55 protein-coding genes (2 of these 55 cut by a window edge) are annotated in these 57,671 nt (G+C 59.4%); 22 read left to right on the forward strand and 33 right to left on the reverse strand.

The features are described 5' to 3' along the window. The 5 genes from C8265_RS03310 to C8265_RS03330 form a co-directional block, all read left to right on the forward strand. Nucleotides 1-289: the 3' portion of a tripartite tricarboxylate transporter permease gene (locus tag C8265_RS03310; protein ID WP_108482581.1), read on the forward strand. Its footprint begins 1,235 nt before the window's first position; the window shows 289 of its 1,524 coding nt (coding positions 1,236-1,524); its start codon lies beyond the left edge, outside the window; the stop codon is at nt 287-289. Nucleotides 290-557: 268 nt separating this feature from the next. Then, nucleotides 558-1,193 (forward strand): glutathione S-transferase family protein, encoded by a 636-nt coding sequence (locus tag C8265_RS03315; protein ID WP_240610959.1) that lies wholly within the window; start codon nt 558-560, stop codon nt 1,191-1,193. A gap of 11 nt (nt 1,194-1,204) precedes the next feature. Then, nucleotides 1,205-2,416: an acetyl-CoA C-acetyltransferase gene (locus tag C8265_RS03320; protein WP_108482583.1), complete on the forward strand. Its 1,212-nt coding sequence runs from the start codon at nt 1,205-1,207 to the stop codon at nt 2,414-2,416. A gap of 26 nt (nt 2,417-2,442) precedes the next feature. Further along, nucleotides 2,443-2,895 (forward strand): hypothetical protein, encoded by a 453-nt coding sequence (locus C8265_RS03325; RefSeq protein WP_126623141.1) that lies wholly within the window; start codon nt 2,443-2,445, stop codon nt 2,893-2,895. A 34-nt stretch (nt 2,896-2,929) separates the two neighbouring features. Beyond that, a complete protein-coding gene (locus C8265_RS03330; RefSeq protein ID WP_108482585.1) occupies nt 2,930-5,119 on the forward strand; it encodes a 3-hydroxyacyl-CoA dehydrogenase NAD-binding domain-containing protein in 2,190 nt (729 codons plus the stop codon). 5 nt (nt 5,120-5,124) lie between these two features. Here C8265_RS03330 and C8265_RS03335 read toward each other — a convergent pair whose 3' ends face one another. Next, a complete protein-coding gene (locus tag C8265_RS03335; RefSeq protein WP_108482586.1) occupies nt 5,125-5,769 on the reverse strand; it encodes a sulfotransferase family 2 domain-containing protein in 645 nt (214 codons plus the stop codon). Nucleotides 5,770-6,181: 412 nt separating this feature from the next. Here C8265_RS03335 and C8265_RS03345 point away from each other — a divergent pair, with 412 nt between their 5' ends. After that, nucleotides 6,182-7,198: a hypothetical protein gene (locus C8265_RS03345; RefSeq protein WP_108482588.1), complete on the forward strand. Its 1,017-nt coding sequence runs from the start codon at nt 6,182-6,184 to the stop codon at nt 7,196-7,198. Between the two features lie 33 nt (nt 7,199-7,231). Here C8265_RS03345 and C8265_RS03350 read toward each other — a convergent pair whose 3' ends face one another. From C8265_RS03350 to C8265_RS03375, 6 genes are all read right to left on the reverse strand, one after another. After that, nucleotides 7,232-8,536, reverse strand: a complete 1,305-nt coding sequence (locus C8265_RS03350; protein ID WP_108482589.1) for an SPOR domain-containing protein — start codon at nt 8,534-8,536, stop codon at nt 7,232-7,234. Nucleotides 8,537-8,608: 72 nt separating this feature from the next. Continuing rightward, nucleotides 8,609-9,241: a uracil phosphoribosyltransferase gene (upp, locus tag C8265_RS03355; RefSeq protein ID WP_108482590.1), complete on the reverse strand. Its 633-nt coding sequence runs from the start codon at nt 9,239-9,241 to the stop codon at nt 8,609-8,611. Continuing rightward, a complete protein-coding gene (locus tag C8265_RS03360; RefSeq protein WP_108482591.1) occupies nt 9,238-10,224 on the reverse strand; it encodes an adenosine deaminase in 987 nt (328 codons plus the stop codon). The genes upp and C8265_RS03360 overlap by 4 nt, the downstream gene beginning before the upstream one ends. Further along, nucleotides 10,221-11,381 (reverse strand): phosphopentomutase, encoded by a 1,161-nt coding sequence (locus C8265_RS03365; RefSeq protein WP_108482592.1) that lies wholly within the window; start codon nt 11,379-11,381, stop codon nt 10,221-10,223. The genes C8265_RS03360 and C8265_RS03365 overlap by 4 nt, the downstream gene beginning before the upstream one ends. Then, on the reverse strand, nt 11,381-12,670 hold the full coding sequence (locus tag C8265_RS03370; protein ID WP_108482593.1) for a thymidine phosphorylase: 1,290 nt from the start codon (nt 12,668-12,670) through the stop codon (nt 11,381-11,383). The genes C8265_RS03365 and C8265_RS03370 overlap by 1 nt, the downstream gene beginning before the upstream one ends. Before the next feature lie 3 nt (nt 12,671-12,673). Further along, a complete protein-coding gene (locus C8265_RS03375; protein ID WP_476703832.1) occupies nt 12,674-13,081 on the reverse strand; it encodes a cytidine deaminase in 408 nt (135 codons plus the stop codon). 124 nt (nt 13,082-13,205) lie between these two features. On the opposite strand from C8265_RS03375, the gene C8265_RS03380 reads away from it, so the two are divergent. The 3 genes from C8265_RS03380 to C8265_RS03390 all read left to right on the forward strand — a co-directional run bounded on the left by C8265_RS03380 (nt 13,206) and on the right by C8265_RS03390 (nt 17,965). After that, nucleotides 13,206-13,421: a DUF3072 domain-containing protein gene (locus tag C8265_RS03380; protein WP_108482594.1), complete on the forward strand. Its 216-nt coding sequence runs from the start codon at nt 13,206-13,208 to the stop codon at nt 13,419-13,421. A gap of 192 nt (nt 13,422-13,613) precedes the next feature. After that, on the forward strand, nt 13,614-15,893 hold the full coding sequence (locus C8265_RS03385) for an NADP-dependent malic enzyme (RefSeq protein WP_108482595.1): 2,280 nt from the start codon (nt 13,614-13,616) through the stop codon (nt 15,891-15,893). A gap of 176 nt (nt 15,894-16,069) precedes the next feature. After that, nucleotides 16,070-17,965: a propionyl-CoA synthetase gene (locus C8265_RS03390; RefSeq protein ID WP_108482596.1), complete on the forward strand. Its 1,896-nt coding sequence runs from the start codon at nt 16,070-16,072 to the stop codon at nt 17,963-17,965. Here C8265_RS03390 and csgH read toward each other — a convergent pair. Both csgH and C8265_RS03400 read right to left on the reverse strand, forming a co-directional pair. Continuing rightward, nucleotides 17,962-18,330, reverse strand: coding sequence for a curli-like amyloid fiber formation chaperone CsgH (gene csgH, locus C8265_RS03395; RefSeq protein WP_108482597.1), 369 nt, complete (start codon nt 18,328-18,330; stop codon nt 17,962-17,964). The two genes, C8265_RS03390 and csgH, sit on opposite strands and share 4 nt — an antisense overlap. Before the next feature lie 48 nt (nt 18,331-18,378). Then, nucleotides 18,379-19,143 (reverse strand): NAD kinase, encoded by a 765-nt coding sequence (locus C8265_RS03400; protein WP_108482598.1) that lies wholly within the window; start codon nt 19,141-19,143, stop codon nt 18,379-18,381. A 176-nt stretch (nt 19,144-19,319) separates the two neighbouring features. Here C8265_RS03400 and glyA point away from each other — a divergent pair, with 176 nt between their 5' ends. Beyond that, nucleotides 19,320-20,615, forward strand: a complete 1,296-nt coding sequence (glyA, locus tag C8265_RS03405; RefSeq protein ID WP_108482599.1) for a serine hydroxymethyltransferase — start codon at nt 19,320-19,322, stop codon at nt 20,613-20,615. Between the two features lie 25 nt (nt 20,616-20,640). Here the strand turns inward: glyA and C8265_RS03410 are convergent, their stop codons facing one another. Beyond that, nucleotides 20,641-21,003: a hypothetical protein gene (locus C8265_RS03410; RefSeq protein ID WP_108482600.1), complete on the reverse strand. Its 363-nt coding sequence runs from the start codon at nt 21,001-21,003 to the stop codon at nt 20,641-20,643. A gap of 76 nt (nt 21,004-21,079) precedes the next feature. Between C8265_RS03410 and C8265_RS03415 the strand changes: the two genes are divergently transcribed. Further along, nucleotides 21,080-21,832, forward strand: coding sequence for an alpha/beta fold hydrolase (locus tag C8265_RS03415; RefSeq protein ID WP_108482601.1), 753 nt, complete (start codon nt 21,080-21,082; stop codon nt 21,830-21,832). 46 nt (nt 21,833-21,878) lie between these two features. Here C8265_RS03415 and lepA read toward each other — a convergent pair whose 3' ends face one another. The 3 genes from lepA to C8265_RS03430 all read right to left on the reverse strand — a co-directional run bounded on the left by lepA (nt 21,879) and on the right by C8265_RS03430 (nt 26,142). Continuing rightward, entirely contained in the window at nt 21,879-23,678 is a 1,800-nt protein-coding gene (gene lepA, locus C8265_RS03420) for a translation elongation factor 4 (RefSeq protein ID WP_108482602.1), read from the reverse strand. Between the two features lie 143 nt (nt 23,679-23,821). Next, entirely contained in the window at nt 23,822-25,249 is a 1,428-nt protein-coding gene (gene gndA, locus C8265_RS03425) for an NADP-dependent phosphogluconate dehydrogenase (RefSeq protein ID WP_108482603.1), read from the reverse strand. Continuing rightward, on the reverse strand, nt 25,246-26,142 hold the full coding sequence (locus C8265_RS03430; protein WP_108482604.1) for an SMP-30/gluconolactonase/LRE family protein: 897 nt from the start codon (nt 26,140-26,142) through the stop codon (nt 25,246-25,248). The genes gndA and C8265_RS03430 overlap by 4 nt, the downstream gene beginning before the upstream one ends. Before the next feature lie 65 nt (nt 26,143-26,207). Here C8265_RS03430 and C8265_RS03435 point away from each other — a divergent pair, with 65 nt between their 5' ends. Continuing rightward, nucleotides 26,208-26,642: a GlcG/HbpS family heme-binding protein gene (locus tag C8265_RS03435; RefSeq protein WP_240610960.1), complete on the forward strand. Its 435-nt coding sequence runs from the start codon at nt 26,208-26,210 to the stop codon at nt 26,640-26,642. A gap of 7 nt (nt 26,643-26,649) precedes the next feature. On the opposite strand, the gene C8265_RS03440 is transcribed toward C8265_RS03435, so the two are convergent. Then, nucleotides 26,650-27,690, reverse strand: a complete 1,041-nt coding sequence (locus tag C8265_RS03440) for an L-idonate 5-dehydrogenase (RefSeq protein ID WP_108482949.1) — start codon at nt 27,688-27,690, stop codon at nt 26,650-26,652. 103 nt (nt 27,691-27,793) lie between these two features. Here C8265_RS03440 and C8265_RS03445 point away from each other — a divergent pair, with 103 nt between their 5' ends. Next, nucleotides 27,794-28,555 (forward strand): SDR family oxidoreductase, encoded by a 762-nt coding sequence (locus C8265_RS03445; protein ID WP_108482950.1) that lies wholly within the window; start codon nt 27,794-27,796, stop codon nt 28,553-28,555. 71 nt (nt 28,556-28,626) lie between these two features. Here C8265_RS03445 and C8265_RS03450 read toward each other — a convergent pair whose 3' ends face one another. The 3 genes from C8265_RS03450 to proS form a co-directional block, all read right to left on the reverse strand. Then, nucleotides 28,627-29,304: an ABC transporter ATP-binding protein gene (locus tag C8265_RS03450; RefSeq protein ID WP_108482605.1), complete on the reverse strand. Its 678-nt coding sequence runs from the start codon at nt 29,302-29,304 to the stop codon at nt 28,627-28,629. Then, nucleotides 29,297-30,544 carry a lipoprotein-releasing ABC transporter permease subunit gene (locus C8265_RS03455; RefSeq protein WP_108482951.1) on the reverse strand — a complete coding sequence of 416 codons (1,248 nt, stop codon included), beginning with the start codon at nt 30,542-30,544 and terminating at the stop codon, nt 29,297-29,299. Before C8265_RS03455 ends, C8265_RS03450 begins: the two co-directional genes overlap by 8 nt. Before the next feature lie 62 nt (nt 30,545-30,606). After that, the gene (gene proS / locus C8265_RS03460) at nt 30,607-31,947 is read right to left on the reverse strand and encodes a proline--tRNA ligase (RefSeq protein ID WP_108482606.1); all 1,341 of its coding nucleotides are present in this window, start codon (nt 31,945-31,947) and stop codon (nt 30,607-30,609) included. 539 nt (nt 31,948-32,486) lie between these two features. Here proS and C8265_RS03465 point away from each other — a divergent pair. The 4 genes from C8265_RS03465 (at nt 32,487) to C8265_RS03480 (ending at nt 38,141) form a co-directional block, all read left to right on the forward strand. Then, nucleotides 32,487-33,554 (forward strand): AI-2E family transporter, encoded by a 1,068-nt coding sequence (locus C8265_RS03465; RefSeq protein WP_108482607.1) that lies wholly within the window; start codon nt 32,487-32,489, stop codon nt 33,552-33,554. A gap of 2 nt (nt 33,555-33,556) precedes the next feature. Next, nucleotides 33,557-34,240, forward strand: coding sequence for an HdaA/DnaA family protein (locus C8265_RS03470; protein WP_108482608.1), 684 nt, complete (start codon nt 33,557-33,559; stop codon nt 34,238-34,240). A 42-nt stretch (nt 34,241-34,282) separates the two neighbouring features. Further along, a complete protein-coding gene (locus tag C8265_RS03475) occupies nt 34,283-36,451 on the forward strand; it encodes an RNA degradosome polyphosphate kinase (protein WP_108482609.1) in 2,169 nt (722 codons plus the stop codon). 139 nt (nt 36,452-36,590) lie between these two features. Next, a complete protein-coding gene (locus tag C8265_RS03480) occupies nt 36,591-38,141 on the forward strand; it encodes a Ppx/GppA family phosphatase (protein WP_108482610.1) in 1,551 nt (516 codons plus the stop codon). Here the strand turns inward: C8265_RS03480 and C8265_RS03485 are convergent. The 4 genes from C8265_RS03485 to scpA all read right to left on the reverse strand — a co-directional run bounded on the left by C8265_RS03485 (nt 38,138) and on the right by scpA (nt 42,313). Then, complete coding sequence (locus tag C8265_RS03485; RefSeq protein ID WP_240610961.1) at nt 38,138-38,566, reverse strand: AAA+ family ATPase; 429 nt, start codon at nt 38,564-38,566, stop codon at nt 38,138-38,140. The two genes, C8265_RS03480 and C8265_RS03485, sit on opposite strands and share 4 nt — an antisense overlap. After that, a complete protein-coding gene (locus C8265_RS03490) occupies nt 38,517-39,524 on the reverse strand; it encodes an endonuclease/exonuclease/phosphatase family protein (RefSeq protein WP_108482611.1) in 1,008 nt (335 codons plus the stop codon). The genes C8265_RS03485 and C8265_RS03490 overlap by 50 nt, the downstream gene beginning before the upstream one ends. Then, the gene (locus C8265_RS03495) at nt 39,521-40,129 is read right to left on the reverse strand and encodes a VOC family protein (protein WP_108482612.1); all 609 of its coding nucleotides are present in this window, start codon (nt 40,127-40,129) and stop codon (nt 39,521-39,523) included. The genes C8265_RS03490 and C8265_RS03495 overlap by 4 nt, the downstream gene beginning before the upstream one ends. Before the next feature lie 63 nt (nt 40,130-40,192). After that, entirely contained in the window at nt 40,193-42,313 is a 2,121-nt protein-coding gene (gene scpA / locus C8265_RS03500; RefSeq protein WP_108482613.1) for a methylmalonyl-CoA mutase, read from the reverse strand. 99 nt (nt 42,314-42,412) lie between these two features. On the opposite strand from scpA, the gene C8265_RS03505 reads away from it, so the two are divergent. Beyond that, entirely contained in the window at nt 42,413-42,934 is a 522-nt protein-coding gene (locus C8265_RS03505; protein ID WP_108482614.1) for a DUF4174 domain-containing protein, read from the forward strand. Nucleotides 42,935-43,059: 125 nt separating this feature from the next. On the opposite strand, the gene C8265_RS03510 is transcribed toward C8265_RS03505, so the two are convergent. The 7 genes from C8265_RS03510 to C8265_RS03540 all read right to left on the reverse strand — a co-directional run bounded on the left by C8265_RS03510 (nt 43,060) and on the right by C8265_RS03540 (nt 48,705). Next, nucleotides 43,060-45,060, reverse strand: coding sequence for an acetyl-CoA carboxylase biotin carboxylase subunit (locus C8265_RS03510; protein WP_108482615.1), 2,001 nt, complete (start codon nt 45,058-45,060; stop codon nt 43,060-43,062). A gap of 111 nt (nt 45,061-45,171) precedes the next feature. Next, nucleotides 45,172-45,381, reverse strand: coding sequence for a hypothetical protein (locus C8265_RS03515; RefSeq protein ID WP_108482616.1), 210 nt, complete (start codon nt 45,379-45,381; stop codon nt 45,172-45,174). Nucleotides 45,382-45,691: 310 nt separating this feature from the next. Beyond that, nucleotides 45,692-46,039: a hypothetical protein gene (locus tag C8265_RS03520; RefSeq protein ID WP_206050263.1), complete on the reverse strand. Its 348-nt coding sequence runs from the start codon at nt 46,037-46,039 to the stop codon at nt 45,692-45,694. 78 nt (nt 46,040-46,117) lie between these two features. After that, on the reverse strand, nt 46,118-46,258 hold the full coding sequence (locus C8265_RS19405; RefSeq protein WP_164512258.1) for a hypothetical protein: 141 nt from the start codon (nt 46,256-46,258) through the stop codon (nt 46,118-46,120). Between the two features lie 208 nt (nt 46,259-46,466). Then, a complete protein-coding gene (locus C8265_RS03530; RefSeq protein WP_276308485.1) occupies nt 46,467-46,838 on the reverse strand; it encodes a DUF6497 family protein in 372 nt (123 codons plus the stop codon). Between the two features lie 17 nt (nt 46,839-46,855). Continuing rightward, a complete protein-coding gene (locus C8265_RS03535) occupies nt 46,856-47,119 on the reverse strand; it encodes a DUF7218 family protein (RefSeq protein WP_108482619.1) in 264 nt (87 codons plus the stop codon). Nucleotides 47,120-47,172: 53 nt separating this feature from the next. After that, a complete protein-coding gene (locus tag C8265_RS03540) occupies nt 47,173-48,705 on the reverse strand; it encodes an acyl-CoA carboxylase subunit beta (protein WP_108482954.1) in 1,533 nt (510 codons plus the stop codon). 229 nt (nt 48,706-48,934) lie between these two features. Between C8265_RS03540 and C8265_RS03545 the strand changes: the two genes are divergently transcribed. Both C8265_RS03545 and C8265_RS03550 read left to right on the forward strand, forming a co-directional pair. Further along, nucleotides 48,935-49,453, forward strand: a complete 519-nt coding sequence (locus C8265_RS03545; RefSeq protein WP_108482955.1) for a DUF305 domain-containing protein — start codon at nt 48,935-48,937, stop codon at nt 49,451-49,453. A gap of 27 nt (nt 49,454-49,480) precedes the next feature. Continuing rightward, nucleotides 49,481-50,302, forward strand: a complete 822-nt coding sequence (locus tag C8265_RS03550; protein WP_240610963.1) for a MauE/DoxX family redox-associated membrane protein — start codon at nt 49,481-49,483, stop codon at nt 50,300-50,302. A gap of 12 nt (nt 50,303-50,314) precedes the next feature. Here C8265_RS03550 and C8265_RS03555 read toward each other — a convergent pair whose 3' ends face one another. The 3 genes from C8265_RS03555 to C8265_RS03565 all read right to left on the reverse strand — a co-directional run bounded on the left by C8265_RS03555 (nt 50,315) and on the right by C8265_RS03565 (nt 53,647). Then, on the reverse strand, nt 50,315-51,256 hold the full coding sequence (locus C8265_RS03555; RefSeq protein WP_108482620.1) for a cation diffusion facilitator family transporter: 942 nt from the start codon (nt 51,254-51,256) through the stop codon (nt 50,315-50,317). A 65-nt stretch (nt 51,257-51,321) separates the two neighbouring features. Continuing rightward, the gene (locus C8265_RS03560) at nt 51,322-52,251 is read right to left on the reverse strand and encodes a mechanosensitive ion channel family protein (RefSeq protein WP_108482621.1); all 930 of its coding nucleotides are present in this window, start codon (nt 52,249-52,251) and stop codon (nt 51,322-51,324) included. 136 nt (nt 52,252-52,387) lie between these two features. Then, nucleotides 52,388-53,647, reverse strand: coding sequence for a D-amino acid dehydrogenase (locus tag C8265_RS03565; RefSeq protein WP_108482622.1), 1,260 nt, complete (start codon nt 53,645-53,647; stop codon nt 52,388-52,390). Between the two features lie 218 nt (nt 53,648-53,865). On the opposite strand from C8265_RS03565, the gene C8265_RS03570 reads away from it, so the two are divergent. Together C8265_RS03570 and C8265_RS03575 are read left to right on the forward strand one after the other, a co-directional pair. After that, the gene (locus C8265_RS03570; protein ID WP_108482623.1) at nt 53,866-54,441 is read left to right on the forward strand and encodes a TRAP transporter small permease subunit; all 576 of its coding nucleotides are present in this window, start codon (nt 53,866-53,868) and stop codon (nt 54,439-54,441) included. Further along, nucleotides 54,441-55,832, forward strand: coding sequence for a TRAP transporter large permease (locus tag C8265_RS03575; protein ID WP_108482624.1), 1,392 nt, complete (start codon nt 54,441-54,443; stop codon nt 55,830-55,832). Before C8265_RS03570 ends, C8265_RS03575 begins: the two co-directional genes overlap by 1 nt. A 55-nt stretch (nt 55,833-55,887) precedes the next feature. On the opposite strand, the gene C8265_RS03580 is transcribed toward C8265_RS03575, so the two are convergent. Both C8265_RS03580 and gdhA read right to left on the reverse strand, forming a co-directional pair. Beyond that, nucleotides 55,888-56,982 carry a TRAP transporter substrate-binding protein gene (locus C8265_RS03580; RefSeq protein ID WP_108482625.1) on the reverse strand — a complete coding sequence of 365 codons (1,095 nt, stop codon included), beginning with the start codon at nt 56,980-56,982 and terminating at the stop codon, nt 55,888-55,890. Between the two features lie 196 nt (nt 56,983-57,178). Continuing rightward, on the reverse strand, nt 57,179-57,671 hold the 3' end of the coding sequence (gene gdhA / locus C8265_RS03585) for an NADP-specific glutamate dehydrogenase (protein WP_108482626.1). 857 nt of this gene lie beyond the right edge of the window; only the last 493 of its 1,350 coding nucleotides appear in the window; its start codon lies beyond the right edge, outside the window; the stop codon is at nt 57,179-57,181.

Genomic DNA, 57,671 nt, shown 5'->3' on the forward strand with positions numbered 1-57,671 from the left:
CCTCAGAAACCTGTTTGTTGATGTCTGGATCATGTTTCTGGCCGGGGTCATCGGATATATGATGCGGTCTACCGGATATTCTGCGGCGGGTGTCGTGTTGGGGTTGATCCTGGGCGGCATTGGTGAATCGGCGTTCGCGAAATCGATGCAGATGCTGGATTATCAGGTCTTTGAACTTTTCCAGCGCCCGATCACCGCGACCCTGCTGATCCTTTCGTTGATCATGCTCATCCTCAGCATCATCAGCGAATGGCGCAACGGTCAGATCCGCAAAACGCCCATCGGGTAACACCACGATTTGATCAAAGGCGCGCAACAGCAAAACCCCCGGTGGCACCCGATGCCACCGGGGGTTTTCATTTGGTCCCGCGCCACAAACCAGAGATTACGCAAGGTCAAACTTGACCGCCCCGGCAATGTTCCGCTGCTTACATGGGAACGGGGCACAAACATTGTGCGTTCATGTGGTGGCAAGGGTAAGCAAGAACCAGAGACGAGTCACCGTTCCGACGCCCCTTCGGCAGGCTTGGTGCGTCCAGAAGAAAAGGACCGACGATTTGATAAAACTCTATTGCTTTGGCGAAAGCGGCAATGCTTACAAAGCGGCGCTGTCGCTGGAATTGTCGGGGCTGGAGTGGGCACCGATCAAGGTTGATTTCTTTGGCGGCGAAACCCGAACCGCTGATTACCTGAACACAATCAATCCCATGGGCGAAGTGCCAGTGATGTTTGACGGCGATTACCGCCTCACCCAATCGGGCGCGATTCAGGATTACGTGGTCCAACAAACCGGCCGCCTGACCGCCGCCACCCCCAAGGACCGGCGCGAGATTTTGCGCTGGATCCTGTGGGACAATCACAAACTGTCCGGTCAGGCCGGAATGTGCCGGTTCTTGATGAATTTCCTGCCTGCCGACAAACGCCCGACCGAGGTTATCACCTTTACCCAAGCGCGCCTGAAGGCCGCCTATCGGGTGTTGAACACACATCTGGACGGGCGTGATTTCATCGTTGGCGATGGGGTGAGCATTGCCGATCTGGCCTGCTGTGGCTATCTGTATTACCCCGAACCATTCGGGTTTGACCGGGCTGAATGGCCCCATATCGACCGCTGGCTTGGCACTCTTGCTGCGGTGCCGGGGTGGAAACACCCCTATGATCTGATGCCCGGCTCGCCCGCTGATCGCGCCTGAAAGGATACCCAATGACCGACGCTTATATCTTCGATGCCGTGCGCAGCCCGCGGGGCAAGGGCCGCATCGATGGCAGCCTGCATGAAGTGACCAGTGTGCGCCTGTCGGCACAGATGTTGAACGCGATCGCTGCGCGCAACGGGTTGTCGGGCCATGTGGTGGAAGATGTGATTTGGGGCAATGTGACCCAGATCGGCGAACAAGGCGGATGTCTGGCGCGCTCGGCCGTTCTGGCCAGTGATCTTGACCAGGCAATTCCCGGCCTGTCGATCAACCGCTTTTGCGCCAGCGGAATGGAGGCGGTGAACCTGGCCGCCAATCAGGTGCGCGGCGGTGCGGGCGGTGGATATATCGCCGGGGGCGTTGAAATGATGGGCCGGGTGCCCATGGGCAGCGATGGCGCGGCGATTGCGGTTGATCCCAGCCTTGCCATGAATACCTATTTCGTACCCCAGGGGATCAGCGCCGATCTGATTGCCACCGAATACGGGTTTTCGCGGGATGATGCCGATGCCCTGGCCGTGGAAAGCCAAAGACGCGCCGCCGCGGCCTGGGCCGAAAACCGGTTTGCGAAATCCATCGTCGAAGTGCGCGATATCAATGGCCTGCCTATCCTGTCGCGCGATGAATTCATGCGCCCCGAAACGAATATGCAAAGCCTTGGCGCGCTAAAACCCAGTTTCAAGGACATGGGCGAGGTGATGCCGGGGTTCGACAAGGTCGCGCTGATGAAATATCCCCATCTTGAGCGGATCAATCACATTCATCACGCGGGCAACAGTTCGGGGATCGTCGATGGCGCGGCGGCTGTTCTTGTCGGCAGCAAGGAATGGGGCGCCGCACGCGGCCTGAAACCCCGCGCCCGTATCCGTGCCACCGCGAAAATCGGAACCGATCCCACAATCATGCTGACCGGGCCGGTGCCGGTAACCCGGAAGATCCTGAACGATCACGGCATGGCGATTGGCGATATCGACCTGTTCGAAGTGAACGAAGCCTTCGCCAGCGTCGTTCTGCGGTTCATGCAAGCGTTTGACGTTGACCCTGAAAAGGTGAACGTGAACGGCGGTGCCATTGCCATGGGGCATCCCTTGGGGGCCACCGGGGCGATCATCATCAACACGCTGCTTGATGAACTGGAACGATCCGACAAGGAAATCGGCCTGGCCACCTTGTGCATCGCCAGCGGCATGGGTGCCGCCACGATCATTGAACGGGTATAAAACCGATGGCATCGGCGGAACCGGGTTTGACAACGGCAAAGGCCATCGGTCAGGATATTCTGGACCAGATCAGTGCCGCCTATCACGCAAAAGATTTTGAAGCTTTCGCAAAAGTCATCGATCTGCCCCACACCATAATAACGTTTGAACACACGCTGACGATCAAAACAAAACCCGACCTGCACGAGGTGTTCAGGGCGGTTGTGCGGTTCATGCGGCAAAACAACGTGACCGATGGTGTTCGCACATGTCTGGCCGCGCGGTTCATCGCCCCTGACAGGATTGAGGCGACCCATGAAACCCATTTTCTCAGCCGCGGGCACCGGATCTGCCCACCCTACCCCAGCCTGCTAATATATATCCGCCGCGACGGGCAGTGGAAAATGCAGTCAGCGAACAACGCGATAGACACGCAAACCGGGCCGTTGCGATTTCCACAATTGCACCGCTTTGCAAAACCACCGCACACTGCCGGGTAAAGCCAACCTGGGCCAAACATTTGGAGCCGACGTTATGACCGATTTCACCTATGACATTGACGCCGACGGTGTTGCAATCATCACCTGGGATGCGCCGGGCAAGAGCATGAACGTGCTGACCCGCGAAGCCTTTGCAACTGTCGAAGATCACATCGACCGCGCCTTGGGCGATGATGCGGTGAAAGGCATTGTCATCACCAGCGGCAAAAAGGATTTCGCCGGCGGGATGGATTTGAATGTGCTGGCCAGTATCCGCGCGGAATCCGGCGATAATCCGGCCCAGGGCCTGTTTGATTTCACCATGAACGGCCACCGTATCTTGCGCAAACTGGAACGCGCCGGGATGGATGCGAAAACCAACAAGGGTGGCAAACCCGTGGCCTGTGCGATCAACGGCACCTGTGCGGGCATCGGCACCGAAATCGCGCTGGCCTGTCATCGCCGGTTCATGACCGACAATCCAAAGGCCAAAATCGGCCTGCCCGAAATCCTGTTGGGGATATTCCCCGGCGGTGGCGGCACCACGCGGTATTCGCGGATGGTGGGGGCCATGGCCGCCGCGCCAGTTTTGCTGGAAGGCAAGATGTTGGACCCGAAAAAGGCCAAAAGCGCGTCCTTGGTTGATGAGGTCAGCGCCGATCCCGTGGCCGACGCGCGCGCCTGGGTGTTGGCGGCAAAAGACGCCGATATCGTGAAACCCTGGGATGTGAAGGGTTGGAAGATGCCCGGCGGCGCACCCTATCACCCCGCCGGATTTATGACATTCGTTGGCGCCTCGGCCATGGTCAACGGCAAAACCCAAGGGGTGTTTCCGGCGGCCAAGGCGTTGTTATCGGCGGTTTATGAGGGCGCATTGGTGCCCTTTGACACGGCCCTGAAAATCGAGGCGCGGTGGTTCACCCATGTGCTGATGAACCCCAGCAGTTCGGCGATGATCCGCAGCTTGTTCATCAACAAACAGGCGTTGGAAAAGGGCGCAAACCGCCCCGATGTCGCCGATCAAACGGTAAAAAAACTTGGCGTGCTCGGTGCGGGCATGATGGGGGCGGGCATTGCCCTGGTCGCCGCCATGGCGGGCATCGAAGTGGTGCTGATTGATCAAAAGCAAGAGGCCGCCGACAAAGGCAAAGCCCACAGCGCCGACTATATGGACAAGGGCATCGCCCGCAAAAAGGCAACGCCTGAGAAGAAAGAACAAGTGTTGGCGCAAATCACCGCCACCACCGATTACGCCGCGCTGAAGGGCTGTGATTTGATCATCGAGGCGGTGTTTGAGGACGTCACCATCAAGGCCGAAGTGACCAAAGCGGTTGAGGCCGTGGTGGGCGCGGATTGCATCTTTGCCACCAACACATCGACCCTGCCGATTGGGCAATTGGCCAAGGCCAGCGCGCGGCCGGAAAATTTCATCGGCATCCATTTCTTTAGCCCGGTCGAAAAAATGATGCTGGTTGAAATCATCAAGGGCGGGCAAAGCGGCGATGTGGCGGTCGCCAAAGCGTTGGATTTCGTGCGCCAGATCCGTAAAACCCCGATTGTGGTGAATGATGCGCGGTTCTTTTACGCCAACCGCTGTATCATCCCCTATATTAACGAAGGCATCCGCATGGTGGCCGAAGGCATCGCACCACCGCTGATTGAAAATGCCGCGAAAATGCTGGGCTTTCCTTTGGGGCCGCTGCAATTGGTCGATGAAACCAGCATCGATTTGGGCGTGAAAATCGCCAAGGCGACGCGCGCGGCGATGGGTGATGCTTACCCCGACGGCGCGGTGGATGAGGTGCTGTTCTGGATGGCTGACGCGGGCCGATTGGGGCGCAAAGCGGGGGCCGGGTTTTACGCCTATGACGAAAAAGGCAAACGCACCGGGTTGTGGGACGGCCTGTCAAAATACCCCCAAACCGATCCCCAGCCCGATTTGTCCGAGGTGCAGCACCGCCTGATGTTTGCCCAAGTGCTTGAGGCCGTGCGCGCATTGGAAGACGGCGTGCTGAGCGATATCCGCGAAGGTGACGTGGGCGCGATCCTGGGCTGGGGCTTTGCGCCCTGGTCGGGCGGGCCGTTTTCATGGCTGGATATGATCGGTGCGGCCAATGCAGTTGAGATTTGCGATGATTTGGCCGCAACCCATGGCGACCGGTTCAAAGCACCGGACATGTTGCGCGATATGGCGGCGGAAAACGCCAAATTTTATGGCGCAACACAGGCACAACAGGTGGCTTAGCGCCATTAAAACCGATACCCAAAGCGCGCAATATCACGCGCGCACATCCGCCCCAACAGATCGCGCGTGTCACTGTCATACAGCGCGCGATACCCGCCCGGGCGGCGCGACGAATTGTAATGCGGCATATCGAACGAAAAGCCCAGATGCGCCTCGAAGGGGCGTAAATCCTGTGCCAGATGTTCCAGCCGGATAAACAGCGCCGGGCGCTCTGCCCCGTCTGAGCCGGTCACATAATGCCCGAAATGTTCAGCAGAAAAGCTGCGCTGTGTGTGATCGTGGCGCAGGAAATCTGCAAAATTCAGGGTTTTGGCCAAGGCTGTTGCGGGATGATCAAAGGTCTGATCGCGCAGCCAATGGTAATAGCTTACCATCCGATCCCACGGATTGCGCACCAGGGTCACGACCTGCATCGCCTCTAACGTTTCTTGGGGCAGCACACCTTCGATATCGGCCAGGGTTGCGTGTTTCCATAACCGCCCGCGCGCCTGCAAACCCTTCAGCCGCTTGCGCCGCCTTTGCGCCTTGGGGGTGTCGCCGATCAGGATATCATCTTTCATCGCCCGCGCCTCAAGCGCCAGTGTCAGCGACGTGCCACCGGTTTTCGGCACATGGACAAAGACAAACCGACGGCCCGGCGAAATGATCATGCCCGCGCCCCGGTGTGGTGCGCCGAAAATGGCGAAACACCGATATCTTTCACCGCCCGCGGAACAAGAGTATGGCCAACCCCGTTAGGTGACAGGGCCAGAAGAACCGTCAGACCGGCGCGAACCGGAGCCAGATTTTCAGAGGTGGCACGGTGCATCAGATCCAGACCTGTTTGAAATCGCCCGATAACGGTGGCGCGCGCCCTTTTGTAACAACCGTTCGTGAAAATACCATGACCCGGTTGTGTCATCGCACCGGCGCAAAGACCAGCGCGCCGCCTTTTACCACCACAACCATAAAGAGATTCGCGCCAAACTCATATGGGCGACACCCGTTGTTTGGCCCGTTTGTTTCCCCTATGGTGAGACGCAATAACAACAGAAGGGCGGCGCTTATCCGCCCAGCAGGCCCATGACAGCGCTAAAAGAATTTGAACGGCTGGAAACCACAGGCATCTGGCGCGCCGGTCGGCTGGACCAACGGCGCGACGTCGTCGTTACCTTGGGCGATGCCACCTTGGCGATTTTCGACATGAACGAAACCGCGCTGGCGCATTGGTCGCTTGCCGCTGTGCGCCGGGAAAACCCGGGCGAACGCCCCGCCCTGTTCAGCCCCGGATCTGACGCCGACGAACGATTGGAACTGGCCGACGACACAATGATCGACGCCATCGAAAAAGTGCGCAAAGTTGTTGAAAAACATCGCCCGCGGCGGGGGCGGCTGCGCTATTATCTGGCGGCGGGGTCGGTTGCGGTTGTCACCGCTCTGGCTGTGTTCTGGTTGCCCGGTGCCATGATCCGCCACACGGTCAAGGTGGTGCCACCGGCCAGCCGCGCCGACATTGGCGGCCAATTGTTGGCCACGATTCAACGGGTGGCGGGCCGCCCCTGTACCACACGCCAATCCGATGAGGTGTTGGAGATGCTGGCGCACCGCCTGTTGCCCGACCGGCAGGTGCGGTTGGTGGTGCTGTCGCGGGGGGTAAGCGCGTCGGAACATCTGCCGGGGGGGTACATTTTGTTGAACCGCGCCCTGATCGAAGATTTCGAAGGCCCCGCGCCCCTGGCCGGATATATCCTGGCCGAGGATGAGCGCGCGCGCCATCTCGACCCGCTGGAACGTATGTTGTTGGATGTCGGGGCCGTGTCGGCGTTTCAATTGCTGACCACCGGGCACATGCCTGTCGAAACCCTGGAAACCTATGCCGAACGCCTGATGCTGCGCCCGCCCAGCAAGATCGACACCGATGATCTGTTAGAGCGGTTTCGCCTCGCCGGAGTCAGTTCAACCCCTTATGGCTATGCTCTGGATATTTCCGGCGAAGACACCCTGCCCCTGATCGAGGCCGATCCCGTCGCACCCGAGGCCCAGCGCACGGTGTTGACCGATGGCCAATGGGTCACCCTGCAAGGGATCTGTGGCGAATAACCGGCCCCTGCCGAACGGGGGCCGATTGGTCAATCACTTGCGCACGAAGGCATCGCCAAAGCCCGCGCGCCGGGCGATATTCAGACCGTTCTGAACCTGCTGCGCACTGGCAAAGGGGCCTGCGACCACAACCTCAAGAGTGCGCCCGCCACGGTTTACCTTACCCACCCGCACCGGCAGACCAGCGCGCTGTAACCTGGTCACGGTGTTGGCCGCATTGCCCGGATTGCCGAACGTGCCAACCTGCACGTATCGCCCCGCTGCCGCCTGTTTGGCCGGCTTGGCCACCGTCGCCGCCGGGGCGCGCACCGATTTGGTGGAAACCGTGGGGTTCACATCCGAACGCAGCACGGTTTGCCCGGTGCGTTTTGACACGCCCAACTGGCTTTTGTGTACGATCATCCGCTGACCGTTGGACAGGCGTATCGTTACATGCTGCCCCCCGGCCAGATCGCGTTTCTGGCGGGCGTAATCGGTATAGGGATAGATCAGATAGTTGTAATCGCGGGTGCGGTCCTCGCCGCGATTGTCGACCAGACGGCGTGGCACGGTCTGGGTCCAGATCAGGGCGGTTTGCAACGCACCCGACAGGGTTTGCTTGCCACGGTTCGGGTTCAGCCGGTCATCGGTCCAGGCGGCGCGATAACCGGGCGGCGGTGCGATGACCGGCGCAGGTTTCAAAGACGGAAGCGCAATGGGCGTCGGCCCGGCGGTCACAGTGCCCGCGCCACCGCGCAACACAGGTTGCGCGCCGCCTGCGGGGTGTTCTGCCTGCGGGCCGCAGCGTGCGCCGGGGTTGATATATTGCGCCGAAATCGGCGATGCACCGGGGCAAGTACCCCGTACCGTGCGCGGCGCGGCGGTGGTGGCCACACGGGCGGCGGGCGCGGCGGGCCGCACAACCGGGGCTTGCGCAATCACGCGGGGCGCGGCGGCGGCCGGTGGAGGTGGCGCGACCACACGGGGTTGCGCCGCAACCACCGGGGCGGTAACCGGGCGCGCCACACGCACCGGCGCTGTGAGCGACGGCGGCGGTGTGCCCGGCGCATCGGCAATCACCGGTGCATCAACCCGCGCCACATTGGTGGGCTTGAAGCCACACAGTTTCTTGCGCGACCGGTTGACCCGGGGCACCCATGACACAGCCCCGTCAAAGCCTGCGCGCACAAACACGCAGCCTTTGCTGTCGACATATTGCCGGGCGGTATAGCTGGCCGGTGGAAATTCCGCCGGTTGGTCATTGCCACTCAGCGCCTGGGCGTTGAGTGGCGTGCTGATCGTGAAACCCATCGCAAAGGCAGCCGCGATGGCAAAGGCGCTTGTCCGCAAAGCATTCATGTAATGTGCCCCCACACATTGATTTTCGCTACAGGATGGCGGAATTTGCCAAACGGGTAAAGCCAATTCCGCCTATTTTGTACCAAACATCCGGTCCCCCGCATCGCCCAAACCGGGCACGATATAACCCTTTTCGTCAAGCCGATCATCCAATGCGGCGGTGACAATCGGCACATCGGGATGGGCCTCTTTCATCCGCGCCACGCCTTCGGGGGCGGCCAGCAGGCAAAGGAATCGAATATCCTTGGCACCGGCCTGTTTCAGCAGATCAATCGCCGCTGCCGATGAATTGCCCGTGGCCAACATCGGATCAACGGCAATCACCAACCGTTCATCCAATTCATTGGGCAATTTGCAATAATATTGCACCGGTTGCAGGGTTTTCTCATCGCGGTAAAGCCCGACAAACCCAACCCGCGCCGATGGCACCAATTCCAGGATTCCATCCAACAATCCGTTGCCCGCCCGCAAGATCGACACCAGCGCCATTTTGCGCCCATCCAGAACCGGCGCTTCCATTTCACACATGGGCGTTTGGATTGTCTTGGTCGTCATCGCCAGGTTTTCGGTGACCTCATAGGCCAATAACTGACTGATTTCGCGCAATAACTGGCGAAATACCACAGTCGGCGTATCCTTATCACGCATGAGCGACAGTTTATGTTGCACAAGCGGGTGGCGGACGATGGTCAGGTGGTCGGTCATCGGGTCTCCAATCGTTTTTTCAACGCATCTTTGGTGGCCTGGTCGCAGAATGCGGCGCTCAGGCTGGTGTTTTCGATGTCTTCAAACACGCCCTCATCCCAATCGAATGTCGCCGCCAAACGGTCGTATTCATCGGTCATGGTGGTGTGAAAGAACGGCGGATCATCGGTGGATACGGTCACCTTGACGCCGCGTTCGCGCAAGGCATGGATCGGGTGATCGGCCCAGGTTTTGTAAACGCCAAGGGCGATGTTTGATCCCGGACATACCTCAAGCACCACACCATCTTCGGCCAAACGATCAACAAGCGCCAAATCTTCGATGGCGCGCACGCCGTGGCCGATACGTTCGACCCGCAGATCATCCAGCGCATCGCGCACCGAGTCGGGCCCACCCCATTCACCGGCATGGGCGGTCAGGCGCAAGCCCGCCTCGCGCGCCATGTCAAAGCTGTAGGCGAAATCCTTGGGTTTGCCGGCCTGCTCATCGCCCGCAATGCCAAAACCGACAATCCAATCGCCCGCAGTTTCCGCCGCACACAGCGCCGTTTCCCGCGCCTTTTCCGGGCCGAAATGGCGGATACAGGTGACAATGCCGCGCAAAACGATGCCATCTTCCCGCTCGGCCTGATCGGCGGCTTCGCGGATCGCATGCAGATATTCGCGCCACGCGCCCACATCGCGGCCCCCGCAAAAATCGGGTGACAGAAACGTTTCGCTGTAAATCACCCCATTGGCGGCACTTTCGGCCAGAACGGCGCGGGTCAGGCGGGCGTAATCCTCGGGGGTTTGCAACACGCTGGTCGCGGCTTCGTATACCTTCAGGAAATCCCAGAAATCGGTATAGCTGTAATCGCCCTGTTCGTTGAACACCCGGCTGATATCCACCTTTTTCTCTTGCGCCAGACGTTTGATAAATGCGGGGGGCGCGGCCCCTTCGTGGTGCAGGTGCAGTTCGATCTTGGGGCGGCTCGACAGGGTCACAAAAAGCTCTTTCCACGTTTGGGGGTGGGGAGGGACAGGTGCGCCGCAAGGGATGCCGCAACATCGACAAACGCGCAATGGCCGATTTCACCACTGCCCGCCCCGGCGACAAGAACCGGCACCCGTTCGCGGGTGTGTTCGGTGCCATGCCATGTCGGATCATTGCCATGATCGGCGGTAATGATCAAAACATCGCCGCTGCGCAGTTTTGCCAACAGACCGGGCAGCGCGGCATCGAACCATTCAAGGTGTCCGGCATATCCTTTCACATCGCGGCGGTGGCCGAAATTACTGTCAAACTCAACGAAATTGGCAAAGATCAGGCTGCCATCTTCGGCGGTGTCTATCCTTTGCGCCAGCGCGGTCAGCAGATCGGCATCGCTGCCTTTGTCGACGGTATCAATGCCCTGCATCGAAAATATATCGCCGATCTTGCCCACCGCATGCACGGTGCCACCTGCGGTTTGCACCCAATCACACAGGCCGGGTTCGGGCAAGGCGATGGCGTAATCGCGCCGGTGCGGGGTGCGTTGAAATGCGCCGGGTTCGCCGATAAACGGACGCGCGATCACCCGGCCCACCTTCATCTTATGCAAGGTCGGGGCCAGATCGGCGCACAGGCGCAACAGGCGATCAAGGCCGAAATGCTGTTCGTGGGCGGCAATCTGAAACACGCTATCGGCCGAGGTATAACAGATCGGCCATCCGGTGCGGATATGTTCGCCGCCCAGCCGGTCAATAATCGCGGTGCCCGACGCGTGGCAATTGCCCAATATGCCATCGGTACCAGCCAATTTCGCGGCCAAGGCCGAAATATCGGCGGGAAAGGCCGGTGTGGTATCGGGAAACACCGTCCACTCCCAAGGGACCGGCACACCGGCCAGTTCCCAATGACCCGATGGCGTGTCCTTGCCGCGCGACACTTCGGTTGCCGCACCCCAAAGGCCCGTGGGCGTGGCATTCAGCCCCGGCGTCGCATCGCCCGAGGCAAGGCGGACCGCCGCGCCCAGGCCCAGCGCGTCAAGGTTGGGCAGGCGCAGTTGGGTGGATTGCGCGATATGGGCCAGGGTGTTGGCCCCTTCGTCACCAAAATCGGCGGCATCGGGCGCACCGCCACAACCGACAGAATCAAGCACGATCAGAATGGCGCGGGGCATCAGGCGAACTCCTCATGGATCAATGGGGGCAGTGTGGGTGGCACGCCGATTGTGATCGCGCGGCGCAGGCGGCGCGCGGCGGCATCGGCGCTGTCGGATGTGGCGGCGTGTATGCGCAGCAGCGTGTCGCCCTTGGTCACCCGATCCCCCAGGCGGCGGATGTGCGACAGGCCGACCGCCGGATCGATCCGGCCGGATTCCACCATCCGCCCCCCGCCCAGGCGCACCACAGTCTCGCCCAGCGCCACACCGTCAATCGCCGCGATATCGCCGGTTTCGGGTGCGGGCAAATCAACGATCACCGGGGCGGTGGGCAGGTGCGTTTCCCAATTTTCAACGAAATCCACAGGCCCGCCCAGCGCGGCAATCATCCGGCCAAACCGCTCAGCCGCGCGCCCATCGCGCAAAGTGGCGGCCAGATCGGCGGTGCGCGCGCCCTGCCCCGCCAGGGTCAGAACGCTGGCCCCAAGCTTCAGCGCCACTTGCGCCAAAGGCGTGTCGGTTGCGCCGTTCAAAACAGCCATCACTGCCGCCACTTCCACCGCATTGCCAACAGCGGGGGCCAACGGTTGGTTCATATCCGTGATCAGGGCGCGTGTGGCACAGCCCGCCCCGTTGGCCGTGGCCACCAATTGTTGCGCCAAGGCGCGGGCCGCCTTGGCCGTGGGCATGAATGCGCCCGACCCAACCTTGACATCCAACACCAACGTGCCGATCCCACCGGCCAGCTTTTTTGACAGGATCGAGGCGGTAATCAGATCAATACTGTCGACCGTACCGGTGACATCACGCACCGCATACAACCGTTTGTCAGCAGGCGCGATCGCCCCCGTGGCCGATACGATGGCACAGCCAGTATCGCCAACAATCGCGCGAAACCCGGGTTCATCGACTGTGGTCGAAACACCCGGGATCGATTCAAGCTTATCCAGCGTGCCGCCCGAATGGCCCAACCCCCGCCCCGAAATCATCGGCACATAACACCCCAGCGCCGCCAGCATCGGCGCCAGGATCAACGATACCGGATCGCCCACCCCGCCGGTGGAATGTTTGTCCACCACCGGGCCGGGCAAATCCCATGCCAACACATCGCCGCTGTCGCGCATTGCCTGGGTCAGGGCGACCGTGCCCGCATCGCCCAGCCCGTTCAGACACACCGCCATGGCAAACGCCCCGGCCTGGGCATCAGACACCGTGCCATCGGCCAGCCCCGCCGCAAACCCGCTCAGGGCATCATGATCGGGCGCCTGTCCTGCGCGCAACGCTGAAAGAAGGGCGCGTGTTTCCATCCTTTAGGGGGTTTCCATATGATCGGCGGTAAAGGCCCCGGGCAACAGATCGGCCACGGTTACCGTTTCGGCCAGCCCACTGATCGTGGCCATCGTTACCGGTACGTCGCCTGCCGCAAATTCGGCCAGTTTCTGGCGGCACCCGCCACAGGGCGGCACCGGTTTCGGGCTTTCGGCGATCACATACGCCTCGGCGATGACCCGTTCGCCCGCCGCAACCATTGCCGCAATCGCCCCCGCCTCGGCACAGGTGCCTTCGGGATAGGCGACATTTTCAACATTGCAGCCGGCATAAACATTGCCCTTGTCGGTCAGGATGGCGGCCCCCACGGCAAATCCGGAATAAGGCGCATGGGCGTTATCGCGCGCCTGGCGGGCGGCTGTTTTCAACGACATATCGGTTCCTTCGATCTTGGTTGTGACATCGTGTCCTGTGTCATTCGCACAATCAAGGGGGAACCCGGCCCGACAGCCAAACGTTCCCAATGCAAGACCAAAAGAAATCACCAAATCCATATAAAAGAGGAGTCGGCAGATGCCAAAAGAAGAAAAACCCGCCGTTGCTCCGGGGCATCCCGTTGGCGGCATTCCCGCCGCGGATCACGGCGAACCGGAACCGATGACCGAAAAGCAGGCCGCCTTACTGCGCAATCTTTGCGACCGGGCCGGTGAGCCGTTTGATACCGCCCTGTCACGCCGTCAGGCGCAGGCGCGGATCGACGCCCTGCGCGTTAAACTGGATCTTGAGTAAGGTCTGCACAGCCGGAATATGGCCGCCCGCACCATGATTTTACAGAGATCAACGCAGGCCAGCGGACATTTTCGCATCTGATTTGAAAGTCCTTGAAGGTTAAGACCGCCCCGTGCCGGGTAACACCATTTGACAAAATGGCCGGAACAACAGGATATGGTGTCACGCCAAGTAATCTTAGAAGGGGCCCCCATGGACGACGCGAAAAAGGAAAACCTGCGCCAGGCGGCGTTGGATTATCACCGGCTTCCCAAACCGGGAAAGTTGGAAATTCGCGCGACCAAGCCATTGGCAAATGGCCGCGATCTGGCGCGCGCCTATTCCCCCGGTGTGGCCGAAGCCTGTCTTGAAATCAAAGCCAACCCCACCACGGCGCGCGATTACACATCGCGCGGCAACCTAGTGGCGGTGGTGACAAACGGCACCGCGGTGCTGGGCCTGGGCAACATTGGCGCGCTGGCCAGCAAGCCGGTGATGGAGGGCAAGGCGGTTCTGTTCAAGAAATTCGCCAATATCGATTGTTTCGATATCGAACTGAATGAAAACGACCCCGAAAAGCTGGCCGATATCGTTTGCGCGCTGGAACCCACCTTTGGCGCCATCAATCTGGAAGATATCAAGGCGCCCGAATGTTTCATTGTTGAAAAGCTGTGCCAGGAACGGATGAATATTCCTGTGTTTCACGACGATCAGCATGGCACCGCCATCGTCGTGGGCGCGGCGGCCACCAATGCATTGCGTGTTGCGGGCAAGAAATTCGAAGACATCAAGGTGGTCAGCACAGGCGGCGGCGCGGCTGGAATTGCCTGCCTGAATATGTTGGTAAAATTGGGCGTGCGGCGCGAAAACGTGTTTTTGTGTGACCTCGCCGGTCTGGTCTACGAAGGCCGCACCGACGACATGACCGAACAAAAGGCCGCCTTTGCCCAACCGGGCGACGCGCGTGATCTGATCGAGGTGATCGAAGGCGCCGATCTGTTTCTTGGCCTTTCGGGGCCCGGCGTTCTGACCGCTGAAATGGTCGGGAAAATGGCCGACACACCGGCAATTTTCGCCTTGGCGAACCCCAACCCTGAAATAGACCCCGACGTGGCCCGATCGGTCGCCCCAAAGGCGCTGATCGCGACGGGGCGCAGCGATTACGCCAATCAGGTGAACAACGTTCTGTGTTTCCCGTTCATCTTTCGCGGCGCATTGGATGTGGGCGCGACGGAAATCAACGATGAGATGAAAATCGCCTGTATCGAAGGCATCGCCGCCCTTGCCCGCGCCACCACCAGCGCCGAAGCGGCAGCGGCCTATTCCGGCGAACAGATGACGTTCGGCCCAGATTACCTGATCCCTAAGCCGTTCGATCCGCGTCTGATGGGTGTGGTGGCCACCGCCGTGGCCCGGGCGGCCATGGAAACCGGCGTGGCAACACGACCGATTGCAGATCTGGCCGCCTACAAGGCAACGCTGGATGGATCGGTGTTCAAATCGGCGATGATCATGCGGCCGGTGTTTGAAGCCGCCTCAACCACATCGCGCCGCATTGTCTTTGCCGAGGGCGAAGATGAGCGCGTGTTGCGCGCAGCCAGTGCCATGTTGGACGAAACCACCGACAAGCCGATCCTGATCGGACGCCCCGACGTCATTGAGTTGCGCGCCGAGCGGGCCGGGCTGGCCATTCGACCCGGTCGGGATTTCGAAATCGTGAACCCCGAAAACGATCCGCGGTATCGTGAATATTGGGGCACCTATCACGAAATCATGCAGCGCAAAGGCGTTACGCCCGATCTGGCCAAGGCAATCATGCGCACCAACACCACTGCCATCGGCGCGGTCATGGTGCAGCGCGAAGAGGCCGAATCGCTGATCTGTGGGACGTTCGGGCAATTCCTTTGGCATCTGAATTATATTCGCGAGATTCTGGGCACGCCAAAACTGCGCCCCGTCGGCGCGCTGTCGCTGATGATCCTTGAGGATGGGCCGCTGTTTGTGGCCGACACACAGGTGCATCCCACGCCGACGCCTGAACAGATCGCCGAATCGGTGATCGGGGCCGCGCGCCATGTGCGCCGCTTTGGGGTGGAGCCGCAAATTGCGCTGTGTTCCCATTCACAGTTCGGCAATCTGGACTGCGACACCGGCATCCGCATGCGCGAGGCAATGAGGATACTGGATGCGCAACCGCGCAATTTTGCCTATGAGGGCGAAATGCAGACAGATGCCGCCCTGAACCCGGAATTGCGCCATAGGATTTACCCCAATTCGCGGCTGACCGGCGTGGCGAACGTGTTGATCTTTGCCAATACCGATGCGGCGTCAGGTGTGCGCAATATCTTGAAAATGAAGGGCGGCGGTCTGGAGGTCGGACCGATTCTGATGGGAATGGGCAACCGCGCCCATATCGTGACCCCATCAATCACCGCACGTGGATTGCTGAACATGAGTGCATTGGCCGGCACGCCCGTGGCCCACTACGGCTGAGCGGTTTTGCAAAGGGGGATGGGGGGCTTTCCGCCCCCCTCTTGCCTGCGGCAATTCACCCCCCGAGGATATTTTTAAAACGAAAATGAAGCGGTCAGAGTTTTAACCCTCTGGCACTTTTACTTGCCGTTTTGCGCGGCGTGAGGATAAATGGCCTGGGATTTAGGGAGACGGCCATGGGATATCGTGATGTTTATCAACGCTGGCAGGATGATCCGGAGGCATATTGGTTGGACCAGGCCCGCGCCATCGATTGGGATGTGGCGCCATCCAAAGCGTTGAACGATACCCGGGCGCCGCTGTACGAGTGGTTTTCCGATGCCATGGGCAACACTTGTTACAACTGCGTTGATCGCCATGTGAAGGCGGGGCGCGGTGATCAGAACGCGATCATTTACGACAGCCCGATCACCGGTACAAAATCGCATACGACATTTTCACAGTTGCAAGAACAGACCGCGCGGTTGGCCGGGGCCCTTGCGGCGCGCGGTGTGGTCAAGGGCGACCGGGTGATCATTTATATGCCAATGGTGCCCGAAGCCTTGGTGGCGATGTTGGCCTGCACCCGGATTGGCGCGATTCATTCGGTCGTTTTTGGGGGCTTTGCGGCCCATGAACTGGCCACGCGGATCAACGATGCCACGCCCAAGGCAATCATCGCCGCATCTTGTGGGATCGAACCGGGGCGCGTGGTGGAATACAAACCGCTGTTGGATGGCGCGATCAACGAGGCCGTGCACAAGCCCGAATTTTGCGTTGTCTTACAACGGGACCAATGCCGCGCCGACATGGTTGAGGGGCGCGATTTCGATTGGCACGAGATGCAACAGGGGGTTGAGCCCGCCGATTGCGTTTCGGTTGCGGGCAATCACCCGGCCTATATCCTGTATACTTCGGGCACCACCGGACAGCCCAAAGGCGTGGTACGCCCCACCGCCGGGCATATGGTGGCGCTGAACTGGACGATGAAGAATATCTATAACGTCGTTCCGGGCGATGTGTTCTGGGCCGCATCCGATGTGGGATGGGTCGTGGGGCATAGTTATATTTGCTACGCGCCGTTGCTGGCGGGAAATACCACCGTGGTGTTTGAAGGCAAACCGATCGGCACACCGGATGCAGGCACGTTTTGGCGGGTGATTTCAGAACATAAGGTCAAAAGCTTTTTCACCGCCCCGACCGCATTTCGCGCGATCAAACGGGAAGATCCGACCGGCGCGTTTTTGAAAGAGTATGACCTGTCTTGCCTGAAATACCTGTTTCTGGCAGGCGAGCGGGCCGATCCGGACACCGTGAATTGGGCCGCCGATTTGTTGGGAGTGCCGGTGATTGATCACTGGTGGCAGACCGAAACCGGATACACCATCGTGGGCAATCCGGCAGGGATCGAGCTTTTGCCGCTGAAACCGGGATCGCCCACCGTTCCGATGCCCGGCTATGATGTGCATATCCTGGATGAGGCCGGCCATGCGGTGCCAAACGGCACGTTGGGTGCGATTGCCATCAAACTGCCGTTGCCGCCGGGCACCCTGCCCACCCTGTGGAACGCCGAGGAGCGGTTTCAGAAATCCTATCTGGCGCATTTTCCGGGATATTACGAAACCGGCGATGCCGGGATGATCGACGATGACGGCTATCTTTATATCATGGCGCGCACCGATGATGTGATCAATGTGGCCGGGCACCGCCTGTCAACCGGCGGAATGGAAGAGGTGCTGGCGGGCCACCCCGATGTGGCCGAATGTGCAGTGATCGGGGTGGCAGACCCGTTAAAGGGGCAATTGCCCATGGGGTTTGTTTGCCTGTCGAAAGGCGTGGAAAAGCCCCATGATCAGATCGAGAAAGAATGCATCCAACGGGTGCGCGATCAAATTGGCCCCGTGGCCGCGTTTCGTTTGATCAAGGTGGTGGATCGGTTGCCCAAAACCCGGTCAGGCAAGATTTTGCGCGCGACCATGGCGAAAATTGCCGACGGCGAGACATTCAAGATGCCCGCAACCATCGACGATCCGGCAGTATTGGACGAAATTGCCGTGGCGTTGAAAACGCTGGGGTATCCCGGCGCGCATTAGGTTTCGGTTTCGGCAACCAAATCACAGGCGTGGCTTTTATCGCCCACGGTTATGGTCATCGTGGCCATCACGCCGGTTAAATCACCCGTGTGGGTGGCGCGCCCCACGAACACCTCCTGTCCTGCCGCCGCGGTGAATGTGCCGCCGATGGTTGAGGATGTGGCGATATTCGCGGTTTTGCGGGCGATTTGAATGGAGTATTGGCCAGCCGTATCGGATTGGGCGATGATCCGCCCGCGATATGTTGTTGTATCACCCACGGTCTGGGCGACGACAGTGCACTCAATACCCGTCAGCGGTGCAGGCGCGCGGCCCATTCCGGCAATGAAAAACGTAAGGGCGACAAGGGTGATATAGCGGGTCATAACACCACGATTGCCGCCTTGCCGCTGTCTGGCAAGTGACAAATTGCGTTAAACGAACTGTTCGCGCGTCAAACGCTCTTCCAATCCGTGGCCGGGATCAAACAACAGTCGGTGACGCACCGCTGTTTCGCTGCGGATTTCCACCGACACCACCTCGCGCACCGATTCCCGGCGGCTGTCGGCATCGGCGATTACCGGCCGCTTTTCCGGTTCAAGCACGTCAATCCGCACGGTCGCGCCCTTTGGCAACAGCGCGCCGCGCCACCGCCGGGGGCGAAAGGCCGCCATCGCCGTCAGCGCCAAAACATCGGCACCAATGGGCAGGATCGGGCCGTGGGCGGAATAGTTATAGGCGGTCGATCCTGCGGGCGTGGCCACCAATGCGCCATCGCACACCAATTCCGGCATCCGCTCACGGCCATCGACACAAATGCGCAGTTTCGCGGCCTGAGGCCCGGCGCGCAACAGGGACACTTCGTTGATTGCCAGCGCGTGATGGGCTGTTCCATCCTTGGACAGGGCCGTCATGGCCAAGGGGTTTATCACCTCTTCCTCGGCGGCGGCCAGACGTTCCAGCAGATCGTCTTCGGAATATTCGTTCATCAAAAACCCGATCGTGCCACGGTTCATTCCGTACACCGGCACATCCATGTCGCGGTGCCCATGCAGGGTTTGCAACATAAATCCATCGCCCCCCAACGCCACGATCACATCGGCCTGTTCCGGCGGCACGGTGCCGTACAGTTCGGTCAGCCGCGCAAGCGCCTCTTCGGCCAAGGGGGCGGTGCTGGCCGCAAAGGCAATCGCTTGCATGGTTTGTTCCTTTTCAACGCTGGGCCACGTTGGCGCGCAAGGGCAGGAAACACAAGTCACCCATCGGCACCTTTCGCGCGCCTTGGCGGCCCTTTGCGACGTTTTACAGGCTTTCTTGGCTGCCCGTCCTGGCCTATACGGCCCCTGAGCCATGTTTCAGCCTTAGGAGTTGCCCGATGAACGCCCCGCAAAAAGATAACGGTTTTTTCACCGAAGACCTCGCCACCCGCGACGCCGAAATTTTTAGCGCCATCGGCAAAGAACTGCATCGCCAACAGACCGAGATCGAATTGATCGCATCCGAAAACATCGTGTCGCGCGCGGTGATGCAGGCGCAAGGGTCAATCATGACCAACAAATACGCCGAAGGATACCCCGGGCGGCGGTATTACGGCGGCTGTGAATTTGTGGATATTGCCGAAGACCTGGCCATTTCGCGCGCCTGTGAATTGTTTGGATGCAGCTTTGCCAACGTACAGCCCAATTCAGGATCGCAAGCCAACCAGGGCGTGTTTACCGCGCTGTTACAGCCGGGCGATACGATTTTGGGTATGTCTTTGGATGCGGGCGGGCACCTGACCCATGGCGCGCGGCCCAACCAATCGGGCAAATGGTTCAACGCCATTCAATACGGGGTACGCCGCGATACGTTGGAATTGGATTATGATCAGGTCGAAACCCTGGCCAAAGAGCATCAGCCAAAGATGATCATCGCCGGTGGGTCGGCGATTCCGCGCCAGGTTGATTTTGCGCGGATGCGCGAAATTGCCGATATGGTGGGCGCCTATCTGTTGGTGGATATGGCGCATTTTGCCGGATTGGTGGCGGCGGGCGAACATCCTTCGCCGTTTCCCCATGCCCATGTGGCCACAACAACCACCCATAAAACCCTGCGTGGCCCGCGCGGTGGCATGATTTTAACCAATGACGAAGCCTTGGCGAAAAAGTTCAACTCGGCGATTTTTCCGGGCATTCAGGGCGGGCCGTTGATGCATGTGATCGCCGGTAAGGCCGTGGCCTTTGGCGAGGCGCTGCGCCCTGAGTTCAAACAGTATCAACAACAGGTTATCGCCAACGCCCAAGCGTTGGGCGCGCAGTTGATCAAGGGTGGTCTGGACATCGTGACCGGCGGCACCGACACCCATCTGGTGCTGGTCGATCTGCGCCCCAAAGGGGTGAAAGGCAACGCCACGGAAAAGGCATTGGGCCGCGCCAATATCACCTGTAACAAAAATGGCATCCCCTTTGACGACGAAAAACCAACCGTGACCAGCGGCATCCGCCTCGGCTCACCTGCGGGTACGACGCGGGGGTTTGGCGTGCCGGAATTCACCCGGATTGCCGATTGGATTGTCGAGGTTGTCGATGGTTTGGCCGCCCATGGCGAAGACGGAAATGCAGCGATCGAAGCCAAGGTAAAAGCCGAGGTCGAAGCGCTTTGCGCCCAATTCCCGATCTATCCCGGTTTGTGAGGCGTCTGGGGGGCTTCGGCCCCCCTTACAAAAATCCGCGCCACACCAACACGGCAATAACCGCCGCGCAAATCGCCAGAAAATTGAACGCATTGGCCGTGATCAGGCCCAGTGCATAACGGATAAACCGCTCTGATCCGTCGATCTGTTCCAGAAACCTTTTGCAATCGCGATAGGCCAGTTTTTGCGCGGTCGGATCAATCATTCGCATCAGTTTTGGATGTTTGGAAAATTCCGCCGCTTGGGCCAGGGTTTCGGCCTCGCGTCGAATGCGGCGCGGCAACAGGCGACCGGCCTTTTTCACTTTGTTCTCAAGGCCCCGCCCACCAATACCCAGACGCGCGCCGATCAAATCGGCAATCTCTTGTGCTTGTTGCTGTGGTGTCATGGCACCCCTCCGGTTAATGAGGGGATTAACGGGGCTTGGGAGTTTGCTCAAGTATTTTAGGGTTCGAGGCTGGGATATGCTGAATATTATCACACATGGGGACGAAACAGACCGCCCCACGCTTTTGATTGTACACGGTCTTTTTGGCTCAGCGCGCAATTGGGGGGTAATTGCCAAACGCCTGTCCGACACGCGCCAGGTTGTCACCGTTGATCTGCGCAACCATGGAGAATCGTTTTGGGATGCATCCCATTCCTATCGCGATCTTGCCGATGATCTGGCCACGGTTATCACATCACCTTGCGATGTTCTGGGCCATTCCATGGGGGGAAAGGCCGCGATGGTGCTGGCCCTGACGCGGCCTGACCTGGTGAACCGGTTGATCGTGGCTGACATTTCGCCGGTCACATACGCACATTCGCAAATGCACCTGATCAAGGCGATGGCGGCGCTGGATCTCACCGGCGTGACCCGCCGCGCCGAGGCCGACGCCGCCCTGACACCGTCCATTACCGATGCAGGCGTGCGGGCATTTTTGCTGCAATCCCTGGATGTGGTGCACGGAAAATGGCGGTTGAACCTGAACACGCTGGCCAATCAAATGGATGAAATCATCGGGTTTCCCGATATATCGGCGCAGTATCCGGATGAAACGCTGTTTCTGAGCGGCGCAGAGTCACATTATGTTCTGCCCGAACACCGCGACAAGATTCGCGCCCTGTTTCCCCGGGCGCGGTTTGCCAAGATACCGGGTGCGGGCCACTGGCTTCATGCCGAAAAACCCCGCGAATTCGAGGCGGCCGTGCGCGCGTTTCTGGAGCGGAGCTGAATCGCTCTGCACCCAATTGCGCCTGGCCACCTGAAGCGCGGCGAAATCAGCTATCCATTTTCAAGGCGTTGATGAACGCCTGCTGAGGAATTTCCACTTTCCCGAACTGGCGCATCTTCTTCTTGCCCGCCTTTTGTTTGTCGAGCAGCTTGCGTTTGCGCGATGCGTCGCCGCCGTAACATTTGGCGGTCACATCCTTGCGCATGGCGGCAAGGGTTTCGCGGGCAATGACGCGGCCCCCGATGGCGGCCTGAATCGGGATTTTGAACATGTGGCGGGGGATCAGCTCTTTCAGCTTTTCACACATGGCGCGGCCCCGCATTTCGGCGCGATCCCGGTGTACCATCATCGACAGGGCATCGACCGGTTCATCGTTGACCAGAACGCTCATTTTAACCAAGGCATCTTCGCGATAGCCCAGCATCTGATAATCAAAGCTGGCGTAACCTTTTGTTACCGATTTCAGGCGATCATAGAAATCGAACACAACTTCGTTAAGCGGAAGGTCATACACCACCATCGCCCGCGACCCGGCATAGGTCAGATCCAACTGAATGCCGCGCCTATCCTGGCACAGTTTCAGAACATCGCCCAGATACTCATCAGGCACCAGAATCGTAGCCTTGATTCGCGGTTCTTCGATGTGATCAATGCCTGCGGGGTCGGGCATGTCGGCGGGGTTGTGCAGTTCCTGTTCGGACCCGTCGCGCATGAAAATCTTGTAAACCACCGACGGCGCGGTGGTGATCAGCTCAATGTTATATTCCCGTTCGATCCGGTCGCGGATCACCTCAAGGTGCAGCAGCCCCAGGAACCCACAGCGAAACCCAAAGCCAAGTGCGGCCGAGGTTTCCATTTCAAAGGTGAAAGAGGCGTCGTTCAGCGCAAGTTTTTCAATGGCATCGCGCATGTCTTCGAAATCGGCCGCATCCACAGGAAACAGGCCACAGAACACAACCGGAATCGACGGTTTGAACCCCGGAAGCGCGCTTTCACATCCCTTACGTTCGTGGGTGATCGTATCACCAACACGGGTATCACGCACCTGTTTGATCTGCGCGTTCAGATAGCCAATTTCGCCCGGCCCAAGTTCGGCAAATTCTTCCATCTTGGGACGAAATACCCCAACGTTATCAACGCTGTATAGGCCGCCGGTTTTCATCATCCGGATTTTATCGCCCTTTTTGATCACGCCGTCGATCACCCGGATAATCACCACGACGCCCAAGTAGGCATCATAATAACTGTCAACCAGCATCGCCTTGAGTGGCGCGTCGCGGTCGCCCTTGGGGGCCGGAAGGCGTTTGACGATCGCCTCAAGCACGTCAGGGATGCCAAGGCCGGTTTTGGCACTGATCTGAATGGCGTCAGAGGCATCAATGCCGATCACATCTTCGATCTGTTCCGACACCCGCGCAATATCGGCGGCGGGCAGGTCAACCTTGTTCAACACCGGGACAATTTCATGATCGGCATCAATGGCCTGGTACACATTGGCCAGAGTCTGCGCCTCAACCCCCTGCGAGGCATCAACCACCAACAGCGAACCTTCGACCGCGCGCATGGAGCGCGACACCTCATAGCCGAAATCGACGTGGCCGGGCGTATCGATCAGGTTCAGCGTATAGGTTTCGCCATCTTGCGCCGGATATTCGATGCGCACGGTATTGGCCTTGATCGTGATACCCCGCTCGCGTTCGATATCCATGGCGTCAAGCAGCTGTTCCTTCATATCCCGCGCGGCCACAGTGCCGGTGAGTTGGATCAGCCGGTCGGCCAGGGTGGATTTCCCGTGGTCGATATGGGCGACAATGGAGAAGTTGCGAATATTGGACAGCTTTGTCATCGGGATACGGACCTATGGCGAATTACGTCACCGGGAATGGCGTGAAAGCGGGTAATTTGCAAGGGCAATAGGGCGCGCGCGGCATTCGCGCACCCAGCTTTCGTTCACAACACGGCCCGACAGTCGGGGCTGCGGGGTGCGGCTCAGCCCCCCATCGCCCAGGGCCCGTGATAATCCTTGCCATCGCGGTCCGTGCGCTCAAACCCGTGGGCGCCAAAGAAATCGCGCTGACCCTGGATCATGTTGGCGGTGCTGCGCGCGGTGCGCATCATGTCAAACCAGGTGACAGCCGCCGAAAGGGCCGGCACGGCCAGACCATGGGACAGCGCGGTGGCGACGGTGGTGCGCAGGGCGGGCATGTGTTGCTCTACCAGATCATGAAAGAACGGCGCGAAAATCAGATTGTCATCGGGCGCGGATTCAAGGGCCGAGGCCATATCATTCAACATCGAACTGCGGATGATGCAGCCTTCGCGCCAGACGCGCGCCACCTCGGGCATGGGCAGGCCCCAATCGTAATGGGCCGACGCGGCGTGCAGCAAATCGAACCCTTGGGCATAACACATGATCTTGCCCGCGATCATCGCCCCTTCCAGCGTATCGTCCGACAGCGTCCCTTCGGGCAATAACAGCGGTGCGGCGCCAAAACTGTCCTGACCGCGCTGGCGCTGTTGCAGCCGCGCCGATGTATTGCGCGCACATACCGCGGCCTCGATCACCGGAATCGGTGCGCCCAGATGCTGTGCCTCGATCACGGTCCAGCGGCCGGTGCCTTTTTGGCCCGCTTTGTCCAGAATGATATCCAACATCGGCTTGCCGGTCTCCGGGTCGGTGGCGGTGGCCACCTTGCCCGATATTTCAACCAGATAGGATTGCAGCGGGCCTTCGTTCCATTTGGCGAATGTCGCGCCGATGCGGGCGGCATCGCGGCCCATCCCATCGCGGAAAATACCATAGGTTTCGGCGATCATCTGCATATCGGCGTATTCGATGCCGTTGTGCACCGCCTTAACGAAATGGCCCGCGCCGCCGGTGCCCATCCAGGTGGCACAGGGCGTATCACCGTATTTTGCCGCAATCGATTCCAGCACATTCGCCACCCGATCCCAATGATCGCGCGGCCCGCCGCCCATGATGCTGGGCCCATGGCGCGCGCCCTCTTCGCCGCCCGACACGCCCATGCCGATGAACGGCACGCCCGCCGCTTCGGCCTCTTGCGCGCGGCGGTTGGTGTCGTGGAAATTGGCATTGCCCGCATCAATGATCAGATCGTCATCGTTCAACAAAGGGCGCAGGGCGGCGATCACCTTGTCGACCGGCGCACCGGCATCCACCATCAGAATGATCGCGCGCGGCGTTGCCAGGGATTGCACGAAGCCTTCCAAACTGTCGGCCGGCGTCAGACGGTCGGCCAGGGCCGGTTCATTGGCGCGGGTGTGGGCGATGAAATCATCGGTCTTGGATGTGGTGCGGTTGTAAACCGCCAGCGGTTCGGCATTTTCAGCAATGTTCAAGGCCAGGGCGCGGCCCATTGTTCCCAGGCCGATCAGGCCGATGCGAGGGTGTGTCATGGTTTTTGTGCCCCTTGGCGGTTGAGTGTGATTGAATAAAGGCTGGTCGTGGCAGTGATGAAGAGCTGATGTTTCGCATGGCCCCCGAAACAGATGTTCGAAACGATTTCGGGCACCGGAATGTGGCCCAGCAACGTCCCGTCCGGGGCATAACAATACACGCCATCCCCCGCCGAGGTCCAGAAGTTGCCATCGGTATCACAGCGGATTCCATCGGACGCGCCCACCGGCACCTTGCAAAACACATCGCCACCACTCAGCGTGCCATCGCCGGTCACGGTATAGGCGCGCACATTTTGCACATCGTCGGTGTACATCCGGCCCGTGTCAGCCACGTAAAGCCGGGTTTCATCGGGCGAAAAACACAACCCGTTCGGCGCGTTGATACCCGGTGTCGCAACCCGCCGAATGCCGCTTTCATCGACCCGGTACACCGAGAGCGGCTGCTGCGCCGTAGCGGCATAGCCTTCGTAATTGGTCATGATGCCATAATGGGGATCGGAAAACCAAATGCTGCCATCGGATTTCACCACCACATCATTGGGTGAATTCAGCGGCTTCCCTTCATAACTGTCGGCGATCACGGTGATCGTGCCATCATGTTCGGTGCGCGTCACCCGCCGCGCCCCGTGTTCGCATGACACCAACCGGCCCAGCCCATCCCGGGTGTGGCCATTGGCGTAATTGGACGGCGCCCGATAGGTGGTGATGCCACTTTCACGGGTCCAGCGCAGGATCCTGTTATTGGGAATATCGGAAAACAACAGGCAATCCGCATCGCCAAACCAGACCGGGCCTTCGGTCCAGTCAAATCCGGTGGCCAGCTTTTTCAATGGCGCGTTGAACATGACAAAACGTTCAAAACGGGGATCGTGTGCGGTGTAAAAAGTCATGATGTCCCTCTGCTCTGGTCGGATCTGGCAGCAGTTGTTAGGTATGGGGCCAAGTTTGATAAATCATGGATGGATATACAATGGTCTTTACCGAAACAACGACACGCCTGACCCACGCCGGCGCAATCGAGATGGTCACAGCCGCCATCGCCAAGGCCGAAGAGATCGGCCAACCCCAGTGTATCGTTGTCGTTGATGCCAGCGGTGAAACAATCGCCGAATTGCGGATGAGCGGGGCGAAATACCTGTCGTTGAAATCGGCCCGTACCAAGGCGCGCACAGCCGCCAGCAACCGCACGCCCAGCGCCAACATCCCCGAAGCGATCCGTGTTGGCATTGTCGGGGCCACGCAAAACCACGTCACCGCCCTGCCCGGTGGCTTGCCCATCGTCATCGCCGACGAATGCATCGGCGGAATCGGCATCGGCTCGGGCTCGGGCGATCAGGATATCGCGGTGGCGAATGCCGCCCTGGCGGCAATTGGCGCGACGGAATTTTAAAACAGCGTCAGTCAAAGGCGATCTGCACCTTCATCGCTTGGGTGCGGTCGCCGGCCAGATCGAACGCTGTTACCGCTTCGGTCAGGGGCAGGGTTTGGGTGATCAACGGTTGCACCTTGATCAGCCCCTTTTGCATCAGCGCCACGCCGGTGTGAAATTCCGAATGAAACCGGAAACTGCCGATCCAGTTCAGCTCTTTCGCGGTCATCGCCTGTAATGGCAGGGTCATATCCCCGCCCAAACCCAATTGCATGATCACGCCGCCCGGCTTCATCGCAGGCACCGCCGCGGCCAAGGCGGGGGGTGATCCGCTGCATTCAAAGCAGATGTCAAACTGGCCCTTTTCAGCGTGCCAGGGGTGCAACGCGTCTGGATTGGTTTTCATGTTCAGGGTTTGATCGGCACCGTTGGCCGCCGCGACACCCAAGGTAAAATCCGACAGATCGGTGGCCACGATGGTTTCTGCCCCGGCCCGGCGCGCCGCCAGAATGGTCAGCACGCCAATCGGGCCACAGCCGGTGACCAACACCCGTTTGCCCAACATCCCGCCCACCCGGCGCACCGCATGCAGAGACACGGCCAAGGGTTCGGCCATTGCCGCCTCGCCCGCTGTCAAACCATCGGCCACTGCGCATTGGCTGGCCTCGGCAATCAAGGTTTCGCGAAACGCGCCCTGAATATGGGGAAACGGCATGGCCGAGCCGTAAAACCGCATGTTGAGGCAGTGATTATGCGCGCCCTCATGGCAAAACCGGCAGTCATAACAGGGACGCGAGGGCGAAACCGCCACCAATTGCCCCTCTGCCAGCCCGCTCACACCTTCACCCAGGCTCTCAATATATCCCGACACCTCATGGCCCAGGATCATCGGCTCACGCAGCCGCACCGCGCCAAACCCACCGTGGTTGTAATAATGCAGATCCGATCCACAAATCCCGCCCGCCGCCATGCGCAGACGCACCTGCCCGGGCCCCGGCGCGCCGGTTTCGGTATGCTCGATGCGCAAATCCTTTGCGCCATGGGCGACGATGGCTTGAACTGTGGTCATGGGGCCTCGGGCGATTGATTGACAGGCAGTGTTAACGTTATCATAAAAGCCGGGACACAGGATTGTCGAGATCAAATAAGGAGGATCGCCCATGGCGCAGGGCATGGAATTGTTCGCATTGCATGGTAAACGGGCGCTGGTGACCGGATCATCCCAAGGGATCGGGTTTGCCCTTGCGCGCGGTCTGGCCGCTGCCGGGGCCGAAGTGGTTTTGAACGGGCGGGACGTGGCCAAGATGAACGCCGCCGCCGATACATTGCGCGGTGAGGGGGCAATCGTGCACACCTTGGCGTTCGATGTGACCGACGCCGCCGCGGTGGCATCGGCCATTGACGGGTTTGAGGCCGAAACCGGCCCGATCGACATTCTGATCAACAACGCCGGAATGCAGCACCGCACCCCGTTAGAGGATTTTCCTGCCGACGCTTTTGAACGCCTGATGAAAACCAACGTAACTTCGGTTTTTCTGGTTGGTCAGGCCGTGGCGCGGCACATGATCAAACGCGGCGCTGGCAAGATCGTCAACATCGCATCGGTGCAAACCGCGCTCGCCCGCCCCGGCATCGCCCCCTATACGGCAACCAAGGGCGCGGTTGCCAACCTGACCAAAGGCATGGCCACCGATTGGGCCAAACACGGGTTGCAATGCAACGCCATCGCGCCGGGCTATTTCGACACGCCGCTGAATGCCGCCTTGGTGGCCGACCCCGAATTTACGACCTGGCTGGAAAAACGCACGCCTGCCGGGCGCTGGGGCCAGGTGGATGAATTGGTCGGGGCCTGTGTGTTTTTATCGGGGCCTGCGTCCAGTTTCGTGAATGGCCACACGTTGTTCGTGGACGGTGGGATCACCGCGTCTTTGTAAGCGGCGGATTTGGATATTTTTAGCAAGAAAAAACCAATGGCCGGTGGCAGGCCGGGCCTGTGGTTTTTGGCTTAGATCAGTTTTCCATCGCTGAGGCGCAATGTGCGATCCATCCGTGCGGCCAGTTCCAGATTGTGGGTGGCGATCACTGCCGACAGGCCCGTGGTGCGCACCAGATCCATCAGGGCGGCGAACACCGCATCGGATGTAGTGGGGTCAAGGTTGCCGGTCGGCTCATCCGCCAACAACAGTTTTGGCCCATTGGCCAAGGCGCGGCACACGGCCACACGCTGCTGTTCGCCCCCCGACAGGGCGCTGGGCCGGTGGCTGGCCCGGTGGCCAACGCCGACCTTTTGCAGCAGATCGGTGGCGCGGGTTGCCGCCGCCGCGCTGTCAACGCCATTGGCCAGTTGCGGCAGGGTGATGTTTTCCAACGCGCTGAATTCGGGCAACAGATGATGGAACTGATAGACAAAGCCGATGTCGCCCCGGCGCGCAGCGGTGCGGCGACGATCCGACAGGCCGGTCATGTCTTGCCCTCCCAGCACCACACGCCCGGCATCCGGCGTATCAAGCAGCCCCGCGATATGCAGCAGCGTTGATTTGCCCGCCCCTGAAGGCGCGATCACCGCCACAACCTCACCCCGCGCGACGGTCAGGTTGATGCCACTCAGCACCTGAACCGCATTGGCGGCACCTTTGTTATAGGTCTTTTCGATCCCGTCGAGGACCAGCACCGGATCACTCATATCGCAATGCCTCAACCGGGTTCATCCGCGCCGCGCGACGGGCGGGAAAAATGGTGACGATAAAGGACAGGCCCAGCGACAGCGCCACCGCCGACATCACATCGTCAAACTCCAACTTGGCCGGCAAGGCATAAATGCCCCGGATCGACGGATCCCAGACGCCGCCACCCGACACATAGTTGACCAAGGAAAAAATTGGATCAATCCAGATGGCAAACGCCACGCCCAGTATCACGCCCAGCCCGGTGCCGATGATGCCAGTAAACGCGCCACAGATGAAAAACACGCGCAAAACGCTGCCTTCGGTCAATCCGATGGTGCGTAAAATCCCGATATCGCGGCCCTTGTTTTTGACCAACATGATCAGGCCCGACACAATGTTCATCGCCGCGATCAGAACCAGAATCGACAGGATAATGAACATCACATTGTCTTCGATATCGAGCGCGCGCAGAAAGCTGCCCGAGGCATCGCGCCAGGTCCAGATCATCGCCAGATCACCGCCCGCCTGCAACAGCGGCAGGGTCAGTTGATCGATCTGCTCGGGCTGTTCCACCATCACCTCAAGCTCATCAGCCACGCCTTCGCGGTTGAAATACGCCTGGGCCTCGGTGAACGGCATGTAAACGCGCGTGCGGTCAATATCATATCGCCCGGCGGTGAAAATATACACCACGTCATAATTGCTGACCCGGGGCGAGGTGCCAAAAGCGGTTTTCACACCGTTGGGCGAAATCAGAGTGATCTTATCGCCCAAAACCAGGCCCAATTCGCGCGCGACACCGCTGCCGATGGCGACACCGTTGGGAAAATCGCCGATGTTGCCGATGGCATCCAGCGGATCGGATATGCGCGGGATGGTTTGCAGATCGGCGGGGGCGATGCCAAACACCTCAACCCCCGATGTGGCCGAGCGGTGCGAGGCCATCACCTGCCCTTTGATCAAAGGCGCAACACGGGTCACGCCATCGACCGCGCGCACCCGGTCGGCCATTTCCAGATAATCGGGGATGGTGCGGGTTGTCTGGCCGTTTTCATTGACGCGCAGGGTGGAATAGACCGTCACATGGGCGTTGGCCCCCAGGATGGTATCGACGAATTCTTCGCGAAATCCGCTGCGCACCGCGAGGGTGGCAATCAGGGCGAACACCGCCAGTGTAATCCCGATCAGCGAAATCCAGGTCATCACGCTGACGCCGCCCTCGGCCCGCTTGGCGCGCAAATAGCGCCAGGCGATCATCCATTCAAACCGGGCAAACGGGGCGGTGCGACCTGTCACAATATCAACCCTTTCTTGGGGCCTCAGGCGGATTTGCCATAGATTTCGGCAATCCGGGCCACGGCCGCCTCGGGCGACACTTCTTCGCTTTCCCCACTGCGGCGCGAGGTCAGTTCAACCATGCCGTTTTTCAATCCGCGCGGCCCGACAGTGATGCGCCAGGGCAGGCCGATCAGATCCATAGTGGCGAATTTACCCCCTGCCCGTTCGTCGCGGTCATCATACAGAGGCTCAAGCCCCAGATTGGTGAGCGCGGCATAGAGGGTTTCGCAGGCGGCATCTGTCGCGCTGTCGCCTTGGCGCAGGTTGACGATACCGGCGTGAAACGGGGTCACGCCTTCGGGCCAGATGATGCCTTTGTCGTCATGGCTGGCCTCGATGATTGCACCCAACAGGCGCGAAACGCCAATGCCGTGGCTGCCCATATGCACTGGCACCTTGTTGCCTTTGCCATCATCGACCATCGCGCCCAAGGCTTCGGAATATTTGGTACCGAAGTAAAAGATCTGCCCCACTTCGATGCCGCGCGCACTGCGGCGCCGCGCCTCGGGGATTTTTTCAAACTCCGCTTCATCGTGGGTTTCATCGGTACGGGCATAACGGGCGGTGAATTCTTCCATCACGGCGGCGCATTGTTCAACATTGTCATAATCAATGTCACGCTCACCAAATGTCAGATCGGTGATTTCGCTGTCATAGAACACTTCGGATTCGCCGGTTTCGGCCAGCACCAGAAATTCATGGGTGTCATCGCCGCCAATCGGGCCGGAATCCGCGCGCATGGGAATCGCCTGAAGGCCCAGCCGTTCGTAGGTGCGCAGATAAGTAACCAGATGGCGGTTATAGGCGTGCAGCGCGTCCTCTTTGGTCAGATCAAAGTTGTACCCGTCCTTCATCAGAAATTCGCGCCCCCGCATCACGCCAAACCGGGGGCGGATTTCATCGCGGAACTTCCACTGGATATGATAAAGGGTCAGGGGCAAGTCTTTGTAACTGCCCACGGCCCCTTTGAAAATGTCGGTGATCATTTCTTCGTTGGTCGGACCATACAACATGTCACGCCCGTGCCGGTCGGTAATGCGCAGCATTTCGGGGCCATAGGCATCATAGCGCCCGGATTCGCGCCACAAATCGGCACTTTGCAGGGTGGGCATCAACATCGGGATGTGGCCTGCGCGCTGCTGTTCTTCGTGAACGATGTTTTCGATGTTTTTCAACACCTTATATCCCAGAGGCAACCACGAGTAAATGCCCGCGCTGGCCTGTTTTATCATCCCGGCGCGCAGCATCAGGCGGTGCGATACGATTTGCGCCTCGGATGGCGTTTCTTTCAGGACGGGCAGAAAATAGCGGGACAGGCGCATGTGGGGAAACCCTGGTATGATATGACGTTGTCGGGTGGTTTAGACGGGGTGCGGCGGGCAAGCAAGGCGCAGAGCGGTGTTTCGCCCCATAACGGGTATAGGATTGCCCCTGCGCAATGGGTGAAAAGTATTGTGGGCATACGGAAATCCATTGGTACCGCCCGCAGGGTTTACAAACGCGGCAGCCCACCAAACGCAAATGGGGAAGATTGCGGGATGCGATCTTCCCCAAAATTGCGGCCACATCCGGGGACAGACGCACCACCTTTGCCCATTTGCGCACGGGACAGCGCACATCGGACCATGGCGGACAACCGGGCGACCTAATGGATGGCCACGCCGATTGTCCGGGTGTTCCAAGGGATAATTCCCCGCTCACGAAACAACATAATTGTGACGCAACGTCAGGCAAAATGAAAGTAAGGGAATCCTTACCTTGGGTCGAATGCCGCGCTGCTGCATTGCGGCGCGGCGCGCGCTGCTCTTGCGCAGGCCTGTTGGATCGGCGACAACCCCTCATCAATCAATAGGAGAGGCCCATGGCCCTGCCAGTGCACCAACAGGTCAAATACTGGGGCATCGCAACGGCGGTGTTTCTGATTTTATTGTGGTGGTTGGGTGATGTGATTCTGCCCTTTGTTCTGGGCGGGGCCATTGCATATATGCTGGACCCGATCGCAGATCGGTTGCAACGCTGGGGCATGAGCCGGGTTTGGGCCACGGTTGTCATCACCATCGTCGGATTGCTGTTTTTCGTGGTTCTGGCGCTGGCGGTTATTCCCACACTGGTCAATCAGGCGGCGGGGCTGGTCGAATCGGCGCCGAAAATCGCCAACAATCTGCAAACTTTTCTGACCGAGCGGTTTCCCAGCATCATGGACGAAGGATCGGTCGTGCGCCGTTCTCTGGTCAGCATTGGCGAAACCATCCAAAGCCGCGGCGGTGAGGTAATGAACGGGCTGCTGTCATCGGTCAGTGGCATCGTCAACGTTTTGGTGTTGTTTGTGATCGTGCCGGTGGTGGCGTTTTACCTGCTGCTGGATTGGGACAACATGATCGCCAAGATCGACAAACTGATCCCGCGCGATCATGTGGCCACCGTGCGCCAGATTGCCCGCGACATCGATGCCACATTGGCCGGGTTCATCCGCGGTCAGGGAACAGTATGCCTGATCCTTGGGGTCTATTACGCGGGGGCGCTGGCGCTGGTCGGGTTGAACTTTGGTTTGGTCATCGGGGCAATTGCCGGGTTTTTGACGTTTATCCCCTATGTCGGGGCCGTGGTCGGCGGTGCGCTGGCCATCGGTCTGGCGCTGTTTCAGTTCTGGGGCGAATGGGTCTGGATTTTGGCTGTGGCCGCGATCTTTTTCTCGGGGCAATTCGCCGAGGGCAACATCCTGACTCCGAAACTGGTGGGTGAATCTGTGGGGCTGCACCCTGTGTGGCTGATCTTTGCGCTGTCGGCCTTTGGCGCGCTGTTTGGATTTGTCGGCCTGTTGGTGGCGGTGCCGGTTGCGGCGTCACTGGGTGTGGTTATCCGCTATGCCCTGAAGCAATACAAACACAGCCTGCTGTACAGTGGGCTTGACCGGAACCAAGAAAAATAATCATGGCGCAACAACTGACATTTGATTTGCCCAGCGTGCCGGCCCTGGGGCGCGAAGATTTCTTCATCTCGCCCGCAAATGCGCTGGCGGTGGCCGCATTGGACAACTGGCGCGCCTGGCCGATGCGCAAACTGGCCCTGTCTGGCCCGTCGGGGGCGGGCAAAACCCATATGGCCCATGTGTTTGCCGCCGCCACCGGCGCGCCAATCCTGCACGCACGCGATGTGATCGGCGCCGATCTGCCCGCCCTGGCCCCCGGCCCGCTGGTGGTGGAAGACATTCCAACCATCGCCGGTCAGCCCGACGCCGAGCGGGCGCTGTTTCACCTGCACAATCTGTCACAGGCCGAAGGCGGCACATTGCTGTTTACCGCTGTTTCGCCGCCCACCCGCTGGCCGCTGACCCTGCCGGATCTGGCCAGCCGGATGCAGGCCTGCGATGTCGCCCAGATCGAGCCGCCAGACGACAATCTGTTGGCCGCCGTGATTGCCAAGATGTTTGCCGACCGGCAGTTGAATGTGGATGCCGATGTGATCACCTATCTCACCTTGCGGATGGATCGTTCGTTCGCCGCGGCGCGCGATGTGGTGACGCGGCTTGATGCGATGTCTCTGACCGAAAAACGCCCGATCACCAAACACCTGGCGGCGCGCGCGCTGGACAAGGGGCCATTGTCGGGCGCATGATCCGGTACGTCTCCGTTACAACGATGGATCAAACAGCCGCCCATGAGCATCACAGATTTCCTCTCTGCCCCGTTTCCCGATGCCACCGATCTGCCTGACGTCGATCTGACCGGGCCGGGGCGGTTTTTCAACCGCGAATTGTCTTGGCTGGCCTTCAACTGGCGCGTGCTTGAGGAAGCCGACAACACCAAGGTTCCATTGCTTGAACGGCTGCGGTTTCTGTCAATTTCCGCCACCAATCTGGATGAATTTTACACGGTTCGCGTGGCCGGATTGCGCGAATTGGCCCAGGCGGGCAATACCACCCCCGCCGCTGACGGGTTATCCCCCGCCGAACAACTGGTTTTGATCAACGCCGGGGCGCGCGCGCTGCTTGATCATCAACAGCAGACCTATCAAACCCTGTTGGGCCTGATGGAGGAAGAAGGCATCAGCCTGCTCACCCGCGACCGGCTGAGCGAGCAAGACACCGAGTTTCTTGAGCATTTCTTCCTGACCCAGGTGTTCCCGATACTCTCGCCACTGGCGATTGATCCGGCGCATCCGTTTCCGTTCATTTCCAACACCGGCTATTCGCTGGCGCTGCAACTTGAGCGGCGCGCCGACAAACGCAAATTGCGCGCCTTGCTGCCCATTCCCAACCAGATTGATCGTTTCGTGCGCCTGCCCGCCCCCGAAGGCAAAGCGCGGTTTTTACCGTTGGAAGAATTACTGTTGTTGCACATCGGCTCGCTTTATCCGGGCTATGCCGAAAAGGGATCCTGCGGGTTTCGGGTGCTGCGCGACAGCGATCTTGAGGTTGAGGACGAGGCCGAAGATCTGGTGCGCGAATTTGAGGTGGCGTTGAAACGCCGCCGACGGGGCGAAGTGGTGCGCCTGACCATTTCCACCGGCGCGCCGGCCGGTTTGCGCCGGGTGATCATGGAAGAATTGCCCGTGGTCGAAGATGAGGTGATCGAACTGGACGGAATGATCGGCATGACCGATCTGAAAGAACTGGTGCTGGACGAACGGCCCGATCTTCTTTGGCCCAGTTTCACGCCGCGCATTCCCGAACGGGTGCAGGACCACGATGGCGATATGTTCGCCGCGATCCGACAAAAAGATATGCTGTTGCACCACCCTTATGAAACCTTTGATATGGTGGTGCGGTTTCTGGCCCAGGCGGCGAATGACCCCGATGTGGTGGCAATCAAACAAACCTTGTACCGCACATCGCGCAACTCGCCCATCGTTGCCGCCCTGTGCGAAGCGGCGGAACAGGGCAAATCCGTCACCGCCCTTGTGGAACTGAAAGCGCGGTTCGACGAGGCAGCGAATATTCAGCAATCGCGCCATCTGGAACGCTCGGGCGCGCATGTGGTGTATGGGTTCCTGAATTACAAAACCCACGCCAAGATTTCCACAGTGGTGCGGCGCGAAGGCGATCAACTGGTCACCTATACCCATTACGGCACCGGCAATTACCACCCGATCACCGCGCGCATTTACACCGATCTGTCGTTCTTCACCTGCGATCCGGCCCTAGGGCGCGATGCAACCCGTGTGTTCAATTACCTGTCGGGATATGCGGTGCCGGACCGGTTGGAAAATCTGGCGATTTCGCCGCTGACCCTCAAGGATCGCTTGATCGAAATGATCGGACACGAGGCCGATCTGGCCCGCGCCGGAAAACCCGCCACGATCTGGGCGAAAATGAATGCCGTGGTCGATTCTGATGTGATTGACGCGCTTTATGCGGCCAGCCAGGCGGGGGTGAAGATTTCGCTGGTGGTCCGGGGCATTTGCGGTCTGCGCCCCGGTGTTACGGGGCTCAGCGAAAACATACGGGTCAAATCCATTGTCGGACGGTTTTTGGAACATTCCCGCATCGTGTGTTTCGGCAATGGCGCCGAATTGCCCAGCAAAAAGGCCCGCGTGTTCATTTCATCGGCTGATTGGATGGGCCGCAATCTGGTGCGCCGGGTCGAAACATTGGTTGAATGCACCAACCCCACCGTCAAGGCGCAAATCGTCAGTCAGGTGATGGCGGCCAACATGGCCGACACGGCGCAAAGCTGGATCTTGGCGGCCGATGGCACCTATGCCCGGGGCACGGGCGATGGCCCCCTGTTCAGCTGCCACCGGTTCTTTATGGAAAATCCATCGCTTTCGGGGCGTGGATCGGCCGGGGCCGCAGACGTGCCCGAATTGACCCATTCCGAAGACTGAACCTGTCGCCACGTTAGGGTTTTGCAGGATCGTGGTGTATTATTCCACCCGATTTCGCGTTTTACGGCGCGTCCGGCGGATTGACCCGACCTGCGTGGCGGGGCAGTGTCCCATCGGGACGCGGCAGAAATAAGGGGCCATGATGCAAGACACCACAGAAGACTGGGGGCCATTTGGCCGGCCTTTGTTCGAAGACCCGACCGCGCGCGCGCTCAGCCGGGTCGGGGTTGTCGATGTGGGGTCAAACTCGGTTCGGATGGTGGTGTTTGACGGTGCGGCCCGTTCCCCGGCGTATTTTTTCAACGAAAAGGTCATGGCGGGTTTGGGCGCAGGATTCGCCGAAACCGGGCGTCTGAACCCTGAAGGGCGCGTTCGCGCCTTGGCCGCGTTGGTGCGTTTTCAACGCTTGGCCGAAGGCATGAACGCCACGCCCCTGACCGTGGTCGCCACCGCCGCCGTGCGCGAGGCCGAAGATGGCCCCGAATTCCGCGCCGAGGTCGAAGAAAAAACCGGGTTGAAAACCTGGGTCGTGGATGGCCGCGAAGAGGCACGATTGTCGGCCCAGGGCGTGATGCTGGGATGGCCGGGGGCCTATGGGTTGGTGTGTGACATTGGCGGCTCGTCCATGGAATTGGCGCAGATTTCCGAAGGCCGCGTCGGCAAACGGGTGTCGTCGGCGCTGGGGCCGTTGCGCCTTCAGGGGATCAAGGGTGGGCAAAAGGCGGTCAAGGCCGAGATCGCCAAAACCGTTGACGCGCTGCTGGAAGAAATCGGCACCGACAACAAACGCCTGTTTCTGGTCGGCGGCAGCTGGCGCGCCATTGCCCGTCTGGACATGGAGCGGCGCGGCTATCCCCTGCATGTGCAGCACGAATACCGGATGACACCCCAGGGCATTCAGGACACGGTGAAATTCATCGCCGATCATACCCCCGAACAAATGCGCGCCATGACCGGCATTGGCGAGGCACGGATGGCGCTGGTGCCGTTGGCCTCGCTGGTTCTCAGACAGGTGGTGCGCAAATTCAAACCCCGCGATATCGCGATTTCCAGCTATGGTATCCGCGAGGGGCTGTTGTATGAACAAATGCCCCAACGTCTGCGCGATCGCGACCCATTGATCGAGGCCTGTCGATGGGCCGAACAAAAAGACGCGCGTTTTCCGGGGTTTGGCCGCGCGTTATATCAATTTCTGTTGCCGCTGTTCAAAAACGACGGGGAAAAAAGGCTGCGCATCATCCGCGCGGCCTGTTTGCTGCATGATGTCAGTTGGCGCGCCCACCCCGATTACCGCCATGAGGCGTGTTTTGACAATGCCACCCGCGCCAATCTGGGCGGGCTGACCCATTCGGAACGGGTGTTCATGGGGCTGGCCCTGCTGCACCGCTATAAAAATTCGCGCAGCGGCAGCCGGCTTGAGGCCACAGTGGCGCTGTTGGACGAAAAAGAAATCAAGCAGGCCGAAATTTTAGGCCGCGCCATGCGGTTCGGTGCGATGTTTTCAGCAGAAAAACCCGGCAGTCTGGGTGAGTTACGCTGGTTTCCGAAGAAAAAGCTGTTGGAATTATGGCTCACCCGCCACGCCGAGGAATTGTTCGGCGAGGTCGCGCAATCGCGGTTTCAATCGCTGGTCAGCGCACTGGGGGCGGAAAGTAACGTGAAACGTTTGCGTGGCACGCCCGAGGGCTAAAGATCAATCTGCGGCAAATCGATCAGGGGCTCATCGGGTTCTGGCGCTTCTGAATCGGGCAATTTGGGGGTTTTGCGCCGCAGGATGATATCGCCGTTCGGCAAAACCTCGGGCGGTTCATATTCATCTAGATCCTTGATGGTCAGGCCTTTCCAGTTCAGTTCTTGTAACTGGCGGGCAAAATCGCGCATTGCGGGCTCAATCTCGTCCAACAGCCCGCGAAACAACTCGCGCGCCCCTTCGTTCAGCTTTTCCGCGCCCTCCTCCACCGAATTCTCGGAGGATTGAGCGGCGACAGGCCCAGCCAAACTGGCGGCCAAAAGAAGCATGGCAATCTGTTTCATGTTATTCATATAGCGCATCATCCCGCCGATTTTAAGGGCCGTCCGGTAAATCGAGCGTGACCGGAAAATGATCGGACGCATCCAGCAACGCCTGGCAAAGCTGCGTCTGCCCACACAGCAGCGGATCGCGCAAAGGGTGCCAAATGCGCCATTGCGGCCCCCGCGCGGCCAGATCGGGTGACACCAGAATGAAATCCAGCAGCGTTTCAAACCACCGCTCTTCGGTTTGGTGCCAAAACCGCGCCGAGGTTGCGCCGGGCATATCAACATGCGGATCGTAAAGCTGCACGCCCCGCCCTTCGCCGCGCACGATTTCCACGCCCGACCGGCCGAACAACCGTTCATATTCATCCAAACCAGGGCCGTCATTGAAATCCCCCATGACAATCAACGGATCCCCCGCCGCAAGATGTCCCTCGACCCGGTGGCGCAGCCAGATACACTGGGCCAACTGCTTGCGCCGGTTTTCAATGGCAATGCGCGTGGCATCCTTGGCCGATGTCGCACCGTGCGGGGCCTTTGATTTCGCATGCACCCCGATCAGGCGCAGGGTATGGCGCGCGGAATCCAAAATCACCTCTAACGGCGGTTTTGACCAGCGCACATGTTCCGGCGCACTATCGGTATCCAGATCAATGTGAAACACATCGTCAAACCTTGGATCGTCGCGCGCACCGATCGCGCCCATGGGCAGGCCGCCGGGATCGTGGCAAACCTCAATCAGATCAGGGTCATAAAGCAGCGCGATTTCCTGCTGCGTGTCATTGGCAAACCCGATCAATGCCGCGCGCGCGCGCAGGTTGAACGCCCGGGCAAATGTTTCCAACGCCCGGGTGCCATCGCGCCCCCGGCTGGTATCTGGCGCCTCAATCACCATCACCGCATCGGCATCCAGCGCCTGAAACACTGCGCCGATGGCGGCAATCTGGCGTTCGCGGGTAATGCCCCATCGCGCCGACCACGCGTCATCGCAAAGAAGGCTGCCATCATCGGCAAACAAGGCGTTGAACCACTCAACGTTATACGTGGCGAGCCTCACGCCAAAGTAACCCGCCCTTTCGGCGTCTCGAACGTGGCACGCAGGCCGGGCGTGGGCCCGATGGCAATGCTCACCGGTCCGTCCATATCGGGGAAATGCGCCGCCAACGCCGCCCCTTCGGGATGCACCACCTCAAGCGCGATCAAACGGCATCCCACATCGGGCAACCGCGGCGCCGGATGCGCGCCTCCATGCCACTGGATCAGCGCGGGGGCGACCCCATCATAAGGCAACACACCACTGGCGGGCACCGCCATCGACCATGTCAAATCACCGCGCTGCAATTCCACAACCTCACCCGTGCCTTCGGGCGCGGCGGCCAGCCCCGCACGCAGGTCATCACAGGCTACAATCCAGTTGCTCAGCCGCGGCAACCCAACAAACCGATCCAAATCAAACCAACGTGGCCGCCCCGGATCACGCCCTGCAGGATCAATCGCAATCACCTCAAGATACAGATCCGGCCCCAGCGACAGCAGCCGGTTGTGCGTGCCCATGGCACCGTGCGCCCCGCCCGGCGCCATTGTAACCCCAAACGCCGCCTCGACAAAGGCAACGCCGTCTTCCAAAACCGTTGCCGCAATGGCCAGATGGTCCAGCTTCATGGGCACCCTCATTTCTGTTTCCAAAATATCCCGGGGTCTGGGGCAGCGCCCCAGTCTGTTCTATCAGTCCCGCGCCGCACGAATGAGTGAGAGAATATCCTTGGCCGCGGCGGGAATATTCGTTCCCGGCCCGAATATCGCCTTTACCCCGGCATCATACAAGAATTGGTAATCCTGCTGCGGGATAACGCCGCCACAGATCACCAGGATTTCCCCCGCGCCCGCCGCCTCCAGTGCCGCAACCAATTTTGGCGCAAGGGTCTTGTGACCCGCCGCTTGCGATGAAATGCCGATCACATGGACATCGTTATCCACCGCATCCTGCGCCGCCTCTTCCGGCGTTTGAAACAGGGGCCCAACATCGACGTCAAAGCCGATATCGGCAAATGCTGTGGCAATCACTTTCGCGCCCCGGTCATGGCCATCCTGGCCCATTTTCACCACCAACATGCGCGGGCGGCGGCCTTCTTCTTCGGCAAAGGCTTCGACATCCGCCTGAATTGCGGCAAATCCGGCGTCGCCCTCATAGGCCGCGCCGTACACACCGGCCAGGGTTTTCACCTCGGCGCGGTGCCGCCCGAATGCTTTTTCCAACGCCATGCTGATTTCTCCTACGGTGGCGCGGGCGCGGGCGGCTTCTACCGCCAGAGCCAGCAGATTTCCGGTTTTGTCGCGCGCGCCGGTTTCCAAGGCGCTCAGCGCGCGGTCACATGCCGCCTGATCGCGGCTGGCCCGGATACGTTCCAGGCGCGCCAGCTGACTGGTGCGCACACCGGCGTTGTCGATGCTGCGCACATCCAGGTGGTCTTCCTGCTCCAGACGGAATTTGTTAACCCCGACGATCACCTCATCACCCCGGTCAATCGCCGCCTGCTTTTTCGCCGCTGCCTCTTCGATGCGTAGCTTGGGCATGCCGCTGGCCACGGCCTTGGTCATGCCGCCCATTTCATCAATTTCGGTGATCAGTTTTTCGGCCTCGGCAATCAGATCAGCGGTCAGTTTTTCAACGTAATACGACCCCGCCAACGGATCGACCACATTGGTCACCCCGGTTTCATTCTGCAAAATCAACTGGGTATTGCGCGCAATCCGCGATGAGAAATCGGTGGGCAGCGCGATCGCCTCGTCAAAACTGTTCGTGTGCAGCGATTGCGTGCCGCCCAGAACCGCGCTCATCGCCTCGTACGCAGTGCGCACGATGTTGTTGTAAGGGTCTTGCGCCGCCAGGGACACGCCCGAGGTCTGGCAATGGGTGCGCAACACGCTTGATCCGGGCTTTTTCGGTTCAAACTCCTGCATGATCTTGTGCCACAGGAACCGCGCCGCGCGCAGCTTTGCCGCCTCCATAAAGAAATTCATCCCGATGGCGAAAAAGAACGACAGGCGACCGGCAAAGGCATCCACATCCATGCCGGCCGCAACGGCGGTGCGCACGTATTCCTTGCCATCGGCCAAGGTGAAGGCAAGCTCCTGAACCAGGTTCGCGCCGGCCTCTTGCATGTGATAGCCGCTGATCGAAATCGAATTGAACCGCGGCATTTCGCGCGCGGTATAATCGATAATATCGGCCACGATCCGCATCGACGGTTCGGGCGGATAAATATACGTGTTGCGCACCATGAATTCTTTAAGAATGTCATTTTGGATCGTGCCTGACAATTTCGCACGGTCCACGCCCTGTTCTTCGCCCGCCACAATGAACGAGGCCAGAACCGGGATCACCGCGCCATTCATCGTCATCGACACGGAAATCTCATCCAGCGGGATGCCATCGAACAGAATTTTCATATCCTCGACTGAATCAATGGCGACACCGGCCTTGCCCACGTCGCCCTCGACCCGTTCGTGATCGGAATCATACCCCCGGTGGGTGGCCAGATCAAAGGCCACCGATACCCCCTGTTGCCCCGCATCCAGGGCGCGGCGGTAAAAGGCATTGCTTTCTTCGGCAGTGGAAAAACCGGCGTATTGGCGAATGGTCCAGGGGCGGCCAGCATACATGGTGGCCTTTGGGCCACGGGTATAGGGCGCGGCACCCGGCATTGCGCCCATATGCGCCAACCCATCGGCATCGCCCGGGCCATAGACCGGTTGCACGGCGATGCCTTCGGCGGTGTTCCAGGTCAGGTCGTCAAGAGGGCGGCCTCTCAGCTCGCGTTCTGCCGTTGCTTTCCAATCGCTCATCTCACATCCTCTCGATCCGGGGCGCTGCGCTGCTTTGGCGCAATCTCCCCTGTGAATTTTGCCGCGCGCGCCCTACATAAGGCAGGAACAGGAGGCCCCATGCGCACATCTATTGCTATTTTACTTTCCGCGACCGTCGCGTTGGCCGGGCTGGCCGCCCAGGCACAATCTGCCGAAACCGAACAAGACGCGGCTTTGCCTCTTGAACCGGGCCAGGCCACGGTTTTATCGGTTGTCGACCGTTGGAAGGCCGATCCGTTGGCCATTTTCGTCGGGGCCGACGTGGATCTGGACGATTTCAAATGGATCGCGCGCCCGGTGATCGTTTTTGCCAACAGTGAAAATGACCCCGCCTTCCAAGACCAGATGCGCCTGCTGCTCGATCGCCCCGATGCGCTGAGCGACCGGGATGTGGTTCTGATTACCGACACCGATCCCGATGGGCGATCTGGCGTGCGGCTGAAACTGCGCCCACGGGGTTTCATGTTGGCGCTGATTGGCAAAGAGGGCGACGTGCAATTGCGCAAACCCCTACCGTGGAGCGTGCGCGAATTGGTGCGCAGCATCGACAAAAGCCCGATCCGACAGCGTGAAATGAACGAAACCCCCTTGGGCAACTGAGCGTTCAGGGCGCGCGCAAGATCGCAATCTTGGGCCGTTGCGATACGATTGCGCGCGTCAAAGGCCCCTGTCGGTAAACCGACGGGGGCCAGCACGGCCATATTCATCGCGCGGCGGGGCATGGGTTATTCAAACTCCATGATCACCTCGTCCACGGCCAGATTGTCACCGGGCGCGGCGTTGATTTTGCTGACCACGCCCTTGCGTTCGGCGCGCAGGGTGTTCTCCATTTTCATCGCTTCCACGGTGCACAGCGCCTGACCATCCTGCACCTCATCGCCCACGGCGACATTCACGGTCACGATCAGGCCGGGCATCGGGCAGAGCAACATTTTGCTGGTGTCGGGCGGCGTTTTTTCGGGCATCAGCGCGGCCAATTCGGCCTGGCGCGGGCTGAACAGTTTGACAAACAGCTCGGCACCCCGTGTGCGCAGACGGAACCCGCCGGTGATCTTGTTGACCTTCAACATCAACGGTGCGCCATCGACCATCACCTTGGCCAGGGCATCGCCCGGGGTCCATTTCGATTCAACGCGCATGGCCGGCCCGTCGGGAAAGTTTACCGTCGCGCCGGCACGGTCGGCATCAATCGAAACCGCGTATTCCGCGCCTTGCAACCACACCACCCAATCATCGCCAATCTTGCGTTCGTGATTGTCCATTCGCCCCGAAATACGGGTGCGGCGAATTTCGGCCACCCGGTACATGGCAGCAGCGGCAGCAACCACCCGGCGCAGATCGGGTTCGGCCAGGGTAACGCCCTGAAACCCATCGGGATATTCTTCCTCGATAAAGGCGGTGGTAATGGTACCGCTGACGAATTTCGGATGGTCCATCACGGCTGACAGGAACGGCAGGTTGTGACCGATCCCCTCAACCTCAAAACTGTCCAGCGCGGTGCGCATCACCTCAATCGCGGCGGCGCGGTCTGGCCCCCAAGTGCACAATTTGGCGATCATCGGGTCGTAATACATGCTGATTTCGCCGCCCTCGAACACGCCGGTGTCGTTGCGCACGGCTTGGGTTTTGCTCGCCTCTTCGGCGGGGGGGCGATAGCGGGTCAGCCGCCCGATGCTGGGCAAAAATCCGCGATAGGGGTCTTCGGCATAAAGGCGAGATTCCATCGCCCAGCCGTTCATCTGCACATCGTCCTGGCCAAACGACAATGCCTCGCCCGCCGCGACGCGGATCATCTGTTCAACCAGATCGATGCCGGTGATCAGTTCAGTTACCGGATGTTCCACTTGTAACCGGGTGTTCATTTCCAAAAAGTAAAAATTCCGCGCGCCATCGACGATGAATTCCACCGTGCCCGCACTGGTATAGCCCACCGCCGCGGCCAGGGCGCAGGCCTGTTCGCCCATGGCGCGGCGCGTTTGTGGGTCAAGAAACGGCGATGGCGCCTCTTCGATCACCTTTTGGTTGCGGCGCTGGATGCTGCATTCACGTTCGTGCAGGTACAGGGTGTTGCCATGGCCATCGGCCAACACCTGAATCTCGATATGCCGGGGTTGGGTGACGAATTTCTCGATGAAAATACGATCATCGCCGAAACTGGCCGCCGCTTCGTTTTTCGATGCTTGGAAACCCTCGCGCACCTCTTCCTCTTTCCAGGCGATGCGCATGCCCTTGCCGCCACCGCCCGCCGACGCCTTGATCATCACCGGATAACCGATTTCGCCGGAAATCTTGACCGCTTCGTCACTATCCACGATCAGGCCCATATAGCCCGGCACGGTTGAAACCCCCGCCTCGGCGGCGATCTTTTTCGATGTGATCTTGTCGCCCATCTTTTCAATCGCGCCAACGGGGGGGCCGATAAAGGCGACGTTGATCTCGGCAAGTGCCTCGGCGAATTTGCTGTTTTCCGACAGAAAACCATAGCCCGGATGCACCGCCTCTGCGCCAGTTTCGCGCACCGCTTCGATGATCTTGTCGATCACGATATACGACTGATTGGCGGGGGGCGGGCCGATATACACCGCCTCATCGGCCATTTTCACATGCAGCGCGTTACGGTCGGCATCGGAATAGACCGCAACCGTGGCAATGCCCATGCGACGCGCCGTTTTAATCACGCGACAGGCGATTTCACCGCGGTTGGCAATCAGGATTTTCTTGAACATTTAGGCATCCTTTCCGGCGCACCGATGGCGCGGTCTTGCATCTATCATCAAACGAAAAACGCCACCCCGGCGGCGCGGGATGGCGTTGAAAACTGTTTATGAACCGTTGGGTTAGCGCGGGCAAAGCTCGGGCACGACATCATCGCACAGCGCACCGCCCGCCGCGCCAATGGCGACTGCCGTACCGACGTTATTGTTGGTAAGCGCCGCCGCAGCGCCCAATCCGACGCCGCCAACGGCCGCGCGATTGAGGTCGGCGTTGTCGGTGCAGGCCGCAAGGCCCAATGCCGCGATGACACCGATGATCCAGGTCTTTTCCATGTGTGACTGCCTCCGTCATGGTTATTCTTTGTTTCAACACAATTGTCCGGTTTTGGATCCGTCAAAGCGGCGCAATCCTGCCCCGGCGCAACGCCACAAAAACGTGGTCCGACCCGCACAGGGCCGAACCACGAAGGGGAAGGGTAACGATGATGGTTTTGACAAACCAGGGCCGCTGTTGTGCTGAGGACAGCCGCCCCACCCCTAGGTTGGCGATTTTGTCGCACCCTTGCAAACGCCAATGATGCGACAGGCGCCCTCTGCGCCAAAGCTTGCCGAAATGCCGGAGGGAACAGCCAAAACACGCCGATCAATCCAAAAACAGGTCTGGGAAATTGGCGCGCGCCACGGCGTAATCCACCCGCAACAGGGCCTCATAGCTGGAATCGTCGAACGAACGCTCGGCGGGCACAACTTCGCGCCCGAAAAGCCACGAAAGACGCCCGGCGTCCAGATTGCCCCGCTCAAACGGTTCTTCGCCAAACTGGTGGCACAGGGCCAGCAGAAACGCCTCGTCAGCGCGTCGGTCGGCGGGGCGCCGATCAGGATAGCGGGTGCGCGCGGTCAGGGGGGTGGCCCCCTTGGGATTGGCGCGGCGCACGGTAAATTGGAAATCGGTGCCAGGCAGACGCCCGGGGAAACCGCGGTGTTTGACCATCGGTTCGCGCATCACACACCCCCGATCGGATGAGTGGGCCGTATCGGGGTGGGCGTAACCACCCACCCCGCGCAAGTCTTACTTGTACTTGCCGGTATAGGTGGGTTCGACCGTAATGGGGGCCGGATCGGCAAACACGACTTCTTCGTTCTTCTGTGCGCAGGCAGCGACCAGGCCGATAAGGCCGATGGCGAAAACTGTTTTGATGCTCTTGGACATCGATTGCTCCTCAATAGGTTCAAGGTGGAACGCCGTTGCGGCGTCCGCCATTGGTGCGAATGACAGGTTTCTACAAGGAAACCTTGGGCGACAATAGCGCAACACAATCGGGATTGATATGGTTCCCCGCTGATCGCAACAGTTTGTGGCGCGGCTGCATCATCTTTCACGCTATGTGAACAATATGACACCATAGGTAGGGGGTGCATTATAGATTCTCCCAAATGCATGTGTCATGGTCGGGGCGAAACGCCTCGAAGAACTGGGTCGCCTCCGGCGTCATTTCGCCGAAAATCACCGGACGATCCAGCAGTGTGATTACAATCTGATCGGGCATCGGGCCGACAGCGGCCAGCCGTGGCAGGATATAGGATTCGCACAAAAACAGCATGTCTTCGCCAATGGCGGCAAAATCAGTGTCGGTGCCGATATGTTCGGCCAGAAACCGAAACCGATAGGTCACGCCCTGCCCCGGCACATCGGTAATGACGTCAAACAAAATGACCGCGGCGGCAGACGGCACCACGATTACATCGCCCGCGTTAGGGGTTTCTGCCCACGCAATGGCCGGTCCGACCACGCAAAGCAGGCCAAGGATCAGTGATTGCGCAATGCTTTGATCAAGGCGGCCTTGTCCATGTCTGACCGCCCCTCGATCCCGATTTCCTGGGCGCGGTCGTATAATTCGTCCTTGGTCCAGTCCTCGTATGGTTTGGCCTTGCCGCCCTTTTCCGACGGATGCTGATCGCTTGACGCCTGCGCATTGGCAATTCGCGCGGCTTTCTCCTTGCTCGCGCCATCTTCGCGCAAGGCTTCGTAGGTTTCGTTGTCCTTGATGCTGCTGCCATGGTCTTTGGTCATCGTGTTCTCCTTTTGAAAAGAACCCGATTCCCCGGCGCAGGGTTCCCGTGGGATTACAACGGAATGTTATCATGTTTCTTCCACGGATTGCTCAACTGCTTGCCCCGCAGGGAGGCAAAGGCGCGGCACACCCGTTTCCGGGTAGAGCTGGGCATGATTACCTCGTCGACAAATCCACGCTCGGCTGCCTTGAACGGGTTGGCGAAATTCACCTCGTAGGCTGCGACATGGGCGGCCATTTTCTCGGCATCCCCGGCATCGCCACGATACATGATTTCGGCGGCCCCCTTGGCTCCCATCACCGCCACCTCGGCCGTGGGCCAGGCATAGTTGAAATCACCGCGCAGATGTTTTGAGGCCATCACCACATAGGCCCCGCCGTACGCTTTGCGGGTGATCAGCGTGACCTTGGGCACAGTTGCCTCGCCATAGGCGAACAGCAGTTTCGCGCCGTGTTTGATGACGCCGCCGTATTCCTGTGTCACACCGGGCAAAAAGCCCGGCACATCAACCAGTGTGAGGATCGGAATTTCAAACGCATCGCAAAACCGCACAAACCGCGCCGCCTTGCGGCTTGAATCGATATCAAGACACCCGGCCAACACCATCGGCTGGTTCGCCACCACACCCACGGTCGAACCTTCCAGCCGGATGAACCCGGTCAGGATGTTGCGGGCAAATTCCTCCTGAATTTCGAAAAAATCACCCTCATCGGCGATTTTCCCGATCAGTTCCTTCATATCATAGGGCTGATTGGGGTTATCGGGCACCAAGGTATCAAGGCTGGGTTCAATCCGGTCGGGGCTGTCGAAAAACGGGCGGCGCGGCGGTTTCGCGCGGTTATCCATCGGCAGGAAATCAAACAACCGGCGCACTTCGGTGATTGCCGCGACATCGTTTTCAAACGCCCCATCCGCAACCGATGATTTCTTGACATGGGTTGACGCGCCGCCCAGTTCTTCGGCGGTCACCACTTCGTTGGTGACGGTTTTTACCACATCGGGGCCGGTGACGAACATATAACTGCTGTCACGCACCATGAAGATGAAATCGGTCATCGCCGGTGAATAAACTGCGCCGCCCGCACATGGCCCCATGATCATGCTGATCTGCGGCACCACGCCCGATGCCAGCACATTGCGTTTGAACACCTCGGCATAGCCCGCCAAAGACGCGACACCCTCTTGAATGCGCGCGCCACCGGAATCGTTCATGCCGATGATCGGCGCGCCGTTCTGCATGGCCATATCCATGACCTTGCAAATTTTTTGCGCATGGGTTTCCGAAAGTGATCCGCCCAGAACGGTGAAATCCTGTGAGAATACATAAACCTGTCGGCCGTTGATCGTGCCCCAGCCGGTGATCACGCCGTCACCGGGCACCTTCTGACGCTCCATCCCGAAATCGGTACAGCGGTGGGTGACGAACATGTCGAATTCTTCGAAACTTCCGGCATCCAGCAACAGTTCAATCCGTTCGCGCGCCGACAGTTTGCCCTTGGCGTGCTGCGCCGCCACCCGACGTTCGCCCCCACCCTGGCGCGCCTCGTCGCGGCGGTCTTCCAGCTGTTGCAGGATATCTTTCATCTCACGCGCCTCCCGTTGAATTACCTCAGGCATATCCAATTGCCGCACCTGCGAAAAGTCTCTTCGCGCAAATTTGCAAATTAATTGCAGTTACGATTCTGCAAACTGCATAGTCGCAAATTTTTGCGATGGGTCCGACAAGTATGGCGGTTGGTCCCCCTGCGCCATTGTCGTTTTTTGGAACTCTGCCCCGGTCATGGGGGTTTGTGAGGAAGAAAGTGGGGTAAACATGGCACATCAGGACAGCGCGCACAAAGGCACAAACAGCTATGGCCGGTTTGCGGCGATGATTGTGACATCGACCGTGGTGATGTTTGGGCTGATGTATCTTAACACCTACGCCCTTGATCACGTGTTCTTTTCGCAAACCCGAATGTGGATGGCACTGTACATGGGCGGGGCGATGGCGGTGATCATGCTTGCCTTCATGCTGGGCATGTATTCAAACCGCACCGTGAACATCGCGATCTTTTCGGGTGCCGCAGTGGCGTTTGTTTTGGGCGTGGCCCTTGTGCGCAGTCAGGCGACCGTGGGCGATGTGGCTTGGATGAAGGCCATGATCCCGCATCACTCCATCGCCCTGTTGACCAGTGAGCGCGCCGATATTTCTGATCCGCGCGTGCGCGCCTTGGCCGATGCAATTATCGAGGCCCAGCGTGCGGAAATCGCTGAAATGAAGCTGTATATCGCGGATATCGAGGCCAATGGCGATGCCCCCGCTGGCACACCACGCCAGACGCAGGATTAAGACCATTCATTGTTCGGGGGTACACCCATGACATCATCAGATTTAATCGACGGCCCAGACACCGCACGCGCCAAAAGCCAAGGCAGCGGCAAACGTGCCGCCCTGTATCGCATGGTAATGCCGGGGCATTTGTGCCCGTTTGGTTTGAAATCAAAGGCCCTGCTACAGCGCAAAGGTTACAGGGTGGAAGACACCCTGTTGACCACCCGCGAAGAGGTGGAGGCGTTCAAGGCCGCCCATGGGGTGGAAACAACGCCAATCACGTATATCGAGGGCGAAAAGATCGGCGGGTTCGACCGCCTGAAACAGCATTTCGGATACCGCGTTCTGGGCGAGGATGATACATCCTACACTCCGATTATTGCAATTTTCGGGGCAACGGCGCTGATGGCGCTGGCGGTGATCGTGAACCTGTATGATGGGTTTCCGGTTCTGACCTGGCTGAAATGGTTTTTTGCCATTTCCATGGTGGTTCTGGCGGTCCAGAAACTGCAGGATGTCGGAAGTTTCGTGAACGGGTTTCTGGGTTATGACCTATTGGCGCGGCGTTATGTGCCCTATGGTTATGCCTATCCGTTTTTAGAGCTTTACGCAGGTGTCGGCATGATGGCCCTGATCGGCACGGCCAGCCCGCTGATCTGGCTGGTGGCGCCGGTTGGCATATTCATCGGCACAGTGGGCGCGATCAGCGTGATCAAGGCCGTTTATGTTGAAAAGCGTGATCTGAAATGCGCCTGTGTCGGGGGCGGATCAAACGTGCCGCTGGGAGTGATTTCACTCACCGAAAACCTGATCATGGTGGGTATGGGGGTTTGGATGCTGGCGCTTTGGGCGGCGGGGGCGGGCTGACACCGCGCCGTTCTAATCCGCGTGACCACCCGGCACGGTCGCGCCATGTCCGTAAAGATCGGCATTTTGATGTGCGCGATCCTCGTGTTCAAACTCCAGGCTGGAATGGCTGATATCAAACCGGTGCTCCAGCATCTCCTTGATCGCGATTTTCATGGCCTCGCTTTCGCTCCAGGCTGGGGCGGTCAACACCACATGGCAATCCAGCGCCACCTCGTGTTCCTGCATTTGCCACAGATGCACATGGTGCACGTCGGCAACGCCCGGCATGTCGCGCATCGCATCAATCACCGTTGAACTTTCAATGTCGGGGGGACTGCCCAGCATCAGGGTGCGGATTGGCGTGCCGATTTCGGAGATCGCCAGATACAGAATATACAGCGCAATCAGGATCGTGATTGCCGGATCAACCCAACGGATATCATACAGGATAATCAACGCCCCACCGGCGATCACCGCAACCGACGCCAAGGCATCGCTGAGGTTATGCAAAAACAGCGCGCGGATGTTCACGCTGTGCTTTTGCATCGACCAGGTCAGCATCGCGGTCAGCGTATCAATCGACAGCGCCACAGCGCCCAGAATAACAACCCACCATCCCAACACGTCGGGCGGGTCAATCAGGCGCATGCCGCCTTCATAGATCAGGTACAACCCGACAAGGATCAGCGTGGTATAATTGATCAGCGCCGCCACGATTTCGATCCGGCCATAGCCAAAGGTCATCCGCGCATCGGCAGGCCGTCTGGCAATCTTGCGCGCCGCAAAGGCAATCACCAGCGATGCCATGTCGGAAAAATTGTGCAACGCATCGGCGATCAACGCCAGACTGCCGGCAAAAATCCCGCCGACGATCTGCGCGATGGTCAACAGGCCGTTGGCCCAGATCGCAATGGCGACCCGTCTGTCACCAGAGGCCGGGTCAAGATGGGCGTGGCCATGATCGTGGGGCATTTGGGTGGCTCCTGTTGGGAAAATCTTCGCCGTTGCATGGGGTTACAGGCGCACGGCCCGATCACTCATTCAGCGGCGTCTGCGGCGGGGTTTTCCGACGGGCCCGCATGCGCGACGGGGCTGGATTGCACCAGTTCAATCCGGCGATAGGGCGCGATTGTGCCCGCGTCGCGCAGGGCCTGATCAATGATCGTAAACACCTCGTCGCGGCAATCCACCCGCCGTTCAAAATTCGCCAGCCAATAGCGCACGGCATAGGTGATGCCGCCTTCCTCATAGGCAAGAACCCGCAAATCGGGCGGCGGATCCTGTTGGATAAGCCGGGCTTTGCGCACCGCCTCCAGCATGATCTTGCGGGCCTTGGCGATAGGCATGTTATGATCAAGGGTGATGGCGATCTGTGCGCGAAACTGCGGCTTTGGCGCGGAATAATTGGTGATGCGCTGGCGCGCGATCTGGCTGTTGGGCAGGATCATATAAGTAGAATCCGACGTCAGAATGCGGGTCGTGCGCCAACCGATTTCGATTACCTTGCCCTGTGCCAGATTGTCGATATCGATCCAGTCACCAATGCGAAACGGCCCCTCGATCCCCAAGGCGACCCCTGACAATGTGTCGGCCACCACGTTGCGAATGGCAAACCCCAAAAGTGCCAGCAAAATGCCCGAACCGGCCAATGCCCCGATGGCGCCCTGCCCCATGAACAGCGTGACCGTCGCGGCAAAGGCAACCATGAACAAAACCGCCGCGATTAGATCTTTCATCAATCGGGGATGCGGGCGCCTTTTGCCGCGGCTTCGATCCAACGCCAGCGCCATCAGGCGGCTGACCAGCCAGGCCAGGGCGAAATAGGCCAATGCCGTGACCGAGCGCACGAAATTCTCGCCGACGTCCAGTATGCGGATGATATCCGATTGCACCGCCAACAGCCCCAAACTGATCAACAGCAGGATGACCGGAAAAAGAAGACGTCGGATATGCTGTTTTACGGGCATGCAGGTTCGCTTTTTGGATTTCAGACGTATATTTACGCATTGCGACCGCGCACTGGCAAGGGTTGGCCGCCCTGTTCGGGCCAGCCAACGCCGTTTGCCGATGTCACAGTGTCACGCCGTGTCAGGCAACCAGACACTAACGTTTGTAGCGTGCCGCCGTCAGACCATCAAACGAGATTTCCGGCGTTTTGCCCATCACCACATCAGCCACCGCGCGCCCCGAACCACAGGCCATGGTCCACCCCAATGTGCCGTGCCCGGTGTTCAGAAACAGGTTGTCATATTGCGTCGGGCCCAGGACCGGGGTGCCATCGGGTGTCATCGGGCGCAGCCCTGTCCAACCTTCGGCCTTGGAAATATCGCCCCCCTTTGGAAACAGATCACCGATCACATGTTTGACCGTATCCGTGGCATGGGGGCCAAGCCGGTTGGAATAGCCCGCGATTTCGGCCTGACCGGCCACGCGAATCCGGTCTCCCAAACGGGTGATGGCAACCTTGTGGGTTTCGTCCATGATCGTGGATTGCGGCGCAAAGGCATCGTTGGTCACCGGCAGGGTCACGGAATATCCTTTGACCGGATAAACCGGCAGTTTCACGCCAATCGGATTCAGCACATCCACAGCATAACTGCCCATGGCACAGACATAGGCATCGCCGGTGATACGCCCGGCGATTTCGGTTTCCACACCCGCGATTTTACCATTCTCGACAGCGATGGATTTGATCGATTGACCATACTGAAACTCTACCCCCATCTCGACACATTTTTCCGTCAGCGCGATGGTGAACAGGCGGCAATCGCCGGTGCGATCCGCCGTCAGGCGCAGCCCGCCGACGAATTTCTCGCGCACCTCGGCCAAGGCCGGTTCGGCGGCGATACACCCATCCTGGTCCAACACCTCGTAGGGGGAATCGTATTCGGCCAGAATATCCTGATCGGCCTTTGACGCCTTAAGCTGCTTTTCAGTGCGGAACAGTTGCAACGTGCCTTGGGCGCGCCCGTCATATTCAATGCCGGTTTCGGCAATCAGATCGGGCATGACATCGCGCGAATAACTCGATACCCGCACCATCCGGCCCTTGTTGATGCGATAGCTTTCGGGGTTACAGTTGCCCACCATCTGCACGCACCATTTCCACATAGTCGGGCTGATCAGCGGCCAGATGAACAGGGGGCGGCGTTTCATGAACATCCATTTGACTGCCTTGGCCGGAATGCCCGGCGCGGCCCAGGGCGATGTCATTCCATAACTCAGCTGTCCGGCATTGGCATAGCTGGTTTCAAGGCCCGGACCTGTCTGGCGGTCAATGACCACCACCTGCGCGCCTTGCTTGGCAAGATAATATGCGGTGGTGACCCCGATCACACCCGCGCCCATAACGACAACCTTCATCACAGATGCCTTTCGTCTGCAGTATCGCCCGACTGTGTGGCCGTATCCGGGCGAATGCAAGGGGGGCAAAGGCCGCGCAATTCGGCCCACATCTGCGCCTGACCGGTTGCAACGCGCGCAACAGCCACGGCTTTTGTCGAATTCTCGGTGCCGGTCGTATTGTGCGAATGGCGCTTTCGTGCCAACCACGCCCCAGATTACGCCTCAGGAGGGATAATATGCGCGCTTTGGCATTGGTTGTTCGCGCGATCTGTGGATTGAACGCCGTGATTGGCCATGTGTTTTCATGGCTGTCGCTGGGTATTGTCGTGGTGTGTTTCACGGTTGTGGTGCAGCGGTATCTCTTTGCCACCTCCCACGTCTGGATGCAGGATCTGTATATCTGGCTGAATGGCGCGATGTTTACGGCCGTGGCCGGATTTGCGTTGATGCGCAATGACCATGTGCGCGTTGATATCTTTTACCGTCCGGCAAAAACGCGCACCAAGGCAATCGTAGATTTCATCGGCGCGGTGTTTTTTCTGCTGCCGTTTTGCGCCATCGTTTACATCTATTCCATGCCGTTCGTGATCCGCGCCTGGAGCTATGGTGAGGGGTCGGCGAATGTCGGCGGGATGCCGGGATTGTTCATCCTGAAATCCTTCATCATTGCCTTTGCCGCTTTGCTGGCGCTTCAGGGGGTCGCGATGATTGCGCGATCAATTCTGGTTCTGGCCGGGCGGTCAGACCTTTTGCCGCAGTCGCAACGCTATGGCGCTGATCCGAAATCGCCCAGCACCGAGGGAATCGCCTGATGGACCCCATTGTAATCGGAGAGATCCTGGCCGGGCTGATGTTTTTCGGCATCATCGGCTTCTTGCTGCTGGGGTTTCCGGTGGCCTTTACGCTGGCCGGTGTGTCGTTGATGTTTGGCGCGGTCGGCATGGCGTTTGGCGTGTTCGATCCGTCGAATTTTGGCGCCCTGCCCAACCGGTATATCGGGTTCATGACCAGCGAAGTATTGGTGGCGGTGCCACTGTTCATCTTTATGGGCGTGATGCTTGAGCGGTCCAACATCGCCGAACAACTGTTGCTGACCATGGGCAAACTGTTTGGCAACCTGCGCGGCGGGCTTGGCATGTCGGTGATCATTGTCGGCGCAATGCTGGCCGCCTCAACCGGGGTGGTCGGGGCCACGGTGGTGACCATGGGGCTGATTTCGCTGCCTGCCATGCTGCGCGCCGGGTATGATCCGAAACTGGCCACCGGCGTGATCTGCGCCAGCGGCACATTGGGCCAGATCATTCCGCCATCAACCGTGCTGATCTTCATGGGCGACATGCTGTCGGGCATCAATTCACAGGTGCAGATGGCCAAGGGCAATTTTGCCCCCACTGCCGTTTCGGTGGGCGATCTGTTTGCCGGCGCACTTTTGCCCGGCTTTCTTCTGGTCGGGCTTTACCTGTCGTACACGATTTTCAAGGCAGTGAGCGATCCGCAAAGCTGCCCCGCCACCCCGGTTCCGGCAGACCAGAAAAAAGATCTGCTGCGCGAGGTGATCGTTTCCCTTGTGCCGCCGATGCTGTTGATCCTTTCGGTGCTGGGATCGATCCTGGGCGGTATCGCCACCCCGACCGAGGCCGCATCGGTGGGCGCTGTGGGGGCGATGATATTGGCCGCCCTGCGCTGGCGGTTGTCCTTCACCATCTTGCGCGAAACCACCGTGGCCACGGCCACGATCACCTCGATGGTTTTCGTGATCCTGCTGGGGGCATCGGTGTTTTCGGTGGTGTTCCGGCTGATGGGCGGTGACAACCTGGTGCATGAATTCCTGACCAACCTGCCGGGTGGCACATTGATGGCCGTGGCGGTGGTGATGGCGATCATGTTCGTGCTGGGCTTTATCCTCGATACGTTCGAAATCATCTTTATCGTCATTCCGATCACCGCACCGGTGCTTTTGGCGCTGGATGTCGATCCTGTCTGGCTGGGCGTGATCGTGGGGGTGAATTTGCAAACCTCGTTCCTGACCCCGCCATTCGGCTTTGCCCTGTTTTACCTGCGCGGCGTCGCCCCCGACAGCCTGCCCACATCGGCGATTTACAAAGGCATCATGCCGTTTGTGGCATTGCAGATTATCGCCATCGCGATCCTGTTCGCGTTTCCCGGCATCGTCACATGGCTGCCCCGGCTGATCGCGGGATAATAAAAAGGCCCGGTGATTGCACCGGGCCTTTTCAATTCTTGAAGGCGGTAAAACCTTAGTATTTAAGGAATTTCTCGCGCGCCACGGTATAGGGCATGTCGATCTTTTCGGTCCGTTCCCGCACCAGGCCGAGCGCTTCGATAAAGCTTTCGGCGGTCTTTTTGACCAACGGATCATCGCTGTCGCGCAGTTCCTGAATCACCTCGGCCGAGGCTTTGGCGCCCGCTTCCATGATATCGTCAGGGAAATTGCGCACGATCACGCCATGGTCATTGACCAGCGTGCGCAAGGCGCGCGGATCGTTGGCAATGAAATCGGCCGAAACCTGATCATATTCGGCCTGCGCCACATCCCGCACAAGCGCCTGAAGATCGGCAGGCAGTTCCTGGTACTTTTTCTTGTCCACGACCAGTTCGGTCGCCAAACCGGATTCGACAAACGACGGCATGTAATAATTCTTGGCAACCTGATGAAAGCCCAGCGCCAGATCGTTATAGGGGCCAACAAATTCGGCGGCGTCCAATGTGCCGGACTGCAACGCCTGAAAAATCTCGCCCGCCGCCATGTTGGTGACGGTTGCGCCCAGCTTTTCCCAAACGCGGCCACCCAGACCGGGGGTGCGGAACCGAACACCCTTGATGTCGTCCAGACCGGTCAGTTCATTGCGGAACCAACCGCCGGTCTGCGTGCCGGTATTGCCCGAAAGGAAACCCTGAACGCCGAACTGATCGTAAATCTCGTCCCAGATTTCCTGACCGCCCATATAACGCATCCAGGCCGTCAGTTCCGCCGTTGTCATGCCGTAGGGCACGCCGGTAAAGAATGACAAAGCGGTTGATTTGTTCTGCCAGTAATAGGCGGCGCCGTGGCTCATTTCGGCGGTGCCATCAATCACGGCATCCAGCGATTGCAGCGGCGGCACCAATTCGCCGGCGGAATAGACCTGAACCGTCAGACGCCCGCCCGATGCGGCAGTGACCCGGTCTGCCAAGCGCTGTGCGCCGACACCAAGGCCCGGAAAATTCTTTGGCCATGTGGTGACCATGCGCCAGGTGATATTGCCCTGTGCAATGGCGGGCGCGGCCAGACCGGCCGCTGTTGCGCCAACGCCGGCAACACCTGCGCGTTTGATAAAGGAACGACGATCCATCGGGACCTCCCAGAAAAATTGGATTATCAAACCGGCGGCTCACGTGTTTTGGCCGGTCTGGTGGCCTTTGCAGCCAACGACAGAAGCTAATTCCGTGACGGTCGAAATGTCCAGACAGACCGGGCAAAAATATAGAGAGCCCGCGTTTTCAACCGCTTGGGAAAGGATGGGCCACCAGGGCGGCCCACCACCGGGGTCAGATGATGCCCATGGCATCCATCGCATCGGCAACCCGCACAAAGCCCGCGATATTGGCCCCGATAACATAGTTGCCCGGCGCGCCGTACTCATCCGCGGTCTGATCGCAAATCTCATGGATGCTGTGCATGATATCGGCCAGACGCTGTTCGGTCTTTTCAAACGACCAACTGTCGCGGCTGGCGTTTTGCTGCATTTCCAGCGCGGATGTGGCCACGCCGCCGGCATTGGCCGCCTTGCCCGGTGCAAACAGAATGCCCGCCGTCTGAAACAACTGTACCGCCTGGGGGGTGCAGGGCATATTGGCGCCTTCGGCCACGGCAATCACACCATTTTCGATCAGCGCCTTGGCGCCGTCATGGTCCAGTTCATTCTGGGTGGCACAGGGCAGTGCAATATCGCAGGGCACATCCCAGATCGAGCCGCCCTTGACATAATGCGCGCCGTCGCCTTTCAGCTTGACGTATTCTGAAATGCGCCCGCGCTCCACC

The sequence above is a fragment of the Oceaniglobus ichthyenteri genome (assembly GCF_003057885.1).
Classification (GTDB): domain Bacteria; phylum Pseudomonadota; class Alphaproteobacteria; order Rhodobacterales; family Rhodobacteraceae; genus Oceaniglobus; species Oceaniglobus ichthyenteri.

Coding starts and splice junctions, on each gene's coding strand:
- C8265_RS03370 (WP_108482593.1), bottom strand. CDS start 12,670: ATGGAAACACGCGCCCTTCTTTCAGCGTTGCGCGCAGGACAGGCGCCC.
- C8265_RS03510 (WP_108482615.1), bottom strand. CDS start 45,060: ATGTTCAAGAAAATCCTGATTGCCAACCGCGGTGAAATCGCCTGTCGC.
- upp (WP_108482590.1), bottom strand. CDS start 9,241: ATGACCGACCACCTGACCATCGTCCGCCACCCGCTTGTGCAACATAAA.
- C8265_RS03475 (WP_108482609.1), top strand. CDS start 34,283: ATGAGCATCACAGATTTCCTCTCTGCCCCGTTTCCCGATGCCACCGAT.
- C8265_RS03515 (WP_108482616.1), bottom strand. CDS start 45,381: ATGGAAAAGACCTGGATCATCGGTGTCATCGCGGCATTGGGCCTTGCG.
- C8265_RS03470 (WP_108482608.1), top strand. CDS start 33,557: ATGGCGCAACAACTGACATTTGATTTGCCCAGCGTGCCGGCCCTGGGG.
- C8265_RS03545 (WP_108482955.1), top strand. CDS start 48,935: ATGGCACATCAGGACAGCGCGCACAAAGGCACAAACAGCTATGGCCGG.
- C8265_RS03540 (WP_108482954.1), bottom strand. CDS start 48,705: ATGAAAGATATCCTGCAACAGCTGGAAGACCGCCGCGACGAGGCGCGC.
- gndA (WP_108482603.1), bottom strand. CDS start 25,249: ATGACACACCCTCGCATCGGCCTGATCGGCCTGGGAACAATGGGCCGC.
- C8265_RS03480 (WP_108482610.1), top strand. CDS start 36,591: ATGATGCAAGACACCACAGAAGACTGGGGGCCATTTGGCCGGCCTTTG.
- C8265_RS03400 (WP_108482598.1), bottom strand. CDS start 19,143: ATGCAAGCGATTGCCTTTGCGGCCAGCACCGCCCCCTTGGCCGAAGAG.
- C8265_RS03555 (WP_108482620.1), bottom strand. CDS start 51,256: ATGCCCCACGATCATGGCCACGCCCATCTTGACCCGGCCTCTGGTGAC.
- C8265_RS03575 (WP_108482624.1), top strand. CDS start 54,441: ATGGACCCCATTGTAATCGGAGAGATCCTGGCCGGGCTGATGTTTTTC.
- C8265_RS03520 (WP_206050263.1), bottom strand. CDS start 46,039: ATGGTCAAACACCGCGGTTTCCCCGGGCGTCTGCCTGGCACCGATTTC.
- C8265_RS03465 (WP_108482607.1), top strand. CDS start 32,487: ATGGCCCTGCCAGTGCACCAACAGGTCAAATACTGGGGCATCGCAACG.
- glyA (WP_108482599.1), top strand. CDS start 19,320: ATGAACGCCCCGCAAAAAGATAACGGTTTTTTCACCGAAGACCTCGCC.
- C8265_RS03560 (WP_108482621.1), bottom strand. CDS start 52,251: ATGCCCGTAAAACAGCATATCCGACGTCTTCTTTTTCCGGTCATCCTG.
- C8265_RS03455 (WP_108482951.1), bottom strand. CDS start 30,544: ATGATCGCCTGGCGCTATTTGCGCGCCAAGCGGGCCGAGGGCGGCGTC.
- C8265_RS03390 (WP_108482596.1), top strand. CDS start 16,070: ATGGGATATCGTGATGTTTATCAACGCTGGCAGGATGATCCGGAGGCA.
- proS (WP_108482606.1), bottom strand. CDS start 31,947: ATGCGCCTGTCCCGCTATTTTCTGCCCGTCCTGAAAGAAACGCCATCC.
- C8265_RS03345 (WP_108482588.1), top strand. CDS start 6,182: ATGACAGCGCTAAAAGAATTTGAACGGCTGGAAACCACAGGCATCTGG.
- C8265_RS03580 (WP_108482625.1), bottom strand. CDS start 56,982: ATGGATCGTCGTTCCTTTATCAAACGCGCAGGTGTTGCCGGCGTTGGC.
- C8265_RS03450 (WP_108482605.1), bottom strand. CDS start 29,304: ATGAGTGATCCGGTGCTGGTCCTCGACGGGATCGAAAAGACCTATAAC.
- C8265_RS03320 (WP_108482583.1), top strand. CDS start 1,205: ATGACCGACGCTTATATCTTCGATGCCGTGCGCAGCCCGCGGGGCAAG.
- scpA (WP_108482613.1), bottom strand. CDS start 42,313: ATGAGCGATTGGAAAGCAACGGCAGAACGCGAGCTGAGAGGCCGCCCT.
- C8265_RS03380 (WP_108482594.1), top strand. CDS start 13,206: ATGCCAAAAGAAGAAAAACCCGCCGTTGCTCCGGGGCATCCCGTTGGC.
- csgH (WP_108482597.1), bottom strand. CDS start 18,330: ATGACCCGCTATATCACCCTTGTCGCCCTTACGTTTTTCATTGCCGGA.
- C8265_RS03415 (WP_108482601.1), top strand. CDS start 21,080: ATGCTGAATATTATCACACATGGGGACGAAACAGACCGCCCCACGCTT.
- C8265_RS03440 (WP_108482949.1), bottom strand. CDS start 27,690: ATGACCACAGTTCAAGCCATCGTCGCCCATGGCGCAAAGGATTTGCGC.
- C8265_RS03330 (WP_108482585.1), top strand. CDS start 2,930: ATGACCGATTTCACCTATGACATTGACGCCGACGGTGTTGCAATCATC.
- C8265_RS03535 (WP_108482619.1), bottom strand. CDS start 47,119: ATGACCAAAGACCATGGCAGCAGCATCAAGGACAACGAAACCTACGAA.
- C8265_RS03495 (WP_108482612.1), bottom strand. CDS start 40,129: ATGAAGCTGGACCATCTGGCCATTGCGGCAACGGTTTTGGAAGACGGC.
- C8265_RS03350 (WP_108482589.1), bottom strand. CDS start 8,536: ATGAATGCTTTGCGGACAAGCGCCTTTGCCATCGCGGCTGCCTTTGCG.
- C8265_RS03570 (WP_108482623.1), top strand. CDS start 53,866: ATGCGCGCTTTGGCATTGGTTGTTCGCGCGATCTGTGGATTGAACGCC.
- C8265_RS03505 (WP_108482614.1), top strand. CDS start 42,413: ATGCGCACATCTATTGCTATTTTACTTTCCGCGACCGTCGCGTTGGCC.
- lepA (WP_108482602.1), bottom strand. CDS start 23,678: ATGACAAAGCTGTCCAATATTCGCAACTTCTCCATTGTCGCCCATATC.
- C8265_RS03435 (WP_240610960.1), top strand. CDS start 26,208: ATGGATGGATATACAATGGTCTTTACCGAAACAACGACACGCCTGACC.
- C8265_RS03430 (WP_108482604.1), bottom strand. CDS start 26,142: ATGACTTTTTACACCGCACACGATCCCCGTTTTGAACGTTTTGTCATG.
- C8265_RS19405 (WP_164512258.1), bottom strand. CDS start 46,258: ATGTCCAAGAGCATCAAAACAGTTTTCGCCATCGGCCTTATCGGCCTG.
- C8265_RS03410 (WP_108482600.1), bottom strand. CDS start 21,003: ATGACACCACAGCAACAAGCACAAGAGATTGCCGATTTGATCGGCGCG.
- C8265_RS03335 (WP_108482586.1), bottom strand. CDS start 5,769: ATGATCATTTCGCCGGGCCGTCGGTTTGTCTTTGTCCATGTGCCGAAA.
- C8265_RS03550 (WP_240610963.1), top strand. CDS start 49,481: ATGACATCATCAGATTTAATCGACGGCCCAGACACCGCACGCGCCAAA.
- C8265_RS03445 (WP_108482950.1), top strand. CDS start 27,794: ATGGAATTGTTCGCATTGCATGGTAAACGGGCGCTGGTGACCGGATCA.
- C8265_RS03365 (WP_108482592.1), bottom strand. CDS start 11,381: ATGCCCCGCGCCATTCTGATCGTGCTTGATTCTGTCGGTTGTGGCGGT.
- C8265_RS03385 (WP_108482595.1), top strand. CDS start 13,614: ATGGACGACGCGAAAAAGGAAAACCTGCGCCAGGCGGCGTTGGATTAT.
- C8265_RS03485 (WP_240610961.1), bottom strand. CDS start 38,566: ATGCGTCCGATCATTTTCCGGTCACGCTCGATTTACCGGACGGCCCTT.
- C8265_RS03565 (WP_108482622.1), bottom strand. CDS start 53,647: ATGAAGGTTGTCGTTATGGGCGCGGGTGTGATCGGGGTCACCACCGCA.